The sequence below is a fragment of the Nostoc sp. genome, from assembly GCF_036917615.1.
Taxonomy (GTDB): Bacteria; Cyanobacteriota; Cyanobacteriia; order Cyanobacteriales; family Nostocaceae; genus Nostoc.
The window spans coordinates 173,015-230,685 of the sequence record NZ_JBALCZ010000091.1 but is presented as its reverse complement, the minus strand read 5'-3'; the positions used below and the strand labels follow the sequence as shown (position 1 = coordinate 230,685).

The 57,671-nt window shown below is 41.0% G+C and carries 50 protein-coding genes and 1 pseudogene (1 of these 51 cut by a window edge); 25 read left to right on the top strand and 26 right to left on the bottom strand.

Going from position 1 to position 57,671, the window contains the following annotated elements; translation table 11 throughout:
• The 5 genes from V7K85_RS33890 to rnhC form a co-directional block, all read left to right on the top strand.
• On the top strand, positions 1–1,911 hold the end of the coding sequence (locus V7K85_RS33890) for a translocation/assembly module TamB domain-containing protein (protein WP_334820699.1). Its footprint begins 4,035 nt before the window's first position; the window shows 1,911 of its 5,946 coding nt (coding positions 4,036–5,946); the start codon falls outside the window, past its left edge; its stop codon occupies positions 1,909–1,911.
• A gap of 224 nt (positions 1,912–2,135) precedes the next feature.
• Positions 2,136–2,453: a hypothetical protein gene (locus tag V7K85_RS33885; protein WP_334820698.1), complete on the top strand. Its 318-nt coding sequence runs from the start codon at positions 2,136–2,138 to the stop codon at positions 2,451–2,453.
• Positions 2,454–2,468: 15 nt separating this feature from the next.
• Positions 2,469–3,239, top strand: a complete 771-nt coding sequence (locus tag V7K85_RS33880) for a type II toxin-antitoxin system RnlA family toxin (RefSeq protein WP_334820842.1) — start codon at positions 2,469–2,471, stop codon at positions 3,237–3,239.
• Between the two features lie 18 nt (positions 3,240–3,257).
• Positions 3,258–3,623, top strand: a complete 366-nt coding sequence (locus tag V7K85_RS33875) for a type II toxin-antitoxin system RnlB family antitoxin (RefSeq protein ID WP_334820696.1) — start codon at positions 3,258–3,260, stop codon at positions 3,621–3,623.
• 50 nt (positions 3,624–3,673) lie between these two features.
• Positions 3,674–4,612: a ribonuclease HIII gene (gene rnhC, locus V7K85_RS33870; protein WP_334820694.1), complete on the top strand. Its 939-nt coding sequence runs from the start codon at positions 3,674–3,676 to the stop codon at positions 4,610–4,612.
• A 268-nt stretch (positions 4,613–4,880) separates the two neighbouring features.
• On the opposite strand, the gene V7K85_RS33865 is transcribed toward rnhC, so the two are convergent.
• Positions 4,881–5,810, bottom strand: a complete 930-nt coding sequence (locus V7K85_RS33865; protein ID WP_334820692.1) for a carbohydrate ABC transporter permease — start codon at positions 5,808–5,810, stop codon at positions 4,881–4,883.
• Positions 5,811–5,959: 149 nt separating this feature from the next.
• Between V7K85_RS33865 and V7K85_RS33860 the strand changes: the two genes are divergently transcribed.
• Entirely contained in the window at positions 5,960–6,622 is a 663-nt protein-coding gene (locus V7K85_RS33860) for a GIY-YIG nuclease family protein (protein WP_334820690.1), read from the top strand.
• Between the two features lie 662 nt (positions 6,623–7,284).
• Here V7K85_RS33860 and V7K85_RS33855 read toward each other — a convergent pair.
• Entirely contained in the window at positions 7,285–8,061 is a 777-nt protein-coding gene (locus V7K85_RS33855; protein WP_334820689.1) for an ABC transporter ATP-binding protein, read from the bottom strand.
• A gap of 22 nt (positions 8,062–8,083) precedes the next feature.
• Here V7K85_RS33855 and V7K85_RS33850 point away from each other — a divergent pair, with 22 nt between their 5' ends.
• The gene (locus V7K85_RS33850; RefSeq protein WP_334820688.1) at positions 8,084–8,269 is read left to right on the top strand and encodes a hypothetical protein; all 186 of its coding nucleotides are present in this window, start codon (positions 8,084–8,086) and stop codon (positions 8,267–8,269) included.
• Positions 8,270–8,530: 261 nt separating this feature from the next.
• On the opposite strand, the gene V7K85_RS33845 is transcribed toward V7K85_RS33850, so the two are convergent.
• Entirely contained in the window at positions 8,531–9,373 is an 843-nt protein-coding gene (locus V7K85_RS33845; RefSeq protein ID WP_334820686.1) for a methyltransferase domain-containing protein, read from the bottom strand.
• Positions 9,374–9,519: 146 nt separating this feature from the next.
• The gene (gene queA / locus V7K85_RS33840; RefSeq protein ID WP_442940642.1) at positions 9,520–10,698 is read right to left on the bottom strand and encodes a tRNA preQ1(34) S-adenosylmethionine ribosyltransferase-isomerase QueA; all 1,179 of its coding nucleotides are present in this window, start codon (positions 10,696–10,698) and stop codon (positions 9,520–9,522) included.
• 272 nt (positions 10,699–10,970) lie between these two features.
• Here queA and V7K85_RS33835 point away from each other — a divergent pair, with 272 nt between their 5' ends.
• A complete protein-coding gene (locus V7K85_RS33835; protein ID WP_069068139.1) occupies positions 10,971–11,360 on the top strand; it encodes a hypothetical protein in 390 nt (129 codons plus the stop codon).
• 70 nt (positions 11,361–11,430) lie between these two features.
• On the opposite strand, the gene V7K85_RS33830 is transcribed toward V7K85_RS33835, so the two are convergent.
• Complete coding sequence (locus V7K85_RS33830) at positions 11,431–11,961, bottom strand: YraN family protein (RefSeq protein ID WP_334820684.1); 531 nt, start codon at positions 11,959–11,961, stop codon at positions 11,431–11,433.
• Positions 11,962–11,984: 23 nt separating this feature from the next.
• Between V7K85_RS33830 and V7K85_RS33825 the strand changes: the two genes are divergently transcribed.
• Together V7K85_RS33825 and V7K85_RS33820 are read left to right on the top strand one after the other, a co-directional pair.
• Positions 11,985–12,581 carry a pentapeptide repeat-containing protein gene (locus V7K85_RS33825; RefSeq protein ID WP_334820683.1) on the top strand — a complete coding sequence of 199 codons (597 nt, stop codon included), beginning with the start codon at positions 11,985–11,987 and terminating at the stop codon, positions 12,579–12,581.
• Positions 12,582–12,830: 249 nt separating this feature from the next.
• A pseudogene (locus tag V7K85_RS33820) lies at positions 12,831–12,941 on the top strand (IS1 family transposase); the annotation flags it as partial.
• A 175-nt stretch (positions 12,942–13,116) separates the two neighbouring features.
• Here the strand turns inward: V7K85_RS33820 and V7K85_RS33815 are convergent.
• On the bottom strand, positions 13,117–14,316 hold the full coding sequence (locus V7K85_RS33815; RefSeq protein ID WP_334820681.1) for a DUF1624 domain-containing protein: 1,200 nt from the start codon (positions 14,314–14,316) through the stop codon (positions 13,117–13,119).
• Positions 14,317–14,754: 438 nt separating this feature from the next.
• Positions 14,755–16,530 (bottom strand): N-acetylmuramoyl-L-alanine amidase, encoded by a 1,776-nt coding sequence (locus V7K85_RS33810; RefSeq protein ID WP_334820679.1) that lies wholly within the window; start codon positions 16,528–16,530, stop codon positions 14,755–14,757.
• An 85-nt stretch (positions 16,531–16,615) separates the two neighbouring features.
• Here V7K85_RS33810 and V7K85_RS33805 point away from each other — a divergent pair, with 85 nt between their 5' ends.
• Positions 16,616–18,250 carry a CTP synthase gene (locus V7K85_RS33805; protein ID WP_334820677.1) on the top strand — a complete coding sequence of 545 codons (1,635 nt, stop codon included), beginning with the start codon at positions 16,616–16,618 and terminating at the stop codon, positions 18,248–18,250.
• A gap of 142 nt (positions 18,251–18,392) precedes the next feature.
• Positions 18,393–18,815, top strand: coding sequence for a hypothetical protein (locus V7K85_RS33800; protein WP_334820675.1), 423 nt, complete (start codon positions 18,393–18,395; stop codon positions 18,813–18,815).
• A gap of 2 nt (positions 18,816–18,817) precedes the next feature.
• On the opposite strand, the gene V7K85_RS33795 is transcribed toward V7K85_RS33800, so the two are convergent.
• The 5 genes from V7K85_RS33795 to trxB all read right to left on the bottom strand — a co-directional run bounded on the left by V7K85_RS33795 (position 18,818) and on the right by trxB (position 23,409).
• Positions 18,818–19,453 carry a type I restriction endonuclease gene (locus V7K85_RS33795; RefSeq protein ID WP_334820673.1) on the bottom strand — a complete coding sequence of 212 codons (636 nt, stop codon included), beginning with the start codon at positions 19,451–19,453 and terminating at the stop codon, positions 18,818–18,820.
• A gap of 3 nt (positions 19,454–19,456) precedes the next feature.
• The gene (locus V7K85_RS33790; RefSeq protein ID WP_334820671.1) at positions 19,457–20,353 is read right to left on the bottom strand and encodes an ROK family protein; all 897 of its coding nucleotides are present in this window, start codon (positions 20,351–20,353) and stop codon (positions 19,457–19,459) included.
• Between the two features lie 205 nt (positions 20,354–20,558).
• On the bottom strand, positions 20,559–20,768 hold the full coding sequence (locus tag V7K85_RS33785; protein ID WP_334820669.1) for a hypothetical protein: 210 nt from the start codon (positions 20,766–20,768) through the stop codon (positions 20,559–20,561).
• A gap of 89 nt (positions 20,769–20,857) precedes the next feature.
• Positions 20,858–21,754, bottom strand: a complete 897-nt coding sequence (locus V7K85_RS33780) for an ABC transporter permease (RefSeq protein WP_334820667.1) — start codon at positions 21,752–21,754, stop codon at positions 20,858–20,860.
• A 284-nt stretch (positions 21,755–22,038) separates the two neighbouring features.
• The gene (gene trxB / locus V7K85_RS33775; RefSeq protein WP_334820665.1) at positions 22,039–23,409 is read right to left on the bottom strand and encodes a thioredoxin-disulfide reductase; all 1,371 of its coding nucleotides are present in this window, start codon (positions 23,407–23,409) and stop codon (positions 22,039–22,041) included.
• A 380-nt stretch (positions 23,410–23,789) separates the two neighbouring features.
• Between trxB and V7K85_RS33770 the strand changes: the two genes are divergently transcribed.
• Positions 23,790–24,302, top strand: coding sequence for a type IV pilin-like G/H family protein (locus tag V7K85_RS33770; RefSeq protein WP_334820663.1), 513 nt, complete (start codon positions 23,790–23,792; stop codon positions 24,300–24,302).
• Between the two features lie 195 nt (positions 24,303–24,497).
• On the top strand, positions 24,498–26,696 hold the full coding sequence (locus tag V7K85_RS33765) for an O-linked N-acetylglucosamine transferase, SPINDLY family protein (protein ID WP_334820661.1): 2,199 nt from the start codon (positions 24,498–24,500) through the stop codon (positions 26,694–26,696).
• Between the two features lie 141 nt (positions 26,697–26,837).
• Here V7K85_RS33765 and V7K85_RS33760 read toward each other — a convergent pair whose 3' ends face one another.
• The 3 genes from V7K85_RS33760 to V7K85_RS33745 form a co-directional block, all read right to left on the bottom strand.
• Complete coding sequence (locus V7K85_RS33760) at positions 26,838–28,823, bottom strand: glycosyltransferase family 4 protein (protein ID WP_334820659.1); 1,986 nt, start codon at positions 28,821–28,823, stop codon at positions 26,838–26,840.
• An 18-nt stretch (positions 28,824–28,841) separates the two neighbouring features.
• On the bottom strand, positions 28,842–32,495 hold the full coding sequence (locus V7K85_RS33755) for a TylF/MycF/NovP-related O-methyltransferase (protein WP_334820657.1): 3,654 nt from the start codon (positions 32,493–32,495) through the stop codon (positions 28,842–28,844).
• Between the two features lie 153 nt (positions 32,496–32,648).
• Positions 32,649–33,074: a tetratricopeptide repeat protein gene (locus V7K85_RS33745; RefSeq protein WP_334820655.1), complete on the bottom strand. Its 426-nt coding sequence runs from the start codon at positions 33,072–33,074 to the stop codon at positions 32,649–32,651.
• A gap of 921 nt (positions 33,075–33,995) precedes the next feature.
• Here V7K85_RS33745 and V7K85_RS33740 point away from each other — a divergent pair.
• Entirely contained in the window at positions 33,996–34,214 is a 219-nt protein-coding gene (locus V7K85_RS33740) for a DUF4327 family protein (protein ID WP_012407469.1), read from the top strand.
• Positions 34,215–34,288: 74 nt separating this feature from the next.
• On the opposite strand, the gene V7K85_RS33735 is transcribed toward V7K85_RS33740, so the two are convergent.
• From V7K85_RS33735 to V7K85_RS33715, 5 genes are all read right to left on the bottom strand, one after another.
• Positions 34,289–35,572: a protein kinase domain-containing protein gene (locus tag V7K85_RS33735; protein WP_334820653.1), complete on the bottom strand. Its 1,284-nt coding sequence runs from the start codon at positions 35,570–35,572 to the stop codon at positions 34,289–34,291.
• A 367-nt stretch (positions 35,573–35,939) separates the two neighbouring features.
• Positions 35,940–37,943, bottom strand: coding sequence for a serine/threonine phosphatase (locus V7K85_RS33730; protein ID WP_334820651.1), 2,004 nt, complete (start codon positions 37,941–37,943; stop codon positions 35,940–35,942).
• 259 nt (positions 37,944–38,202) lie between these two features.
• A complete protein-coding gene (locus V7K85_RS33725; protein WP_334820649.1) occupies positions 38,203–39,024 on the bottom strand; it encodes a basic amino acid ABC transporter substrate-binding protein in 822 nt (273 codons plus the stop codon).
• Between the two features lie 18 nt (positions 39,025–39,042).
• On the bottom strand, positions 39,043–39,672 hold the full coding sequence (locus V7K85_RS33720) for a hypothetical protein (RefSeq protein WP_334820647.1): 630 nt from the start codon (positions 39,670–39,672) through the stop codon (positions 39,043–39,045).
• A 190-nt stretch (positions 39,673–39,862) separates the two neighbouring features.
• Positions 39,863–40,324 carry a hypothetical protein gene (locus V7K85_RS33715; RefSeq protein ID WP_334820645.1) on the bottom strand — a complete coding sequence of 154 codons (462 nt, stop codon included), beginning with the start codon at positions 40,322–40,324 and terminating at the stop codon, positions 39,863–39,865.
• A gap of 415 nt (positions 40,325–40,739) precedes the next feature.
• Between V7K85_RS33715 and V7K85_RS33710 the strand changes: the two genes are divergently transcribed.
• Complete coding sequence (locus V7K85_RS33710; protein WP_334820643.1) at positions 40,740–40,982, top strand: hypothetical protein; 243 nt, start codon at positions 40,740–40,742, stop codon at positions 40,980–40,982.
• A 447-nt stretch (positions 40,983–41,429) separates the two neighbouring features.
• Positions 41,430–42,632, top strand: coding sequence for an aminotransferase-like domain-containing protein (locus V7K85_RS33705; RefSeq protein ID WP_334820641.1), 1,203 nt, complete (start codon positions 41,430–41,432; stop codon positions 42,630–42,632).
• Between the two features lie 189 nt (positions 42,633–42,821).
• Here the strand turns inward: V7K85_RS33705 and V7K85_RS33700 are convergent, their stop codons facing one another.
• From V7K85_RS33700 to V7K85_RS33690, 3 genes are all read right to left on the bottom strand, one after another.
• Positions 42,822–43,442: a J domain-containing protein gene (locus tag V7K85_RS33700; protein ID WP_334820639.1), complete on the bottom strand. Its 621-nt coding sequence runs from the start codon at positions 43,440–43,442 to the stop codon at positions 42,822–42,824.
• 198 nt (positions 43,443–43,640) lie between these two features.
• Positions 43,641–44,249, bottom strand: a complete 609-nt coding sequence (locus tag V7K85_RS33695) for an ATP-dependent Clp protease proteolytic subunit (protein ID WP_334820637.1) — start codon at positions 44,247–44,249, stop codon at positions 43,641–43,643.
• 76 nt (positions 44,250–44,325) lie between these two features.
• Entirely contained in the window at positions 44,326–44,988 is a 663-nt protein-coding gene (locus V7K85_RS33690; RefSeq protein ID WP_334820635.1) for an ATP-dependent Clp protease proteolytic subunit, read from the bottom strand.
• A 238-nt stretch (positions 44,989–45,226) separates the two neighbouring features.
• Between V7K85_RS33690 and V7K85_RS33685 the strand changes: the two genes are divergently transcribed.
• From V7K85_RS33685 to V7K85_RS33660, 6 genes are all read left to right on the top strand, one after another.
• On the top strand, positions 45,227–46,483 hold the full coding sequence (locus V7K85_RS33685; protein WP_334820633.1) for a vWA domain-containing protein: 1,257 nt from the start codon (positions 45,227–45,229) through the stop codon (positions 46,481–46,483).
• A 12-nt stretch (positions 46,484–46,495) separates the two neighbouring features.
• Complete coding sequence (locus tag V7K85_RS33680) at positions 46,496–47,776, top strand: vWA domain-containing protein (protein WP_334820631.1); 1,281 nt, start codon at positions 46,496–46,498, stop codon at positions 47,774–47,776.
• Between the two features lie 592 nt (positions 47,777–48,368).
• The gene (locus tag V7K85_RS33675; protein WP_334820629.1) at positions 48,369–49,058 is read left to right on the top strand and encodes a Crp/Fnr family transcriptional regulator; all 690 of its coding nucleotides are present in this window, start codon (positions 48,369–48,371) and stop codon (positions 49,056–49,058) included.
• 585 nt (positions 49,059–49,643) lie between these two features.
• The gene (locus V7K85_RS33670; protein WP_334820627.1) at positions 49,644–49,805 is read left to right on the top strand and encodes a hypothetical protein; all 162 of its coding nucleotides are present in this window, start codon (positions 49,644–49,646) and stop codon (positions 49,803–49,805) included.
• Between the two features lie 384 nt (positions 49,806–50,189).
• Positions 50,190–50,576, top strand: coding sequence for an SMU1112c/YaeR family gloxylase I-like metalloprotein (gene gloA2, locus V7K85_RS33665; RefSeq protein WP_334820625.1), 387 nt, complete (start codon positions 50,190–50,192; stop codon positions 50,574–50,576).
• Between the two features lie 72 nt (positions 50,577–50,648).
• Positions 50,649–51,440: an Rpn family recombination-promoting nuclease/putative transposase gene (locus V7K85_RS33660; protein WP_334820623.1), complete on the top strand. Its 792-nt coding sequence runs from the start codon at positions 50,649–50,651 to the stop codon at positions 51,438–51,440.
• Positions 51,441–51,650: 210 nt separating this feature from the next.
• Here V7K85_RS33660 and V7K85_RS33655 read toward each other — a convergent pair whose 3' ends face one another.
• Positions 51,651–51,962 carry a hypothetical protein gene (locus tag V7K85_RS33655; protein WP_334820621.1) on the bottom strand — a complete coding sequence of 104 codons (312 nt, stop codon included), beginning with the start codon at positions 51,960–51,962 and terminating at the stop codon, positions 51,651–51,653.
• A gap of 368 nt (positions 51,963–52,330) precedes the next feature.
• Positions 52,331–53,407, bottom strand: coding sequence for a PIN/TRAM domain-containing protein (locus tag V7K85_RS33650; protein ID WP_334820619.1), 1,077 nt, complete (start codon positions 53,405–53,407; stop codon positions 52,331–52,333).
• Positions 53,408–53,654: 247 nt separating this feature from the next.
• Here V7K85_RS33650 and hemW point away from each other — a divergent pair, with 247 nt between their 5' ends.
• Positions 53,655–54,836 carry a radical SAM family heme chaperone HemW gene (hemW, locus tag V7K85_RS33645; RefSeq protein ID WP_334820617.1) on the top strand — a complete coding sequence of 394 codons (1,182 nt, stop codon included), beginning with the start codon at positions 53,655–53,657 and terminating at the stop codon, positions 54,834–54,836.
• A gap of 10 nt (positions 54,837–54,846) precedes the next feature.
• Positions 54,847–55,734: a UTP--glucose-1-phosphate uridylyltransferase gene (locus V7K85_RS33640; RefSeq protein ID WP_334820615.1), complete on the top strand. Its 888-nt coding sequence runs from the start codon at positions 54,847–54,849 to the stop codon at positions 55,732–55,734.
• Between the two features lie 333 nt (positions 55,735–56,067).
• Here V7K85_RS33640 and V7K85_RS33635 read toward each other — a convergent pair whose 3' ends face one another.
• Complete coding sequence (locus V7K85_RS33635) at positions 56,068–57,465, bottom strand: hypothetical protein (RefSeq protein ID WP_334820613.1); 1,398 nt, start codon at positions 57,463–57,465, stop codon at positions 56,068–56,070.
• Positions 57,466–57,671: the final 206 nt, after the last annotated feature.

Sequence of the window (57,671 nt, the reverse complement as noted above, 5' to 3'; positions counted from 1 at the left end):
GGTAAAAAGGAAGAACGAAATCGTTTTTATACTGCCGAAAAAGTGATTGCCGAAGGCAACTTTGAAAACGGTGTTTTGAGTTTGCGACCTTTACGGCTTGAATCTCAAAACAGGCTGATAGCCTTTACGGGTAACATTGGCGGTGATGAACAATCTGGTCAGTTGCGGGTGAATAATTTTCCGGTACAATTACTGAATAATGTTGTCAAACTGCCAGTTGGAATCACAGGTAATCTTAACGCTACAGCAGCTTTAGCAGGCACTATTGCTAATCCTCAAACTAGAGGGGAATTGCAAATCACAGAAGGAAAGCTGAATCAGAAAGCAATAGAGTCAGCGATCGCAAGTTTCAGCTATGCCAACGGACGCTTAAACTTTAGTAGTACTGTAGCAGTTGCAGGCCCAAAACCTGTTGATATTACTGGCAGCATTCCTTATAAATTGCCTTTTGCTTCCGTGGCACCAGACAACGAGCAAATCAGTCTTGATTTGAAGTTGGAAAATGAGGGATTGGCACTGTTAAACGCATTGACTAATCAAGCGGTATTTGAGAAAGGTGAAGGAGAAGTAGACCTCAAGGTACGCGGAACACTCCAAAAACCCGAAGTAGATGGAATTGCTACTGTCAATAATGCTACTTTTGCAGCCCAGGCTTTGCCAGATAAGCTCACAGGTGTAACAGGTAGAGTGCTGTTTAATTTTGACAGCATCTTAGTAGAAAATCTTCAGGGTAAATTTAGTAGTGGGAAGGTAGAAGCTGCTGGAGAAATTCCCATTTTCAACAATCAGAACGTGACTATCAACAATCCCCTGACGGTTAGTCTCGATCAGCTAACGTTGACTCTCAAGGGACTTTATCAGGGACGTGCTAGCGGCAATTTGCAGATTACTGGTTCTGCCCTTAACCCACTAATTGGCGGTAAAGTAAATTTATTTGATGGTCAGGTATTGCTGGCAGAATCGACCAACGCCACTTCATCTACAAATAGTGACTTTGGCGTATCACCCCCAAAAGCCAATAAGCAGAGCAAACCTGAAATTGGGAATGGGATGGGAAATGCATTGGGGGCAGCCTTGCCGTTAGGCATCGCCACATTTAATAATCTAGATTTGGAACTAGGCAAAAACGTCCAAATTACCCGTCCCCCTATTCTCAGCTTCCGCGCAACTGGTAATCTCATAGTTAACGGCTCAATCAATCAGCCAATACCCGATGGCACTATCCGGTTAGAACAAGGTGGGGTGAATTTATTTACTACCCAATTTAACCTTGCTCGTGGCTATACACACACCGCAACTTTTAGTCCCTCTCAACCCCGCGATCCTGAGTTAGATATTCGGCTATTTGCCAAGGTACTGGACGTAACTCAAAGTAATGACTTCAGCCGGATAAATACCACAGGTTTATCAGCTTTAGAGAGTGTTCGAGTCGAAGCCACTATCAACGGTCTCGCCAGCAAACTAAATGAAAATATAGAACTAACAAGCAGTCCGTCACGTAGTCAAACCGAAATTGTTGCTCTTTTAGGAGGTGGGTTTGTAGACACCCAAGGACGTGCTGACAGTACTTTGGGTCTGATTAACATCGCAGGTTCAGCTGTGTTCAACAATTTTCAGTCAGCTTTTAACCAGATTGGGAGTACCTTTGGCTTAAGTGAACTGCGGATATTTCCCACCGTTATTTCTGAGAATCCGGAAGCGGGAAGAAGCAATTCAACATTGGAATTAGCAGCCGAGGCTGGGGTTGATATTTCCTCCAAAATATCCGTTTCCAGCATCAAAATTTTGACAACAAATGACCCCTTCCAATGGGGTATTAATTACCGGATAAATAACGAATTTCGTGTGCGTGCTTCCACTAATTTAACCGATGATAGTCGTGCAGTAGTGGAGTATCAAACACGATTTTAAATAAAAAAGAATTGAGGCAAGTCCACTAGAGTTGTGATTTTCGCTATTTAATCAAAGAAAGCTTAAGCTAACAACATCAGAAAATAGTACAATTGAACTATAAGTAGGGTAATTAGCACATAATACTTTCTTACTAATTATGAATTGCTAGACTAGGATATTAGTTTTATCCTGTTAAAGCATATATTCTAGTTTTAAGTGCATCCTTAATTTGGAGGTAGCCTGTGCCATCTGATTTCAAAGAACTCAACTTAGACCAAACTCGTCTTGCGGAGTGTGTAGAGGAATTTTGGAAAATTAATAACTGTCAAGCGTGTACATATTCTAAGGAGACTACCACTCGTCATCGAGTAAAGTATAGTGTGGATGACTGCAACGTTATGGTTGAATTCTTGTTTATTCAGAACGGAACTACAACTATTCATACAAAAATTGGCAAATATGCTGATAAAGGCGAACAGTTAGCGCTTTATATTAAAGATAAATTAGTTGGAGATCCTAGAAAATCAATTGCAGTAAGTATAAAAAATATAAATCAATAAGCATTTGATTTACTTATTGAATTTCTTAAAGAACTTAAAAATGAAGATTCAGATGTAACAGAAATCTTTGTCTCAACAATTTCAGAAGATTTAACCAAGAAAACTATAAAAGCAATTAGTAAATATAATGATTCTCTGACATTAACTTACTATAAAATAACTAATAAATTATTAATTCAAGGTAAACCACTCTATGGTTATTATCAGATAAGTTATTTTCTTGCACAGTTTACTGATCTCAATGGTTTTCTAGAGATTGTTTATAAGGGGGAAGAAGCTCCCAACACTATAAATGTAGATGAAAATTTTATCGAAAAACAACTAAAAACTTTACTACCAAATGCTTACTCTAATTTAGGTGAGGGAATACTTAAAATGCTTCGGACAAGCTACACTCTCAAAGATATTTCAATTCCTTTGCCAGATTATAGTTGCTACGTTTTTCCTGCTTTGCGGGCGCTTGAAGGTACTATGAGAAGATTGCTTTTTAGCGAAGTAGGATATTCTATTGAAGTAGATAATGAAAATTATTTTAGAGGTATATTTTATAGAGATTCTATTGGCAGTTTTGTAGTTACTAATAACTTTAAGCAAGAAATTGGAAATAGTAAAATTTGTGACTCTTTAGAAGTTTGTTACAACTATTTTATACAACAAAGACATACATTGTTTCACGCTAATGATTTTACTGACACCAGTGCATTTATTGAGACAAAAGAAAAAGCTAACCAAATTATTGAAAAAGTAGTTAAAATAATAGACCAAGCGTACAAAATAGCTAACTGATTGGGAAGCTAATTAATTATGAATATTAAGGAGCTATATCACATTGAAAGGATTTCAGAAAATGTTGTCATTATTTTTTGTACAACATACATAAATCCTATTTCTTACTTGCCAATTATTGAGCAGGAATTAAGCAAGATAAATTTTAACGGAAAAATTATCTTCGACTTATTGCTCTCTAATGGATATAGCTCAAATCGATTTGTTAAAGCAGATGTATATGAATTTAAAGTGAACAGGCGCTCAATGAGTGTAGTTGATTCTTCTAGTTTGGATGACTTACTCATTACAAAAATCCATGAATTCTATAAATCTCATCCCTACCTAGTAGAAAGAAATCATATTTTATTTGATGAAGAAAAGTATCATTTGATTCACACTTAAATAAGTGTTTACAAAGTCGATATGAACAAAATAAATTCTTGGAGGTTTTCATGAGTGAGATTAAAAAAGCTATTCAAATTTATGAAGACTTCCGTAAATTAATTTCAATTAATGAATTTAAAGTTTCTGAGTATAAAGAAATAAATTATGGGTTACAATTTTCAATTCAAAAATTAGGTTGGTCTGGGATTGTCAGAGTTTACCAAAATAAGCAAGAAAAGGTAAAAGTTGACTTTTCTCAATTAGATGAAAGTGAATATTCTCGCTTTATAAAAAGTTTATCAGAAGGTAACAGCGATCCTAGTTCTAAAGAGGTAAGCTCGACTATTCCTAATGATTTAACATTACCTATTATTGGAAGTGACGAGTCTGGGAAGGGTGATTATTTCGGGTCTTTAGTTATTGCTTGCATATATATAGACGAAAAAATTTTAAGTCAACTCACACTCCTTAACGTGAGGGATAGTAAGCTTTTAAGTGATACTAAAATTTTGGAGATTGCTAAAGATATCCGAAAAATTTGCCAGGATAAGTTTGTCATTGTAGAAATATCCGCTGAAAGATATAACCAGATATATGCCAAACTCGAAAATGAGAAAAAATCACTTAATGACTTACTTGCTTGGGCACATGCTAAAGCGATAGAAGAACTTTTATCTAAAGTGCAATGCCGAATAGCAATTATTGATCAATTTGCTGATGAAAAACTTTTACTTGAAAAATTACAAGAACAAGGTAAGAAATTGAATATTATTCAAGCTTACCGGGCTGAAAGCCATATTGCTGTTGCAGCAGCTTCAATCTTAGCAAGAGATCGATTTATTAATAAGCTAAACAATTTAGGAAACCAGTACAATACAAAGCTACCAAAAGGTTCTTCTAGCGCAGTAGTTACCGTAGCAAGACAGCTAGTTGAAAAAAATGGTAGAGAAATTTTGGAGAAGGTTGTAAAACTTCATTTCAAGACTACGAAAGAAGTACTAGGTTAGTTCTTTCTTGTTTAATTAATAAAATAGCTATTTCCATGAGTGTTGATTTTAAGCATCTGTAAAGCAAACTGTATTAACATAAATAAAGGTTTGTAGTGTACTCCTTTGGGGAAGCAAGCTACGCGTAGCGTCTCGTAGAGAGGACTTTAGCCCTCAAATGAGGGCTGTTCGCGAAGCGTTCCCATAGGGTAGCCCTTACTACAAACTAATCTCAATATTTTTTACATTACTTAACTTACTTTGATTTATTCTTGCCTAGTTACTAATATCAGATTGTGATATTATCGTCCCCCTGCTGATTAATAACTAATCGCAAAATTGATAACCCCAAAATTATCAAAAATAGCACTAGCCCAATCGTGCAAGCATAGCTAATTTCCAAATTGTTAAAGGCTTGCTCATATAGATAATAAACAATCGTTTTCGAGCTACTAAGTGGCCCCCCTTGGGTCATAATGTATACTTCTTCAAACACTTTGGTGGCAGAAATAGCCGAAATCACCGCCACTAGTGCTAGATACGGCTTCATCAAGGGTATGGTAATATCCCAATGTTTGCTAATACCATCACAGCCATCGATCGCAGCGGCTTCGTACACATCAGCAGGAATCGATTGCAACCCCGCTAAATAAATCACCATGTAGTAGCCTAGTCCCTTCCACACGGTTACAGCCATGACGCTGGCAAGAGAAATTGGTACAATGCCAAAAATTTTGGCTGGGCTAGTTAGCCAAGGAATACCTTCTGGGAAAAGACCCAAAGCTTTCAGGAACTGATTCAGTAATCCGTTTTCTGCATACAGCCATTTCCAAGCTATTCCTGCAACCACCATTGAAATTACCACTGGGGTGTAATATGCAGATCTAAACCAATTCATCCCCCGTAATTTTTGATTTACCAAAATTGCCAGCACTAAGGGAGCAATTACTAAAATTGGTACTACACCTACAAGATATAGAAAAGTGTTTTCCAAGGTTTTCCAAAAAACTGCATCTTTCCAAAGCTTGAGGAAGTTGGCGAAACCTATCCATTGTGGCGGCTGGGCAATATCTTCATAGCTGGTAAAGCTGAGGTAAAACGCTTGCAGTGTAGGCCAAAAGACAGTTAACCCCAAAAGAAATAAGGCGGGTAGTAAAAATAAATAAGGGGTCAGCCGCTGTTTGATGAATATCCAATTTTTAGGCATCAATTGATTCATATAAGGTCTAATAGTTGTTTTCGCTTTGTCAGAACAAGAATTTGGGGATGTGAGTAGATTTAAGCTTCAATATTTTAAGGGCATATATTTGCGTAGCGCTTCGCGCTTGCCGTTGGCATCGCTAATTAATAACTCGGAGATAAACTGCAATGGAAACTCAGCACAACTCGCCAATTGAACATCAAAATGTCCCGATAAACCACCGTGGACTGCATGATTTTTTGTATAGTTCTGACGACGAACACGCCGCCACTGAGGTGAGTATAACTCCTGAACTGGCAAACAATGGTACTGAAATCATTGACCTTGACGCTTGGAGTGCGGCTGCTCAGAACATGAAAATTGCAGGTGTTTACGCAGTATTAGATGCAGAACGCTGCACACAATACATTGGCTATTCTCGGAATGTGTTGCTTTCCCTAAACGGCCATCTTCGCCAAAATGGTGAGCAAAAGTGTGCTTTTGTACGTGTGCAAGCGTTCAAGTTCCCCAAGCGTCAAGAAATGGAAGATTTGCAAGATGCGTGGATAGCAGAACTCGAAAGCATACCACCTGGTAATGCTTCGGAAGGCGAAATGTGGGCTAGCACGATAGGCGAAGCTGTGAAGACGGTAATGTCAGAGGTTGAACGTCAAGCCTACGAGGAGAAAAAGCTAAAACTGCGGAAAGCAATGGCTGACACAACCCTCTCTAAAGAGTCAGAAACAATAGATGCGAGTCAAGCCGAACGTCAGCATCAACTTGAAACTGCTGTGAAAAACGATGACTGGAGTGTAATTATCGATGCACAGACACAGGAAACTAAGTCTTAGGTGTCAATTAAATTAGTTGTATATTTTTAGGACTTACACACAAGGAACGGAAAATCGAACCGTATTGGGACGCTTCTAAGCCAGTGCGTTGCGGGGGTTTCCCACAGCAGTCGCTCATGGGGGGAACCCCCTGTTCCCGCGCTGCCTCAGAGTTGTAGCAACTGGCGCGACACACAAGAGTTGTCGGAGCGGAAAATGTGGTCTTCTCCCAAGGGGAGACGCCAAGGGCGATAGCGCAGCGCTCCTTCTCTACGAGACGCTCCGCGAACGAGTCCGCGAGCGTCTGGGGTCTCCCCAAGAGGAGCAATTTTCCAAGAGAGCGGCGGCTGACGCCGTTAGCGTCACGCTTCCTCGTGTCCGCGTACTCCTGCAAAGAAGCGAGCTACGCGGAGCGTCTCGTAGAGAGCGTCTCTGAACTTCTCCCTACAGCCCTTTGGGCATCCTACGGCAGGCGCTAGCTTAGAGACGAATGGGAGAAGGGAGACGCACTGTTAGGTCGGTGGGAATAACAGTTTGAGAGGTTTTTTGCGTAAGTCCTAGCTTTGAAGCGGCGTTGATCATTGCCAAAATAGGTAAAAAGTAAGAAATGCTTGTGATCTTTGAATGAGCAACAACTTGGGGAAAATAATAAATTATTATGAAAAATGTAGAAGACTATGATTTTAAACAGCAGAAATGGCACAAACTTGTAAACCCACTGGTGTGTGAATAATCACTGATTCTACACAGAAGACTTGGGCGATCGCATTTGGTGTCAGAACTTGTTCAGGTGTACCAACTTCCCAAATCTGACCCTGTTTTAATAATGCAATGCGGGAACTATACCGGGCTGCTAAATTCAGTTCGTGTAAAACTGTGACAATAGTTAATTCCTGCTGCTGATTCAGTTCTTTAAGCAGTTCCAAGAGTTGCAATTGATAGTTGATATCTAAAAAAGTTGTAGGTTCATCTAATAGTAAAACTTTTGGTTCTTGCGCTAATGCTAAAGCTAAAAAAGCCCGTTGCTTTTCACCGCCGGAGAGTTGTTCGACTAAGCGATCACTCAATTTTTCTAGTTGCGTTTTTTTAATTGCAGCTTCCACTTTCACCCAATCTTGGGCGTTTAATTCCCATTGCCACCAAGGTTGATGTGGTGTGCGTCCTAAACTTACTAATTGTCGCACTGTTAAGCCCACGGGAACCGTTTGTTGTTGCGGTAATAATGCCAGTTTCTGTGCAACTACATTTGCGGGTTGAGAGTGAATTGCTTTGCCATCAAGTAGCACTGTTCCCTGCTGTGGGGAGAGAATACGACTCAGCAATTTGAGTAAAGTAGATTTACCTGAGCCATTAGCACCAACTAAACTCAACCATTCTCCTGTTTGCAGAGTGAGGTTAATGTCTTGAACAATTGGTACTAAGGTGTAACCGCCTGTGAGGTTTTGCAGTTCGAGTGGCATTTAAAAAATTCAAAAATTAAAAATGAGAAACTTAATTGTACAGGATTTGAGTGAATTATTTAGCATCCTTATACCCAGTTTAATTTCAATAGACACATTTTCTAAGTCTTCAACGGTTAAGGGAATTAAAATATTAGCGATCGCTACTGCGGAAATTACTCAAATGAGAAATAAAAGTGCCGTTTGCTTGCCCAAAACACTAGAATGAGTGCGTGATCTACCGAAATCAGAAAGCAATCAAGCATTTTGAGTAAGCAATATGCCTTTTTGCTTACTGCAAATATCAAAATGAGAAAGCAATTGGCATTAAACTGCCTCTACAACCTGTGGATGAGAGTAATACTTTAGAACGGTTTCCACTTTGTCCCCAATCCATCGGGCGACTTTATCAGGAGACACCCCTTCACTAATGCCCAGGTAGCAAAGGTTTGACGTGTCGGGTTTAAGGTAGTAGGGCAGCCGTGCGTCCTTACTTATTGCCGCACAATAAGCCAAATCGAATTAACCCACGCTGATAACCGCGACGCATTAATCCCAGTGATAATGCCCCTTGAATGGTAGTCCAACCAGCATTTAGTAAGCCCCAAAGCGCTTGGGGAGTGAATGCAGAATCAATCACCACATTCCAAAAGGGGGCGACGGCGGTTGACCAATCGGCGGTGCGGATATTATGTAATGGTAGTTGATATGCGATCGCTTCGTACTCTGGCAAAGAAATCACATAAGGCAAACAATACACCCGATAAATATCCTGCAAGTGTTTTTGTTCATCTGCCGTTAGTGGTGACTCATCAATTGGTCGATGACACCAAGTCACCATAATTAACTTGCCACCAGGCTTTAATACTCGGTAGCACTCCTGGAGAAACTTCTTCTTATCTGGCATATGTTCACCGCTTTCTAGCGACCAAACCAAGTCAAAAGAATCGTCAGCAAAAGGCATTGTTTGAGCATTTGCGACTTGGAACTGTGTTCTCAGACTCAAATTAGCCTCCAAGGCGCGTTCCGTTGCTCTGGCGGCTTGCACAGGACTCAGTGTAATCCCTGTAGCCTTAGCCTTAAACTTTTGTGCGAGGTATAAAGAACTGCCGCCAATGCCACAACCCACATCTAGGATATTTTCTGCTGCTTGTACCTCTGCCCACTTGAGCAGTTCTTCAATTAAATCAATTTGAGCCTGACGGCGGTCTTTTTTCTGGGTACCGTCCGCACCATAGTAGCCGTGGTGCATGTGTTCGCCCCAAATCTGTTCCCACAGACCAGAGGAAGCATCGTAAAATTGCTGAATTTGCTCGTAAAGTGTTGCACTCATGAAAAAAGCAGTGTTAAGACAAAGCCGAATTTAAAAAAAACATACAGATAGGCTAGCATGTGTGTTTTTAATTAAAATAGGGTCTTTTGGTTCGCAGCAGGAGATCGGAGATAGGAGCGGAGCCGGAGACGCTCCGCTCTTAACTCCTAACTTTTAACTCCCACAGCTGACGGCAAAATTAGCATTGCATCGCCGAATGAATAAAAGCGATATCCAAAAGCGATCGCTTCGTTGTATATATTTAATAACCGTTGTCTGCCAATTAGCGCACTTACCAACATCAGCAAACTGGAACGCGGTAGGTGAAAATTGGTAATTAAACCATCAACCACCCGCCATTGGTAGCCGGGATAAATAAACAAGTCTGTTTTACCGCAAAATGGTTGTAAATTCCCAGATTGAGCCGCCCCTTCTAAAGCCCGTACTGCCGTTGTTCCCACAGCAATAATCCGACCGCCAGCTGCTTTAGTGGCGCGGATTTGCTCTACTGTGGCGGCGGGAACTTCAATCCATTCTTCATGCATGTGATGGGTAGTTACGTCCTCTACTTCCACAGGGCGAAATGTGCCTACACCAACGTGCAGCGTTACAAAAGCTTGATTGATTTTGCGATCGCGCAACTTTTGTAAAAGTTCTGGAGTAAAATGCAGTCCGGCTGTCGGAGCTGCGATCGCTCCTGGCTGTTGGGCATAAACTGTCTGATACTGATCATCAGCAGCTTCTGAGGCAGTGATGTAAGGTGGTAGCGGTACTTCACCAAATACCTCTAACAGTTGCACCAAAGACTTTCCGTCTGGCAGATCAAATTGCAACAAACGCCCCCCAGTTGCTGCGTCTGTTTCTAAAACCGTAGCTGTGAGTTGGGGACTCTTTACTGTATAGGAATTTTCCCAATCCCCAATCCCTAATCGCTGATCTTTAATCCCCAATTGCCTGACATCAAAAATAATCTTCGCTCCCTGTTTGAAGCTTTTTCCTGGCTTAACTAAAGCTAACCAACAGTTATATTGCCGTTCTTCCAACAGCAACACCTGGATTTTAGCACCAGTGAATTTATGACCATAAAGCCGTGCTGGAATAACTTTTGTATTGTTCATAACCAATAAATCACCAGAGCCAAGCAGTGCAGGCAAATCATGGAAAATGTGGTGCAGGGGTGCTGTTTGGGTGCCAGTAGTAGGAGAATTAACCACCAGTAACCGCGAACTATCTCTAGGAACTACTGGGTTTTGGGCAATGAGTTCTGGAGGTAGTTTGTAGTCATAGCTAGCAACCGAGCAATCTAATTCAAAATCTTTTTCTTGTGGGCTAGAGGTGTCTTTCAAATTGGCTTGTACTAGTTTTTGGTTTATTTAGTATTTATACTCACTTAAAAAAGCTGGTTTGAGCTTTTCCTTATAAAGGAACTTTAAGGCATCTTCGCTCAATTTCTTCGCTAGGCTATAACATTGATACTATTAAGTAACACGGAAAAATTAACATAAAATTTGGGTAAACCTCCCCATCTAAAAACGGGGGCTTTTACCCTACCGGGAACAGGCACTGATTGACGAAGATAGATATGTAGGATTGGCTTTGATCCCAAGCACCAACAAACATGGAATATTTATACTATCTGGCAAATGCCAGTCTAACCCTGAGGGTCGTTCAACACCTCCACGCTAGACCCCAGACACCAGTTTCGTTCGTCACCGTAATTCATCAAATTGATGGCTGGGTGGTTAGGATCAAACTCAGAGGTCAAGTCTCGCCCCAAGAAGATGGCGACTTTCGGGCTTTTTTAAATGAATTAGGAATTAGCTACGAACCGCCAATGAGGGTGCAAATGGCACTTTGGAGTTTGGAAGCGGGACAGTGCCCTGTGGACGTTATGCGTCGCTATCAGGTAGCGATCGTCTCTCATGGTAGCCCAGAGAGAGATGAAATCGAAGCGTTCCGGCAACAGTTTGTCCGGGGCTTAGGCTATTGTCCAGAAACTTTGGCGTGACACTATTTGGTTATAACGCCACTACAAAATGATTGGTCATTGATAATCAAGATATTTTATCCATTACCAATTAACCATTATCAATTGAAGAATCGAAAGCTGCTAGAATGTATTCTTGCAGATTAAACTTGTATCCGGCTGCTGATGAAGTAGCTAGAGCTGACTGGGTTGCTGTAATCGCAGTCAGATTTTTTGATATCCTTTGACAGTAGACAATAGCAACATCAAATCGGCAAGAATAATCTGCTTTCTCAGGATACTGAGCTAAGAATATTCCAGCTGTCCGCCAGATTTTTGCTTGCTTTTGTAAGGTGATTGCACTTCTTCCCCCTGCATCCCAACTACCTGAACTGCGAGTTTTGACTTCAACAAATGCCAATATTGAGTGCTGAGTTTTGAGTTCTCCTACTGCTTTTCTGCTATCCTGCTCCCCTGCTTCCCCTGCACTTCCATCATATTGGGCGATGATATCGATTTCTCCCCAGCGGCTAGAAAAGCGGCGATGGAGAATTATCCAACCTGTAGATTGCAACCATTGGGCTACTAGGTCTTCTCCTAAATGACCAATATCTGGATAATGAGATGGAGGAAGGTTAGCCATTGACTAAAAATATCATGAATTCTATGAATTCTAGGTTAAGCGATGCCTGCGGCGGGCTGCGCCTACGCACAGCGGGTTCTACACTCGACTCATCCCGAACAAAACTGGGGTTGAAGCATAAAACAGACCATCACATTTGGGCAATCATACTCAGCTTATTCCTGTGGGGAATAGTTGGCATCACCGCAACCGTAGGTTTTGCTCCAACAGCTTTGGCACTCGAATATAATAAAGAAATTTTGGTCGATACTGATTTCTCAGGACGTGATTTAACAGATTCCAGCTTTACCAAAGCTAATCTCCGCCAGAGCAACTTCAGCCACGCTAATTTGCGCGGTGTCAGTTTCTTTGCAGCAAATTTGGAGTCTGCGAATCTAGAGGGATCTGATTTGAGAAATGCCACTTTAGACTCGGCTCGTTTAGTCAGAGCAAATTTGACAAATGCACTGTTAGAGGGTGCGTTTGCTGCTAACGCCAGATTTGATGGTGCAATCATTGACGGGGCAGATTTTACCGATACACTGCTGCGTTCCGATGAGCAAAACAAATTGTGCAAACTTGCCAAAGGAACTAATCCGATTACAGGACGAGATACACGTGACACATTGTTTTGTCCTTAGTAAGTAGAAGGCAGGAGGCAGGGAAGTCGCCCACGAGGAGCGGGGTTTCAACCTTCCCTGATGAAAATTTACTGTAAAGGACTTCCAAAGAATAAATTACTCAAAAAAAATTAATAACCCAAACCTAAACAGTAATGATAGTCCGGATTTCTCACAATTGAGAAATCCGGACTATCATTAATACTTTTTTGACTTGAGATAATTATCAATATCTTTAATCAATAAAGTAACCCAAATCACGATGAAGCCTGGTCATTTGTAGGTAGTAAAAGTAATAAGCAGTGGATTTGGTTAGCTTTAGATAAAAGAACAAAAGAAATAGTTGAAGCTTACATTGGCGATGCCTACGGTGGTCACTGAGCCTGTCGTACCACTTCGTGGAAGCAAGCTACGCGCAGCGTCTCGTAGAGAAGTACGGCAAGCTACGCAGTGAAGAAGGTGCTTTGTAATTGGGTGAAAACGAGAATAAGAGGCTAAGTATGTAGTATCTCAAACCCTTATCGGCTATAAAAAATTGCTTTTGGCTGACGAATACTTACAAGTATTTTAACCACTTGTTAGGATACTTTGTCTTGTAATTCCTAAACCAACTACAGAGGGGATAAAGCAGAATTATCATAATTATCCAAATATTGTAAATTATTGGTAAATCATATCCATAATCGGCTGGCATTAGACGGGAGACTATAAAGGGCATAATAATTGCTTTTAACCCATATTTAGGTAAAGCCAGCAAGATAGCAGTTAAATGGATGAGCCAAAGGTGAATTATATAAAAAAATAAAGGAACCTGACCGAATACCACTAGAGGTTTAAAAATCCTCCATTTCTGCTTTTCAAACAGGTAAAGCAAGAGCATTGCCAGACCTAGTGTAATTAACAAATAAAGTAATGAAGGTGGATATTTATTACAGTTAATAAACGATAGTATGGTACGGATAAAATTGGTTTGCACTGCCCAAGGATACGGGTCGCCATATATGTTCAAAGCGCGGAGAACTACGAAGCCAGCAATTAAACCCAGCCCCAACCGTCGTAACAATTGCAGCCGAGAAGCTTTTTCCAGTTTAAATACAGTTCCAAACGCATAACCTGTTGCCATTACCCCAATCCAAGGAATCAGGGGATAGCTAATAAAAAAAATTTTATGAGGAAAAGGTGTGAACATTTTTGGCTCATGAAGTACTGCCCACAACCAACCCCATCTTCCTAGTTGTTCAACATGGATATTATCAAATAGATTGTGTCCACCTATGAGCAAAATTCCTAGTGCAGCTATTAGAGGAATTGGCATTCTAATTAATGCTGCTAAAACGACCATTGACCAACCAAGTGCCCATAATACTCCCGCTGCCAAAAAAGAGTAGGTTGGGTCAAATAGCCAGCCAAAATGTACCACTGTTAACTCTATAAATACCAACCAAAACCCACGAATTATCAGATAGCGCGAGAGTTCATGCTTACTTTGTGGTCGTCTCCCAAAGTAAAGATAGACTGCAACCCCAGCCAGAAATATAAATGTGGGGGCGCACAAATGAGTTACCCAACGAGTGAGAAACAGAGGTACGTTTGTCTGGGTCAAGTCTGTAGGGCGGAAGCGAACATTAGTTAAAAAATCTCGCAGATGATCTAGCGCCATTAACACCATCACCAATCCACGCAACATATCTATTGATATGATTCGCTTAGTTCGTAACTGTTTAGTACTAGGAGTTTCATTACTTGAAAAACTCATATTTTATCTAGATTTCAAGTATTTGTTTTCATTTGACTCATTTTTGCACTTTAATACCCCATCTTTCTCACTACCTGTGACTATGTGTCTTTCGAGAACCGACCGCGAACTTTTAGCTGGCGGCGTGGGGAAGGCGGACGCAATACATCAGTCGCGAAGTTTGCTCGGAACCTTATCGGCACAGCCCTACAATTACAAAATCTGGGAATCCAGCACAGCGGTAGCCCCAGGCAATTATTTGAAACTTACGGCGATCGATCAAAACTATTGCGAAAAATATGCTCTGACTCCTGCTGTATAGAACCCATTTAGGATCTATACACTTAAAAGCCAACGATAGTAAGAAAGCTGATTATTCTACTATCAATTTTTAGGGGGTTAGCGTGATAGCAGGTGAGACGAATTTTGCAAGAATGTCTCAAATGGCAGTAGTTGAATCTACCGAACACTCATAAACCATTCTGTAATCCCTTGAGCGATCGCATTTGCTATCTTTTTCTGTTCCTCTGGGTTCACCACCTGCTCAAATTCATCAGGATTGCTCATAAAACCCAATTCCAGCAACACTGATGGCGCAGCCGTTGGACGTGTCAGCGCCAAATTATCCCAAAACACACCATAGTCAGGTCTGCCGAGTTTTTTGATCACATAGTTGTGTAAAAACATTGCGAGGTTGTGGGCTTGGGGTTGATACCAAAAAGCGGCGAATCCCTTGGTTTTTTCGGCATCGCCATCATCGGGTAGTGAATTGTGATGTATAGAAAGAGCAATGCATGGTTCTTCTTGACTGATAATTGCCTGACGTTCTGCTAGGGAAACCTCTTTATCATCCTCCCGCGTCATCACCACCGTTGCTCCTTCCTTCACCAACTCGTCGCGCAGCAACTTGGATACCACCAAATTCACATCTTTTTCTAAATATCCAGTTGGGCCACTGGCACCAGATTCTTTACCGCCATGCCCCGGATCTAGTACAATCTTGAGATTAGCTAAAGGCTTTCGTCTTGTGTTCCCAATTTTAGGCGGATGACGCAAAGCCAAAACCAGGGTTGTACCGTCGTATCTCAGCTTATATCCCCACTGTTGAGCTTTTTTGAGGTTAAAGGTGTATTCTACTTGTTCTGGAGCCTTCTGTTGCCAATCTAAGCGAGAAATTATGGGGTCATCATCCAGGCGAATAATGTCCGTTTGGGCAGTAGTATTGTAGAGAGTGAGAGTGAGAGCCTGCTCAGTTTGTTGCACGCTCACAGGTACGGGAACTTGTAAGGGGAAAACTATCTCTGTCGCACCAGGGAGTTGACGGTATCCGACACTGCGAATTATTGTCTGTGGCGGAATTGCACCAGGTAGAATGCGGGTTTCCTGACTATTAATCCAAGCGCCATAGTCTAGGCGCAACCATTCACCTTCCCTACCTGTAACTGTTGCGTGTGTGCCTTTGGGCAGTGGTGTGAGTCGAGAATAATCGGTGTTCGGGCCAGTGCGAGCAACGCCTGCGTCTGCTGTTACCTCAGCAACTGGCAACTCTGCTCTTGAGAGGATTTGAATCTTACCAGATCCTGGTTGAGTTATCGTCTTGCCATTGAGTGTTAGTTGAAACTGAGGTTGTCCCAGATCGGCGGCTGTTGCCACTGTGGTGCAACCTTTATAATTACCTACGCTAGACTGGGCATAAGGCTGATTTTGTCCTGTCAGAATTGCCAAATTACTTGGTAGTTGTGCCTGTTGAGGTTGAGGTGAAAGGGCAATAGTTTGATTAGCCAACTTGACAGAGACATTGGCGTTAGGGGGTGCGACCCCTTGAGGAAGTTTCGCTAACGCGCTAAAACAAATTAGTTCTCCTGGTAGTCTGGCAATGTCAGCCGCGGGAGTCAGGGAATCTTTAGCAAAGCCTAAACCTTGTGGTAGTTCAGCGCCAGTGGTAAGCCTTGTCACTTTAATCTGGAGTTCTTGATTGTCGTGACGCACAGTAAAAAGATTCTCTCCCAACTGCAAGGGGAAACTAGGGGAAAAATGACCAGCTTTGCTGCGGGTAATTGGCTTACTATTGATCAAAACCTGACCATCTGGTGGTGCAGTGCCCAGAAAGAAGATTTTTTGGGCAGTTGTCTGGTAGTTTGTCTGGGGAAAAATGACTATAAGAGATGGCTCTGCCAATGCTACGGAGGATGTAAGAATACAGCCTAATATTACTAATCCTAAGAGGTTTTTCACGACAAAATCACAGAAAATTACACCACAACAACTGTGGCACAATGACGGGATGTATTTTTAGAAGTTGTTAGAAATTCAAACTACTATGACTAAGTTTATCTTTGTAACTGGAGGCGTAGTTTCCAGTATTGGTAAAGGCATTGTAGCAGCAAGTCTAGGACGTTTGCTCAAGTCGCGCGAATATTCCGTGTCGATTCTCAAACTCGACCCTTATATCAATATCGATCCTGGTACGATGAGTCCCTTTCAGCATGGGGAAGTATTCGTTACCCAGGATGGTGCGGAGACAGATTTAGACTTGGGGCATTACGAACGCTTTACCGATACCTCAATGTCGCGATTGAACTGCGTTACTACTGGCTCGATTTACCAGGCAGTAATCAATAAAGAGCGGCGTGGAGACTACAATGGCGGCACAGTACAGGTAATTCCTCATATCACTAATGAAATAAAAGAGCGGATTCTACGAGTTGCTAAAAGTACAAACCCCTCTGTTGTGATTACAGAAATCGGCGGTACGGTGGGAGATATTGAATCACTGCCGTTTTTGGAAGCAATTCGCCAGTTCCGCAAAGAGGCGGGACGGCAAAATGTGCTGTACATGCACGTAACGTTGGTGCCGTGGATTGCCTCTGCGGGTGAGATGAAAACTAAACCAACACAGCATTCAGTTAAGGAACTGAGATCCATTGGCATTCAACCAGATATTTTAGTTTGTCGGAGCGATCGCCCCTTACCCAAGGGATTAAAGCAGAAATTGTCTGGATCTTGCGATGTGCCCGAAGAATGCGTCATCACTTCCCAAGATGCCAAAAGTATCTATGAAGTTCCGCTGAATCTAGAATGGGAAGGAATGGCAGAACAAGTGCTGAACTTGCTGCAAATGGAACAACGTCAACCAGATTTGACGCAGTGGCAAACCTTGGTAAAACGCTTACATAGTCCCAAGCACGAGCTAGAAATTGCTATTGTCGGTAAATATGTGCAGTTAAGTGATGCCTACCTATCTGTAGTGGAAGCACTAAACCATGCTGCAATCTCCACTTATGGCAAACTGCGCCTGCGTTGGGTGAACTCAGAAGATTTGGAAACTGAACCAGCCGAAACTCATCTTGAGGGTGTCGATGGCGTAGTTGTGCCAGGAGGTTTCGGTATTCGGGGAGTGGATGGCAAAATTGCCGCCATTAAATACGCGCGCGATCGCCAAATTCCCTTTTTGGGTTTATGCCTGGGAATGCAATGTTCTGTGATTGAATGGGCCCGGCACGTAGGGGGATTAACAGATGCTAATAGTGCTGAATTTGACGCTTATACAACTGATCCGGTAATTAATTTATTGCCAGGACAGCAGGAAGTAGTCGATTTAGGGGGTACAATGCGCTTGGGACTATATCCTTGTCGTGTTCTTCCTGATACTCTGGCTTTCAAGCTCTATCAAGAAGATGTAGTTTATGAACGACATCGACATCGATATGAGTTCAACAATGCTTACCGCGATCTGTTATTAAAGTCTGGGTATGTGATCAGTGGTACTTCTCCCGATGGACTCTTAGTTGAAATTGTGGAATTACCCAAGCACCCATTCTTTCTTGCTTGCCAATTTCATCCAGAATTTCAATCACGCCCCAGTACCCCTCATCCCTTATTTAAAGGGTTCATTCAAGCAGCGATCGCTCTTTCTCTTTCGACATCTGGCACACCAACGCCATTGGAGGTGTGATAACAATTCAAAATTCAAAATTCAAAATTCAAAATTCCTTTTTTAGATTTTGAATAGGCGCACAGCAACATTAACTTAAAGCTTCAGTAGAATTGGACATACAGGGTGCATCATTCGTAAATTTCGGACTTGAGGAGATGTTGTGGCGTACTGGGTGAAAATCCTTTACGAGAGGAGAGAATATGTAGTTAATTTTGAACGTGTCCATGCTTTTTGTTATGAGCTGAATGGCAGGGTTACTTTTTGGTTACCCGATAGTGCCATTCCGATAGTGATTAACCCGCAAACTAACTTGGAAGATTATCAAAAAATTCTCGATTATTTAGAATGTGTGACGGGATTGGAATTAGATCATGCTCACTGGGTGAAAATTCTTTACGAAAAAAACGAATATGTAATTAATCTCAACTGCATCAGTTACTTTTGTCATGAACCGAACGGCAGGATAACTTTTTGGTTGCCAGATGGCACTATGCCCATCATCATCAACCCTGTGAGTAATCCCGAATCCTATGAAAAAGTCGTGCAATACGTTAAGAAAGCAACAGGATATTTTTTGTCTTAGTATTAACTAATTATTTTGAGAATTAATTCTCCAAGGCGCTTCAATATACTGAGTACTTGGTGTAGTTCCGAATCACGTTCAATTGAGAGCGCATAAGATCGTGCATACCAAAGATGTTCTTGTTGAATCAATTTGACAAAAACAAATTCCCTACCGTTGATTAGTAAACCAAAAGTCGGTTGTGCAGGATTTGGACAATCAAGCATATAAGCAAGTGCTTGAGGTAGGGCTGTCATCACATCAAATTTACTGCTTTTAGATTCGATCACAAGTACCCAAAAACGTTTTTGGATGACAAGAACATCAATGTTTCCTTTAACGATAATGCTTTCGTCTTCAGCAGAAATCTCAACAGAAGTCTCGGTTTCAATCTCAAAAGGAAGTTGATAAAACCCAGCTAAATCGAGTAAAGGAGACAGCACTACCATCTTTACCGCCTCTTCTGATATCAGACGGTGCTTATTCAAGTTTAAATAGTTGCTTTGCACTCGCGCGATCGCTTGCTTTTCATTATCAGTCAGAGTTGGTAGATTTTCTGTCCATTCTGTAAAAAAGTTGGTGTCTGTGGCAAGCTGCAAACCAAATTTTTCTTCTAATTCGTAAAGACTAATGTCTCTAGCTGGGATTGTTTGAACCATAATCTAAAATCCTGAATAGTGTTGCCATGCCAACTTTGCTGCACCTACTATCCCTGCAAAATTGCCTAACTCCGCTGGCAATATTTGTAACCCCACGCGTGATAAAGGCTGAACTCGCTTTTCAATTTCTGCCTTCACTGCTGGTAAGAAAAACTCAAAGCTGCCACTTATACCGCCACCAATGACGATCGCTTGCGGTGTGAGTACATAAATCAAACTCGTCAAACCAATTCCCAAATTGGTACCATATTCTTGCCAAAAAGTCAATGCTGCGGCATCTCCTTGTTGGGCAAGAACACCCAATTCAATAGGTTCCTTGAGAGTGCGGCGACGAATTGCACTAGCACAGGCATATTGTTCCAAAGAGCCTTGATTGCCGCTATTACAAATTGGCCCATCAGGATTTAATGAAATTAAACCCAATTCCCCAGCGGCTCCTTGATGTCCAACAAATAGTTTGCCATCGAGGATAATTGCGCCACCAACCCCAGTTCCTAAAGTTAGCAGAATCAGATTTTGAAAGTGGCGACCGGCTCCCAACCAAGCTTCTCCCAAAAGAGCGCAATTAGCATCGTTAGCGATCGCAGTAGGTTTGCCAGTTTTGATTTCTAGCCAGTCTGCTAAAGGCACATCGCGCCATTCAGGCAAGTTAATGGCGATTTTGGCAATGCGTCCGGCCGCATCGGATGGGCCAGGAGTACCAACACCAATAGCAACAGTTTGATTATCTGGATCAATTTGGGCGATCGCATCTACGATCATTGCCAGTACAGCCTCTGGTGTTGTCGGTTGGGGAGCCGCCACAGTCAAGGATTGCAGACAAGTACCATCAGCTGCAAAACGCCCCAGCTTAATTGCTGTTCCCCCCACATCAATGCCAATTACTTGAGAACTCACCACTTTAAAATCCTCACACCAAGCAGCAAATTTTCGGCTTAAAAAGCATCGTAGTACAGCTTTGCACAACTTTGTAGCCAATAAAATGGCCATGTAGTGAACTTCTGTGTTCTAGAGCGTTTTAATTTTAAAGCTCAATTCGTCAGAGTTTTAGCATTTTGTCTTGAAAAAATGCTAAATTTTCTGTTTTATTGGGTGCGAGTCGTTTTCATCCTCGATCTGTTCGCGCAGCGTCTCCCTTTGGCAGAAGACGCGCAGCTTTCAACTCCGAACTCTGTAAATTAGCAAAAGTCGTAGTGCGGAAACTCGATTGCTCCTGCCAAGCTGTAACTGGCGCACCTCTTAAGATGCCAGCAAGAGCAACAGAAAGGATAAACCCGCCAGTAGCGGCGGCAATTAACGTTAGGTTATCTTTCATACAAATTTCTCCAGTTCTCAATTATCAGTTATCAGTTACTAGTTATCAATGATCAGCCCGTTGACTGATAACTGTCCACTGTTGAGTGACTATTTCCGGATTCTATTTTCTCTCCGTAAACGGGGATTGACAAATTCGTTTAATCCTTCACCCAGTAGTGATAACCCTACCACCATGCATGTCATCGTTAAACCAGGGAAAAGTGTAGTCCACCAAATGCCAGTAGGTAGAGCTTCTAGGGCTTGTTTTAAATCATGTCCCCATTCTGGCACTTCTTCGGGAAGTCCTAGCCCCAAAAAGCCCAAACCGCCCAACACCAAAATAGCATCAGCGGCGTTGAGTGTGAAAAGGACGGGTACGCTTTGAATGACATTGAAAAACAGATAACGAGAAAGCACAACCCAAGTGGAAGCGCCCATTGCTTGAGCAGCTTCGATGAACACTTCAGTTTTCACGCTAACGGTGTGGTTGCGAACAACGCGGTAATATTGGGGGATGTAAGCAATGCTAATAGCGATCGCTGCATTTAATATCCCCCGCCCCACCACAAACGCCAGCGTCACAGACAGCAGTAGCCCCGGTAGAGTGTAGATGCTATCCATAATAAACAGCAACACTTTATCCAATTTACCGCCGAGATAACCACTCAACATCCCTAAAGGCACACCGATAATCATACTCAACGCTGTTGCCAAAATCACCACCTGCAAAGCAGCTTGAGCACCGAACAATGTCCGGGAGAACACATCATAACCCAGGCGACTAGTACCAAACCAATATTTAGCTGAGGGTGGCTCGTGAATTGGGTTAGAGAGAAAATCTTTAGGGTTTTGTAGCCATCCCCAAGCCTGGAATACGGGAGCGAAGAATGCTAAGAAGATGAAAAATAGGGTAATGGCTAACCCGATGAGCATGAGTTTTTGGGAAAGATTCGGACTTTTGGCAAACTGTAAAAATGTCGGTAGCTGCCGTTTTGTAATGGCCATAAAGTAAGTTAAGAGTTATGAGTTATAAGTTATGAGTTATAAGAGTAATTTTGTCAACTCTAAACTCAACACTCAACCCTACCTTACAGATTAAATTATTTCCAGCCAAGATCCGACGAGAGAAATTAGGGTGGGCAATATTGCTAGGTGGAGGAGATAGGGAGAGCAATAACTCCTAACTCTGTCAATTTTAGATTTTGAATTTTGGATTTTGGATTGAAGAAAAAATCTAAAATCTAAAATCTAAAATCCAAAATTGAATGACTCCTAACTCCTAACTCTAATTACAGATTGCTTTCAATTAACTGGCGGTACTCGCTCTTTTGCTTCACACCTTTGACTTCCTTCACCAGTTCCTTATTTTTGAACAATTGAACCGTTGGCGTTCCTGTCACACTAGCATTTTCAGCAATATCTCGGTCTTTGTCGATGTCAATTTCTATAAAGTGAATTTTGCTGTCAAATTCATCCACCACTTTATTTAAAATTGGCTTCAGAGTATGGCAAGGGCCGCAGCCAGGAGAGACGTATTTAACAAGGAGTAAGCGATCGCTTTCATGGAACAATTTCCGTAAAGCGTAACCTCCTTGATGGCGCGTCGCATTCAAATTAAATCCAGCTTCTTCCTCGGCTTCAGTCTTTTTGGCTGGCTGATGTTCTAATTCATTGTCTGCTGTTTCTGCCTGTTGATGAAATTCTTGAATCAAGCCAGTGGATGATAACCAGCGTTCTGCCAACATCGCCGCCATACAGCCAGTACCCGCAGCCGTAATTGCTTGCCGAAACTCATGATCTTGCACGTCACCAGCAGCAAAAACGCCCTCTAGACTGGTTTCCACAGTACCGTGCTTGGTGACAACGTAACCGATTTCATCCAGTTCTAATTGACCTTTAAATAGAGAGGTATTGGGACTGTGGCCAACGGCGTAAAATAAACCTTTAGCGTGCAGTTTGCTCTCTTCACCAGTTTTGGTATTGCGGACTTTCACTCCTTCCATGTGACCGTTACCGAAGATATTCACAGCTTCTGTGTTCCAATGCACTTGGATTTTCGGGTTGCTCAAAACGCGGTCTTGCATGGCTTTAGAAGCCCGCATTTTATCAGTGCGTACTAACATATTCACCTTAGAGCCGTACTTGGTGAGGTAAATTGACTCTTCCGCCGCCGAGTCGCCAGCACCAATCACAGCCAATTCTGCACCGTGGAAAATTGGTGTCGCACCATCGCAAATTGCACAAGCGGAGATACCCCGACTCCAAAATTCATGTTCGTTGGGTAAACCCAAACGCTTTGCTGTTGCACCAGTAGCAATGACGATGCTATTGGTTTTTATTTCCCTTTCTTGCGATCGCACTGTAAAGGGACGCTGATTCAAGTCAACTGAGATAACATCTTCAGTATATAGTTCAGCCCCCCAGCGCTCCGCCTGAGCTTTCATCTGATCCATCAGTTCCGGCCCGGTAATCCCTTGGGGAAACCCAGGAAAGTTTTCGACTTCCGTCGTTGTCATTAGTTGCCCACCAGGTAAACCCCCGGCTTGGAAACCTTCAAATACAACAGGTTTCAGGTTAGCACGTCCGGCATAAATGGCGGCTGTGTAACCTGCTGGGCCAGAACCGATAATTACCAAGTTTTCTACTGTAGGGTTAGTCATGACCATATATAAACTCATAACGACTACGTTTAATATAACATAACAAACTGTGATTGGCTACGCCAGATGGTAAGCGATTAGAAAATGCCTACGGCACTATGCGCTCAACACTTGTCAAATATCTTCAGTTGGGAACTGACAATATGAGAGTTGTGGCCACCTGAGTTTGAATAAGGCACTTCCACAATCGAAGTTGAGAATCTAGCCCTTGGGTCTACACCAGGGACTTAGTTATGTTTGTGCCATTTAGGATGCAAGGATTGTGGATTGCGTAACCGCATCTCGCTAAACTTTTTTTCTCAAGGTGATAGGAAAGCGATCGCAGGTGGGTAAGTTACATCTAGAACACCGAATCACTTCCTGCCCCCTGGAAAACACGTATGAAAAGCGAACTAAAAGCCAAGTTTCTCCAACACATCCTCGCCAAGAAGAAGGGAGATGAGGGTTTTACACTCATTGAACTACTAGTAGTAATTATTATCATCGGTATTTTGTCTGCGATCGCTCTACCTTCTTTCCTCAACCAAGCAGCAAAAGCTAAACAATCTGAAGCGAAAACATACGTTGGTTCAGTTAACAGAGCGCAACAGTCTTACCGGATCGAAAACCCATCCTTTGCTGGCACTGTTGACGCATTGCAAATTGGTATTCCTACCACAACTACTAATTATGTTTATGCACTCACCGCAGCAGATCAGACCAGTACCTCGATTACAGCAACAGCTCAAGATCCTAAGTCTCTCAAAAGCTTTGCTGGTGGTGTCGTTATTCTCGCAAGTGGACAAACGTCTGCGGCTGCTTGTCAAACAACTGGAGTTTCTTCTACTCCTCCTACACTTGCACTGGCAGCTACAGCTGTTGCGTCCTGCACGAGTGGGGAACCTATGAAATAAGATTTTATCCTTTGTGTTTAAAAATGCTAGATGCACTTCAATTCATCTAGCATTTTTTTTTGATATAATTTCTTCACATAATTTAAGTGTTAACAGGTGTTAATCCCTAAGTTAATTTCGATTGTGAAGCTTATTTCAAATCAGGTTTAATCTCACTTAGCAATAAATTTCCAAACAAGTTCAAGGTTTTCAATCATGACCACCCAGTTAGATAATCAAATTTCTTCAATCCCAACTTGGTTAACTATTCAGCAATATGAACAAAATATTACTGAAAATACCAGGGAAGTTTATAATTATTGGTATTTAGGATTAGCCTTATTATTAGAGGGAAGAGAGGAAGAAGCGCAGATTACTTGGATGACTCCATTTCTCGAATTTGGAGAAGAAGAGTCAGAACAATCACTGCAACAATTAACGGAAATTTTATTAAATGCTGCTCAACAACAAGAAGCCAATTCTAACTATCAAATAGCTTGGGTAGTTCGTCAACACATTAGAGAATTTGTTCCTGATGATATTAATAATCTTTTAAAAATAACTGAACTAAACATTGACTTAAAGATTCATGATCAGGAAACGAATATTAATCAATTAATTAAAACTATATCTCAACTAACAGAAACCCCTGTTTTTGATGAAAATTTATTAGTTAAAGTGATTGAAAAGTTAGTTCATCCTGATCCGGTTAGTCCTCCTCCCTTTATAGATAAATTGGTGGAAGCATTTATACCTTATTTATTAACTTCTGAAACTATTATTAAATTATTGACAGAGAAATCTGATGCCTATCATTATTTTTTTTACCAGCATATGGCAATTTGTTTTGCAAAAATTGCGCTTCGGCTAGAACCTAATAATCTAGAATGTATTAGAAAAATTATTTCTCCCCTGCAAAGACTAGGACTAAATTATACTAAAGAGTCTATTTCTTGGGCAAATAAATATTTAGAAATTTCTCAAGAACCCATTGATCAAATAGTCGGCACTCAATTTTTACTGGAAGCATTATTAACTTCTTGCGATAGTTGGGAAAAAACAGTTCAAGCTTACCAAAAATATAAACTGTTCTTATCTAATCTTGTCATCACTCGAATAGAAAGCGAAAGTTTAGTGCAAATTTTAGCCATTGGGGCTTTTTTACTATATATGGAAGATAATCCCCAGGAAAATAGGTTAATTCGCAATAAAATAGCTGCTTTATGTCAAGAACTGATATCGAAAAAGTTTCCTGAATATATCAGCACTTATCAACAACGTTTTCACTCACCTCGTCCTTCTTTGAGTGAACGTCCCTTAAGAATAGGCTATTTATCGGGATGTTTTCGTACTCATTCTGTCGGTTTTTTAGCTTGGTGGTTATTAAAATATCATAACCGTCAACAATTTGATATTCATTTATATTCTTTAAGCGAGGTTTCTGAAGATCCACAACAACAAGCTTATAAAAACGAATTTGGTGATCATTTTTATCAAGGATATCTTCCGATAGTGACAATTGCAGATCAAATTAACCAAGATGAAATAGATATTTTAGTTGATTTAGATAGTTTAACTTCCTATGGAAATTGCGCTATTGTCGCCCTGAAACCGGCACCGATTCAAGTTACTTGGTTAGGGTATGATGCGACTGGTTTTCCAAACGTTGATTATTTTATTGCTGATAACTACGTATTACCAGAATCAGCACAAGATTATTATACTGAAAAGATTTGGCGACTTCCTCAAAACTATATTGGTATTGATGGCTTTACTGTAGGAACACCAACTATCAGCAGAGAATCTTTAAATATTCCTGATGATGGGATTATTTATTTTAGTTCCCAAACCGGAGTGAAACGTAATCTCCATAATATCCGGTTACAAATGCAGATTATAAAACAAGTTCCTAATAGTTATTTTTTACTCAAAAGTCATCGCAGTAATCATCAAGATTTACAAGATTTTATTAGTCCAATTGCTGAAGCTGAAGGGGTTGATTTAAATTGCTTAAGGTTTCTACCTTCTGCCCCTTTAGACACAGAACATCGTGCTAATTTAGCAATTGCTGATATTGTCTTAGATACTTATCCCTACAACGGTGCAACCACAACCCTAGAAACACTATGGATGGGAATACCATTAGTAACCAGAGTAGGAGAACAATTTGCAGCCCGTAATAGCTACACAATGATGATGAATGTAGGAGTTACAGAAGGTTTAGCTTGGAGTGATGAAGAGTATGTAGAGTGGGGTGTGACGTTGGGGAAAGATGAAAAATTAAGACAACAAATTGCATGGAAACTGCGACTGTCAAGACAAACATCACCCCTGTGGAATGCTAAAAAATTTGCCCGTGAAATGGAAAAAGCTTATCAGCAAATGTGGCAAAGGTATATTGATAATCAAGGTTAGTTACTACTAGTAGGTTGGGTTTATTTGCGTGAACCTAACCTTAATTTTATGGCATTTATCATCTATTTATTTACAGAAAAATTCAGGAGTAATCTATTATATTGCCGATTTGTTAGATAAGTAGAGAATATTTGACTACAGTTACTTTATCAAACTATCTAGTTGATAAGTTTTTAGCTTGCTAACTGATGCTTGTGCTAAAGTTAACTTATCTTCATTACTCAAAATAACTCTGCCATAAATGCGAGGTAATAAAGATTGCCATTGCATACTTCCTAACGTATCTACCAGAGAAAAATTTATAGTATCGGTAATATCTAAATCTTCCATCAACAGATTCATCGCTACACTAGATAAAAAGATTTCTGCATCTTCAACAGCCATATTACCCGTGTGGATAATCAGAGTAATTTTTTTGTTGTCAGGATGAGTTGCTAATGATTGAATCACCTGTTGTAACTCTAAACCTAGTTCATCTTCTGGTTGCGTCCAATCAGGGAAAATAATATAGTTAATTTCTTTCAGATTTAAGTTAGATAAATCAAATTCGGAATTTAATAGTGTTTGTAATCTTTCTCTCATCTCTTGAGCCGGAGTAAAGTTAGGCACAAAATAACTTAGCTTATCTAACGCTTGTTGCAGTATAGAAGTTTCCTGTAGATGCTCTGCTGCTTGGGCTAAATACCAAAATACACGCCAATGATTACAACCAAATTGAATGGAATTGATAAACTGTCCCATTGCTTCTGAAGTTTTTCCCTGACGTTCCAAGATAAACCCTACCCATAACCTTAAATAACCATCTTGGGGGTAGTAATTAACATATTGAACTACTCCACCCTCTCCTAATCCTAAAAGAGTAGAAGAATGCGCTATTTTTTCGTCAGCAGCAAATAATTGATCAATATCTTCAGAAGTTAAACTTGTAATAAATTGGGGTGCTATATCTCCTATAGACTCAATAAATGTTTTTGCACCTTCAAATTGTGCAGGGATGTCAACTATATCAAGAAGAGATATAGGTTCATCTAACAAACTACCATCAACAGGAATACTCCATTGTCTCGTTCTCTTGGGTGTTTCCATCAAGCGGTGATAGATGGGATTTAGCTGTTTAGCAGCATTTTCTGCGCCAAAGATTTGCTCGGCGTATTGCTTGGCATTTTTACCTAGTCTTAATCTTTCTTGGGGATTGTGATAAAGGTACTCTAAGGCTTGACTATATTCTAATTCACTATTGACAACTAAACCTGTGTAGTTATCAATAACTAATTTTTTAATGCCACCGTGGGGAAAAACTATCGGAGGTATTCCGGCATACATTACTTCTTGTAAATTTAATTCAGCCGCAGCATAAGTATCTTCACATAAGGGATAACCATAAACATCAAATTCAGAAATTACTGAGCTAATATCTTCGACAAAACCACGAAAATCAAATTTAACTAATGAGTTTAGTTCTGAGGCTTGTTCCTGTAATAAATTAATATTTCCACCACCACAGAGAATAAATTTAACATCGGGGATATTAGCTCTAGCACTCATAGAGATATATTCAGAGTGCATTTTGCTAAAAGCTAAAGCTCCCATATAGCCGACATTAAAAGTATTATGAGGTTTGGGTTGAATATTTTGAACTCTTTCAAAATCAGCCGCATCGTAAACCATGCCAACTTTTTTTTGTCTTATTTCTGGTGCTAATTGTCGGACGATAGGTAAGTCATAAGAATGGGGATTACAAGGAATAGCAAAGTCAGCATAATTAATTAAATCACGAGTAATCACCTGTGGGGCGCTATCTCCTGAAACATGAAACCAGATGATTAACCTTGTGGGCGGTAATTCTGAATGCAGAAAGGAGAACATCTGGGGATTATTCCAGTAGTGAACATGCACTAAATCAGCTTCAGCAATTAATTGATTGCGAGCAATTATATCAACTGGCTCAAAAAATTTTATTCCTCCTAATTCTGCTAATTTAACTGCACTAGATTCAGCTTCTTTCAGTGAGATAACTTGATGTTGTAACTGCTCAGATAAACGGGATGAATATTTAGAAATGGCAATCATGGAGCGAGCAGCACCACCAAGACAAAGAAAATCAATAATATGTAAAACTTTAATCATTGAATTTGAATTTGTAATTTAATTACTAGGTTTCCGATAGATTTTCAGAGAAGAGAATACTCCCCGAATAATCGGTAAATAGGCTTGAGTTTGAGTTGGATCATTAGGATACAACAAAGGTATTTCGATAATTTCGCAATGATAAGTATTTTCCATTAATTCTTGGCAGGCCTGTCTGATTCCAGGTTCATTTCCTCCATGATGAAAAAGGATTGAGGAACTATTTTGATCATCCAGAGGAGGTAAATAATCATGGAAAATCATTAAGCCACCAGGAGCAAGTAAGGGATAATAGTTGATAATATCTCGTTTTACACCTTCATAAGAATGATCGCCATCGACAAAAATGTAAGGTGGATAGTTATCGGCTCTCTCAAAAATCTGTTGTAATTGAGCTAAAGCATCATGGGAAAACATTCTCAGATGAGTAATTTCTGAGGGTAAGTTATCCAATACTAATTTTAATTGGGGGTGTAATCCTGGATCAATCGCCCATCCTTCTAAGTCATTATGCTCTCTGACTAAGGCTTTTTGATTCAAAAATAATGAACTTCCGGCAAAAGAGCCTATCTCCACAAAACGGCAAGGAGAGGAATTAGTTGGTAAAAGTTTACGCAGAGCATAATATAGCTGAAAACGCTCATTCTTCGACATTTGACTTTGAATACCGTACTTCACAGGATCATCTTGGTCAAATTCTTCAATGAATGAGTTTTCAAACAGTGGATTAATGGCAAATTTGTGAGGGCAATTAAACCAAACTCCTGTACTGTCTATTTGATGAAGCTCAAATTTGAGTTGACGCTCGGCTTCAAATTCATGTATGGCTTGACGACATCCTTCCCAGAAACCATAGTCATCTACTTGCACAAATCCATCATTAGAAATGCGATCATAGAAATTATTAATAATGGTTTTGGTGGATTCGTACCAATCACCATCCATGTGTAGAAGAGCAATCATCCCTACTTGATCTCTCATTTTCAGTAAGGTGTCTTCAAAATAACCTTTAACTATCTGGACAATATTACCAACGCCCAGTTTATTGCAGACTTCTTTCACACTAGCTTCTGGTGCGGCACAAGTACCTGTACCCCATCCCGTTACCTCAGCAAGAATACCATTAGACTTATCTTTTTCTGTCGGTGCTGGCATTCCATCAAAAGAGTCAAAGGCATAAACCCAACGGGGTTGTCTGGTATGGCGTTTAATCACTGCGGCTACAAGGGCTGTTGAACCTCCGGCTGCAACTCCACACTCGACAAAGTTACCGGGAATATTTTCTACACAAATCCTTTTGATAAGCGTAAATAGTGAATATAGTCTCGCCTCACTTAGCATTGTATAAGGTTGAATTAACCCATATAATTCTTGAAACTCAGAGTCTTGAATATTACTAGATACAAATTGAGAATATTGATTTAATAATTGCTTGAGAAAATTATTAGCTTGATTATTTTCGGGGAAATAGCGTAACTCTTCATACAACGCTTGAATAGAAGCGGAAGGTTGTCTCATTTCCAGGAAACATTTTGCCCTTAAATAATCTAAACCCATAATTGGCTGTTTTAAAGCTTTAGCATTATTTAGGATTTCAAAACATCCCGCAATGTGATTTTCTTCTAACAGATTGTTTGCTTTTTCAATGATGGGATTAACTGCTATTGTATCTGAGTCCAGATTTTTTCTTAATTCTTTTCTTAGTGTTATTCCCTTCGTGTGATCTGGAGTATGATTAAGTAATGCTTCCAACGTTGCCAAAGCTTCGGTTATTTTTCCTTGTCTAGCTAATGCAACTGTCTTAACATAATTTATAGCATTATATTCTTGTTGTGATGAGTATATTAAATCTAAAACAACTTCATTTTGATTGTTATTTATCTTTGTAATAATTTCTTCTAGAGAAATATAAGATTCTGGCTTGAATTTAATTTTATTAGCAGTACCACTAAATATAGTTTCCTCAGTAAAATTATCTGCCTGAGTATTTCTAATCACAAAAGGAGGATGTTTAAGGGGAAATTTCACAGCTTCTACTGTCATATTAGCTAGCTTATTATTATCTTTAGTTGTGTGAGTACCTGAGCCAAAACCAATATTAGAAACAAGATTGATATTAGGTAATACGGTCAATCCGTTATTAATCCAGAGGGTATATTGCCAAATATAATCCCAAGTATTAAAGCCATTATTAACTGCTTGAAATATTCTTGACCAGTAAGCAACTACCTGATCATTTTGCAAAATATTATTAAGCCAACCATTATCTCTTAGTTCTTGCCATAGTTGCATGGAATCATCATATTTTGTCCACGCACGTCTCCAACTAGCCCAACCCCAACAATGGCCGTAACGAGAAAAATAATAACTATATTCAGTTCTATTGCTTCCAAATTGGAAGTTATCACCTGAAATCATCATAATCCGTTCATCATCACGATATTTATGTAATAATTCCTGACAATAACGGAAAAAATTCGGATGAGGTAGACAATCATCTTCTAAAATAATTGCTTCTTCTACCTGCTCAAATACCCAATTTAAACCACTACTAACCCGTTTTCGACAACCTAAATTAACATCAGAATAATTAGTTAATACCTCACATTCCCAGTCAACTTGATTAATAATCGCTCTGGTAGCAGCACATTTTTCTGCTTCTCCGCTTTTATCTAATCTTGCACCATCTGCTACAACTAATAATTTCGGCGGTTTAGCTTCGCGGATGGCTTCAAATACTCTATAAGTATTATCAAGACGATTAAATATTAGAAAAGCAACTGGTATTGTTAACTGCCAATTATCTCCATATTCATAATTGCTCATTTCTGTAGCTTTGGGGCTAGTAATTTGCATACAAGATTTACCTAAAACAGATTTGTTATCGCTAGGTAATGAATTAGTTTCTAGAATTTCCGTTGATTTGAAAAACAGAGAAGTACAGTTTTTATAAACATAGCCCGGAATTAATCCCCAAAAATCAATTTTTTTATACTTTAGTGATGAGAGTAATCGTAGCGATGAATCATAGCGGTGATCGTCTGTATTCTCGAAAATTAGTAACCCATTCTCTTTGAGCTTATCTAAACTATTTTCTAAACAACCATTACGGTTAATACCATCAACTATAATGACATCAAAATATTTATCTGGATATTGCAGAATAAAATCAGCATATTTTTTTTCATCTGATTCTAAGTTTAACTGTACATTCAGGGGCATTTGCTGATGAATTTGATTAAACCAACCCTCATTACTTTCAATAGATATTACTTGTTTAACTTTCTCTGCCCACCATAAAGTTGATTGCCCTCCTCCAAATTCAAATACTGAAAAATCTCTTTTAACCTTATCTTCTAAAAATTCAATTGCTGGATAAGTGTACCAAGGAATAGGTAGATTTTGTGCATTAACTGGTTTTCCTTTGAAGAGAGAATTTAACCAGCCAGAAATCTCTAGATAATTAGTACCTGGAATTAAATTGGCTGATATTTCTTGCCAATTTACTGATAAGAGCAGACAGTGTGCCAAACTAATAGACAATCCTTGTTTTGCTAATTGAGGATTATCCCTACATATTGCTTTATATAATTTAACAGCTTCGGAAAATTGCTGGTTGTTCAAATATTGATTTGCTTGATTTAATTGATTTTCTATAGAGGCATTATTCATATAAACCTTAGTTACTTTTAACTGCCTATTGCTATGTTTCTCATTTTTCGCTCTCCCCCTCTCTCTTCTTCACATCCGCCAACACAGTCTGATAATCCTGCCTATCTGGATGCTGTTTCACCAACTTCTCTATCAAAGCGATCGCACCATTTATTAATTAGACTTCGGCTGGTTATTTGTCTGGGAATTGTTCTTTCCTTCTTGTTTCTTAATCTGCTCTAAAACAACTTTGTAATCTTGCCGTTCAGGGTGCAACTTCACCAGCTTTTCTAAAGGTTGCATTGCACCTTTAGCATCCTTCAATTGCAACCGCAGCACAGATAGTTTCTCTAAAGCAAGTTGGTTTTCTGGTTCCCGTTGTAAAACTATCTCGTAACCCCGCGCCTGTTGCTGTAATTCTGACTCAGGAGAAGTAGACGCAGTTGCTGGCTTAGATTGACTAGCCTGTTGGATTGCCGGAATGACTGCAAACACCGTAGAACCAAAAAACGAAAGTATCGACACTATCGTTACAATCTTTTGTCGCCGCTCAATCTGCTTTTTGCGGGTGACTAGGTATTCTTCCGATGAGCCAGGCATGTATCAATTATTGCTGCTGTAAATAATTATGTATCAGCAACCCTCCAGTTATGAGGTTACCCATCTGCCCAACAGAAACTAACATTTTGACTGGAAATTTTTTACACAAACTTTAAAAGCTGACTCTGAAGACCAGGGAACTTTATGGTAAGCCCATGCCGTACCGACAATTTTGCTATGCGATCGCCCCTATGCTTCAAAGCAAAACCCTCTGCTGCGCCTAAACAGAGCCAACCCTCCAGGTCTTATTCTCTAGGCAAAACATTAAAGTTATATAAAGATTTGCAATTAATTTGCCTAATCCCAGATGTTTGCGATATTCTAAATAACGTTTAAATAAACAGAAACAGTAGATATTTCTACTCAATTGCAAATTTATCTGTCAGTCAAAAACTTTCAAAATAGCCCGTGTCCTATGGGTTCTTCAACAACCACACATATTTTTCGTGATTCAAACAAATAGAATTTTCCAAGTCGTCCTCAGTCACACACAAGAGTGCAACTTTCCAAAGGACTAATTATTCCGCTCGACGCCCACAATAGATATCTAACAAAAGGTAGTGTTGCACTCTTATGTAGAAAGGGTAAAGGTTAAGAGGAAAAAGAAGACGGGGAAAGGTTAAAGGGAAAAGGGGAAACATAAGCATCCCTTACCCCTTCATCCATTAACCCTTCTTTGTGAAGTTTTGCTTGGTTTCTGCAAAAAGTTTAAGGGCTACTTGGTGGAATTGGAGTTTTGTGGTGGTAATTACCGTACAAAAGCGAATTTGCCAGTAACTTAGTAGAGTTTGTTATGGTATACTTAAAAAGTTAAGACTAGCTTTACCAAAATTACACCACTCTACGACCCGGCAACAATTGCAGAATGGAAAGCAGTTTTAATTAAGCATTTACCAACAAAATCTGAATTCAATCGAGGTTATGACTCAGCAAGTGATTCACCCAATGGTGAAATTGCAGCGCAACGTGCAATCACTCATAGAATCGAATATTATCAAGCCAAGCGATAGCATCTGGAAAATCGCTTTGCTCTACGGCAATGAATGGCAGCACTGGAAACAGGAACTGCTTGACTTTGGTTTTAGTATGCAAGACCCAGTTAGTGAATTGCTAGCTGTAGAAACTTGGGATGAGGAGTAGGGAATAGGGAATAGGGAATAGGGCTATAGGGAATAGGGTTTTTTAATATTCACTACTCCCCCAATCACTACTCCCTAAACTTTGCAAGCAGCTAAAGCCGCAGCTAACTCCTTTGCAGTTTGATAGCGATCGCGTGGCAATGGTTCTGTAACGCGATCAATCACACCTCTTAATTGGGAACTAATAGTGGGAACCTTTGCCACATCAAACCTGAAGTTTCGCCCCCTTTGGTGATAATACTTGAACGGGTTTTCGCCTGTGAGCAGAAAAATCAGCGTTGGCCCAATTGCATACAAATCAGATTGAGTCAAAGGTTGTCCTCGTTCTTGTTCAGGAGCGCAGTAACCTTCTGCACCAATGCGAGTACCGGGTGCTGTGCCAATTTCCTTAACTGCGCCAAAATCTAGCACCACTATGCGATTTACTGAACTTCGCACCATTAAGTTGGCGGGTTTAATGTCGCGGTGAATTAGGGGAGGCTCTTGGCTATGAAGATAGTCTAAGATATCGCAGGTTTGGATCATCCAAGCGATCGCTTGACTTGGTGTGACTGGCCCAGTGGTATAGACACGTTTCTCTAAATCTTGTCCGTGGATTAATTCCATTGCCAAGTATTTTTTTCCATCTTCTACAAAAAAATCGTAATACTTGGGAATTCCAGGATGGTTAAGGGATTTGAGAGTGTACGCCTCCCGCTCAAATAATTCTTGAGCTTTGGCAATTTTCGCCATATCAGCATTCATTTGCTTCAACACCAGCAGTTGTGGGATACCCGGAATCTGACCAGTCGTATCCCTAGCGAGATAAGTAGTACCCATACCTCCTTGTCCGAGAGTTCGCAACACCTGATAATGGCGAATCCTCTGTTGTACTGAGAGAGGTTGACCACAGTGGATGCAAAACAGATTGTTCGGAGAGTTGCCTTCGTGCGTGCAAGTGGAGGATGAATTTGCTCCACCTTGGGCTGAGTAGATTGTTGCAGCGGCGTTTTCTTCTGTGCCTTGCATATCTGGCGATCGCAAACCAGTTTTTAGTGCTGTTACCTCCTGAATTTGGAATTGCAGTATTGGGCCTCCCTGTGCCAGTTGCAAAAGGGAATTATCTGGTAATGGACTCTGAATCACAAGGACACCGTTGAGGAAAGTCCCATTTGTACCCTGACTTATCAGCTGCCAAGCATCGCCATTGCTAGCGGAACCAACTTGTCTGAGTTCTAGATGATGTCGGGAAACCAAACTATCAGTTAAAACAACGTGATTATCTGCGGCTCGACCAATCCGAATTATGGGCGAGTTCTCAAAGCACCACTGCTGGAGGGGCGTTTTTTGTTGCGGTTCTAACAGAGTCAGACTAACCACAATACAACCTACAAGGTAAATGGATCAGGGATTGGGCATTGGGGAGCCAGCGCCGTGGGCGGGTTTCCCGACTTGAGGCGACTGGTGTTATTGGGAATTGGGCATTGGGCATTAAACTTATCAGTAAATTAGGTTTTAACCCTTGATTAATAAGGCTTTGAGGTTAATTCGCGGATATGTATATTGGGAATTAGTGATTGTTCTTTCTTCCTATTAGGGAACTCCAAAAATTAAATTACTCAATTCCTCCATCCAAGACGACTATTCACATATCTGCTTCCCCTGCTATCCTCAGCTATTGATTATTTTTTTATTTGGAAGTCCTTTACCCATGTTCCATGCCCCATGCCCCAGTCCCAATTTATGATTAACTTTCCAGATTTGGGCGTACTTTTGCCCGAATAAGTATACCAGTAATGTTGTCGTGACCATTATGTTGGTTCGCCAAATCAATTAAGTCTGTAACGCCCCGTTCTAAGTTAACCCCAGAACTAAGTAAGGGTTCTAAGTGAGTCTGCCAATAGGTTTCTAGTAAATCATTATCTGATAGACCATCCGATGCCAACAGCAGAAGAGTATCTTCATTGATCTCGAAAAAGCCTACATCGGGATTAATCGAGTTTTCGTCACGAGGCCCCAAGGCTTGGGTGAGTTGGTAGGCATCCGGACGGGCGTAAGCTATGCTTGCTTCCACTCCTCGGCTAATTTCCCGTTGCCCAACTTCATGATCTACTGTGACTTGTTCTAGTCCCCGCTTGCGCGTTAAGCGATAGACACGGCTATCTCCCACATGAGCAACTGCTGCTTGAGTATCTTGAATTAACAGCATTACTAAAGTTGTACCCATGCGCCCAACTCCAGAACGAGCATCTTGTTGATTGAGCTTGTAAATCGCCTCATTAGCTAAATACACTGCCTCACGAATGCTATCTTCTGTTGGCAGTTGGTTGGTAATCCAGTGTTCTTGAAAGTATTGCCGTAGGGTGTTGACTGCTAACTTACTGGCTATCTCGCCGCCAGCGTGTCCACCCATACCATCACAGAGAATATACAAACCATGCCCTTGCAGGACTCGACTTTTGGGCAACTCCAGCTTGTGAATTTTGGTTTCAATGCCAAAGTAGTCTTCGTTATGATGACGTTGATGCCCCACATCTGTGCATCCTGCATCTTCCAAGCTACTTAACTGCATCGGCAGCACAACAGTTGGCATATCATCAGTTTTGCTAATGATATCTTCTGGCTCATCTGATTGCGTGATAGTGGGCACAGCAGTATTTTTATCCTTTATTGAGGGCAAAGTTGCGGTTCCTAGTGTTTCCAGTTCAACAGAGATTTCCTCTAAACGCGATCGCAATTGTGCGATCGTCTGAATTTTACCTACATCTAAATCCCCCAACATCTGGACTACAGAGCCAAATTGAGTGCGTTGAGACTGCCTAAATAGCGCTTGCCAAGCCCGCCCCAAAGCTTGGATAGTTAATGGCTCCTCTGGAATAGCAGATGTTTGGGCTTGGGCATCTTCTGGGGACTCGGTAGCAGGCTGAGAACTTGATGATTCCACATATAACCTTTGTAGCGCCAGCGTTTGGTCTTCATCCAACCGCAAATTCGACAAATCTAAAAGGCTTTGACGACAATTTACTGGTTCCAATAATGCCCAAAGTTGGGTCATTTGATAACACCAGTGTAAAATTTTTAACGAACTCGTTGTTTCTTCTTGCCACAGGTCGAGTAAATGCTGCCAATCCGAACGGTCTTCGATTATTGCTATCTGCATATCCCCCTGCTGCCATGCATCGTGAATCGGCGGTATATCCCGTTGACCTTGGGATTGTAAGGCAATATAAAGTTTAGCAAGGTGAGGAATTCCACTTGCTTCTACTGATGGCGTTACTAAATCTGATTGCTGACTTGCTAGTATTGCCTGAATTGGTGATATTTGATACGGCTGGCAGTCTATAACTCTCACACCTACATCAGTAATGGTGGCAGTTTCAGTTTGGGCAGGTAGCGGATCTAACAATTGATAGCGCTCTTGGGAGTCTAAATAGGAGCCTAATGTAATCTGAGAACTAGAGGATACAGGAGATGAGGAAGATATTGCTCCCTGATCTACCTCTACTCCCACATCTCCCTGATCTATCTCATCTTTCTCTACTCCCAAAGCTTCCCCAGTCGTTTCTTTAGCAATAATTGCCCAAAACACTGTTCCACATTCCGTGCCACAGTTATGACAACGTAGCGCATTCACGGGTACATCATCGGTACTGCATTCAGGACAGACCTTGTGGATCAGGGACATGCCACAGTTTTGACAGAATTTGTTGCTATTGGGGTTTTCAAATTTACACTGAGGGCAAATCAGCATAGTGGAAGTTCCTTAATTCCCGTTCCAAGGTGCTTCTAGCCACTAATATCCAAGGTGCCACAATTGGCTGTCCCTGACTACAGTAGACCTACAAGAGATTGTAGTTTATCAATGAATTTTGGTGGCAGTATTAATTGTGACGCATATTAGATAAATATTTAATATATTGGCAGCCAATTCCTAATAAATGGGGGAGTGGGAAATAAGAGAGCAAGGGAAGCAGGGCGAGCAGGGGAAGCAGGGCAAGAAGAACTATTGATTATTGACCAATACCCAATGCCCAAAAGTCTGGCAATTGCGGAGGTTCAGCGTTAAACCATTTTTGATAAATTTGCTTGTAAGTGCCATTGGATAACAAAGTCGCTATACCTTTGTTAATTGCATCTAGATGGAGGGAGTCTTTAGGTGTAGCAATCCCGTAGTATTCTTGAGTGAGCAGATCGGCAACAACCCTGATGCCTTTGAGTTTGCCATTTTTAATCGCATATAAAGTAGCGAAAGCATCGCTAACCACAGCATCAACATTGCCATTGAGCAAATCTTGAAAAAATTCTGGCCCAGAATTAAAAGTACTAATTTTGGCATTGGGGATGGTTTTGGCAAAATCCGCTCCAGTGGAACCAATTTGTACAGCAATTTTTTTACCTTTGAGACTATTGAAGTCTTTAATATTTTGGTTGTCTTCGCGGACAGCGACCGCTAGTCCGGCTTTAAAATAAGGTCGTGAAAAAGCAATGGTTTTCAGGCGTTCAGCGGTAATCGTGATTCCACTAATTGCTGCATCGACTCTTTTAGCTTGCAAAGTTGAGATCATGCCATCAAAGGGCAGACTTTCAAACTGGATTGCAAAACCTGCTACTTTAGCGATCGCATTCATCAAATCAATATCAAAACCTTCCAAGTGACTGCTAGCCGTTTGGATTTCAAAGGGGATAAAAGTGGGGTCTGTCGCCACCTTGAGAGGTTGAGCACCTGGATTTTTAGTCGGATAAGAATTGTTACAGGCAATGAGCAGTAGCAAACAGCCTAAGCTCAGAATTAGTTGCCGCCACTTAAAGTTAATCAAATTCCCTCTAGTCATTAGTCATTAATCAAATACCTAATTTCTCGTTTCGTGTAATGCTTGAGTCCGAGCAAAGCGACGCTCGGCAGGGCGTGCGAGTCCAAGATAAGCGGCAAAGGAGGCGATCGCAAACACTGCCATTAAACTAGACATGGCGATCGCTGTGCGCCCATCATAGAAGAAAGCAACTAGCCCACTCGCCAACGCGCCAGATGACATTTGCAGAAATCCCACCGTGGCGGCTGCAACTCCAGCTATCTCTGGCAAAGGCTGAATGGCACCCTGGATTGCATTGGGGGAGATTATCCCCAGGCAGAAGGTGTTAAGTACTAGAAGAGGCATTAGCGTAGTAACTTGTGCAGCACCACTCACTGACAACATTGCAAGGGCAACAGATGAGCCAACGGCACTCATTAGCCCAAAGGTGAGCAACCTTGACGGAGATACGCCACGCATACTCAGATGCCCATTCAGAAATGAGCCTACCATGATGCCAAAAGCGGTGGATGCAAAAAGCCAGCCGTAGATTGTAGTCGGGACTTTAAATACATTAAGCAGCACCAGTGGCGATCCCGCAACATAGGTAAACATGCACCCAAAGCTTAGTGCATTGACGAGGGCGTAGCCAAGACAAATCCGATTGCTGGGTATGACGGCATCTGACATCAATGCTACTTGTCCACACTGCGGAAGTTCAAAGCTTACTTTACAGAGTGATAGAAGATACTACTGTCTAGACTGTAAAAAACGTATGGCATCTAGCAAAGTAGTCTATAAATAATAGTTAGTTATTGGGATTAACTATAAGTTTTAAATAAATTACAAGTAATCCCAATAGTTATTGACAGGAGATATATTATCGACAGCAGTTAAAATAAACAGTTACACTATCTCCACTTATAACATTAAGCTCGTCAAAAGTTTCGTTTAATAAGTCTTTAAATCTAATAGGATTATCTTGATTAGTTCTACCAGCTATATTAACTATCGCTGTATTTTGTCCTGCTAATAAAGTACCAGAGACATATCTTGAATCATTGAGATCCCAAATATTGTAGTTAAGTATAGATTTAAGAGCATCAGGATGATTAGGATCATCTGTAATTATTATCATTTCTTTGACTAGTGTATTAACTTGTATTAAAGATTGATTAGTGTTTATATATAAAAGCCTATAGATATCTTCAGATGTTTGATAATCTAAAACCTCTCCTTCTTTAACGAAATATCTCACTGTAAACCCCTTACCAAAGATTTTAAATCTATTGCCATAATCTGGAGAAGCATGACCAGAAACTTGAATTGGATATACAGTCATATTTGTTTGCTCTAAAAAATAGTATTATACACTTATGAATAAACACTCTGTAAACCTTTTACAAAAGTAATTTTTGCACTCTTGCGGGTAAAGGGGAAAGGGAAAAGGGACTCATGTTTTTTTTATTCTTTTCCCCCTTCCTTCCAGGGCGGCCGCATCATGTCAATAAGGCTAGAATATTCTCAATAGACTCTAAATTTATCTCATTAATCCCTTCTTATTGACAAAGATTTTAGCGATCGCACCGAGTCTGGGAAAGTTAATCAAACGAAAAATCCTGATTTTTTCGTTGGTTCTTAATCTTGGTTGCGATCAAGAGTAATTTAGATGCGTTTGCCCTGGTCATCTGGCGAATTATTGAATAACCCGCATCGTGACGCTTATTTGGGTGGTGAGACGGTTTCGCAAATATGATATGGTTGAACTTTTCCTAAAAGCGATGTCTGTCTTGAAAAGTAACGCTCCTGCGGACGCTCGTTCCTCTCTACGAGACGCTCGCGGACTCGCTTTGCGTGACGCTAACGGCGTCAGTCGCCGCAAGAAACGCCAGTTGCTAAAGAGCGGGAACGCTAAGAGCAAACAAGTCGGGAAACCGCAAGGGCGCACTGGCTCGACTTTTTGCTCCGACGGGCTATACCTACCCACCAATTCAACTTAGAGTGATTTTCAGATGAATGGATTTGTTATATAAATATTTTTTATCGAAGCGCCTGTAGCTTGAGGCGCAGAGCGAAAGTCCATCTGAATAGCTGGACTTATTTTAGATAGTTGGGTTGAGCAAATTTTTTTAAATATTAATATTTTAATCATTATTAAATATGGTTTTTATCTGAACCATTTTCAAAAAATACTGATGGTTTAAGCTAAATAGGTGTAAAAAATTTTACTTTTGAATAACTCAAAATTTTGAAAATATTAGATAGTTATAAATGCTCAATTACAAAATGGTTTGGAATTTTTAATCCTGAAAGTATGGATAAGAAATTAATCAAGCTTTACTTATAAAATCACGATAGCATTGTTCAGATTTAGAATAAAGCTGACTATCAGTATTCTTCTCTAAAATGCTGATATACTCATAAACTTACAAGACAACTCGCCCTTTATGGCTCCAACCACTTCTGCTTACCAAATTGCTGATTTGTTCGCCGAAAGAGCTAGAAACCTCGCACCACCAACTTACGGCACTGAGTTAACCAAAATTCTTACTGTTAGCTTTGCCTACGGTTTAGCTGACCCAATTCTCTTTCCCCACGCGGACTTGGCTGCTGCAAGTGCGGCTGTGCTGGCAGAAGAGGCTCCGATCGCCCTCAATTACGGGCCACCTTCAGCTCAACTATATGAGCAAATTATCCTCCGCTTGCAGGCTAAAGGAATCGCTGCTGATCGCGATCACCTGGTCATTGGTTACGGTTCTGGTCAGATTCTCGGTTTGCTACCAGATGTGTTTGTCGAACCTGGTGATGTGGTAATTGTGGAAGGGCCAACCTTCCTGGGAGTGGTTAGCAGATTTGTCCACGCTGGCGCACGCCTGATTACTATTCCTGTGGATGAGTTGGGGATGGATGTAGATGCGTTAGAAGTAACATTGAGTGAGTTGAAGAAACAGGGCATCCGACCCCGGTTTATTTACACCATTCCGACCTTTCACAATCCCACAGGCGCTACTATGCCGTTATTTCGCCGCCAAAAACTGGTAGCGTTAGCGGCTGAGTATGGCGTCCTAGTGGTGGAAGACGATGCTTACAGCGATTTGCGCTTCCAAGGAGAAACTGTGCCCTCCCTGGCAACCCTCGACCAAGAGGGGTGGGTATTGTATGTCAGTACCTTCTCTAAAATTATTGCCCCTGGTATCCGCCTGGGCTGGGCTTGTGGCGATCCAGCGATTATTCAGCGGTTGGCAATGTTTAAAAGTGAGGGGCCTGTGGGGCCATTTGTCAGCCATGTAGTCGCTGGCTACTGTGCCACAGGCAAACTAGATAATCACATTCAGCAGCTAATCGCCTGCTACAAACATAAGTGTAATTTATTGTTAGAGGCGATCGCTCAAGAGTTTCCCAGTGATATAGTTACTTTGCGACCAGATGGCGGCTTTTTCGTTTGGTGTAAATTGCCGCCAGACATCAGCGCCAAAGCACTCCTAACCGCTGCCAGTGAACACGGCGTCAGTTTTCTACCAGGGACTCGCTGCTATGCCAATGGACAGGGGGATGATGCTATCAGGTTAGCTTTTAGCTTTCAGCCAACACAGAAGATTGTCGAGGGAATTGCTACCTTGGGAGCAGTGTTGCGCGGATGGCGGCAATGACCGTGCCAATTTTAGATTTTGGATTTTGGATTTTGAATTGAAGATAATTTACCTTGTTTCCAGTCTCAGACTGGGAATGCTCTTTGGGAGGCTCCCGCCTCCCGTCTTTGAAACAGCAGCCCAATGAAGACCATTTCTTTGTTAGAACCTGGAAACGAGATTTTGATTTTCAATAAATTTTGTAAATCTTTAAAAAATTTGTTCCAAGCGTTGGAAATCGCGCTGCACTTCAGACCAGAGAGTTTTATTATGAGGGTCTGTCTTCAGAGCTTTTTTGAGATAAATTCTGGCTTTGAGCAGCTGGTTTTCGGAAATTAGCGCCCGTCCCCAAGTTTGATAGACGATCGCTAGCCATTGACGGACTTCTGCATCTGTTGACAAACGAACTGCTAAAGCTTCCGCCAGAGCGATCGCTTGAGGAAATCGTCTTTCTTGCAAAAATCGCTGCAATTGCTCATAAGTCTTCCACTTCAGCCGCTCTTCTATTTCCAACAGATTAGGCGGCTTTGGTTTCGGTGGTTGTTGGGTTGTCACCGTTGTTACTGGCGTTTTCTGCCAATGCATTGCCTTAGTGTCATCATCTTCAGTTGACACCTGAGTTGAATGTACGGCTGTTTCCTCAGGCAGTACTACCGTCAGCAAAAGTTTGTAAGCCTCTGTCAAGGCTATAAACTTATCTTTGGCTTTGTTGTCATCTGGGTTGGTATCAGGATGATATTGCTGCGCCAGTCGTCGATAAGACGTTTTGATGTCAGCAAAAGAGGCTCCCGACCTTAAACCCAATAAACGGTAGCAATCTCCAAGATCCATCCTGAGCTATGAGCTATCGAATATCCAGCTTAGGGCTATCAGCTATTTGCTTCAAGCCTGACTATTAATAATAAGGGCTAATTTGTTATTTTAAAGTTCAATGTTGACAGTTTCTTTAGGGAAGGGAGTGGGGAGTGAGGAGTGGGGAGTTAGGAGTTATTTCTCCCTCATCTCCCTCATCTCCCTATTCCCTACTCCCTATTCCCCTACTACTAAGGTTCGTTCTTCAATTACACGGTCAATTAAACCGTATTCTTTTGCTTCTTCGGCAGACATGAAAAAGTCACGATCCATATCTTTTTCAATCTTTTCTATGGTCTGACCTGTTTTATCGGCATAAATCCCATTGAGCTGGTGACGAATCCGCAGAATCTCTCTAGCTTCAATTTCGATATCGGTTGCTTGTCCACGGGTGCCACCTGAAGGCTGGTGAATCATAATCCGTGAGTGAGGCAATGCTATGCGTTTCCCTTTGGTGCCAGCTGCCAGCAGGAAAGACCCCATTGAAGCAGCTAAACCTACACAAATAGTCACCACATCTGATTTAATATGTTGCATGGTGTCAAAAATAGCCATGCCAGAGGTGACCATCCCACCAGGGGAATTGATGTATAAATAAATATCTTTACCTGGATCATCTGAATCCAGATACAGCATTACAGCGATAATTTGATTGGCAATTTCATCATCAATATCTCGCCCCAAGAATATAATCCGTTCCCGGTAAAGGCGATCGTAGATGCTAATCCAATCTGTATATTGTCCTCCGGGCATCCGGTAAGGAACTTTAGGAACGCCTATAGGCATAACTTACTCCGTTTGTTAATTAGTCATTAGTCATTAGTCATTAGTCATTAGTCAAAAACAAAGGACAAATGACAAATTAAAGGACACTCGCAGGGAGTGGGGGATTTGCGAGTTCTTCTTTCTCAAAAACTCGGTCAATTAGGCCGTATTCCTTCGCTTCGTAGGGTGTCAGATATAACAGCCGATCCATATCTTTAATAATTTTTTCTGGAGGCTGTTCAGTAGTGCGATGCAAGATATCAACTAACGCCCCTTTATTTACCAAAACTTCCCTGGCGCGAATTTGAATATCCGTTGCTTGACCTTGGGCGTAGCTCTTGGGCTGATGCAGGATAATCGAGGAGTGAGGCAAACTAGCGCGGCAACCTTTTGTACCAGCACTGAGGAGCATCGCTGCCATACCCATCGCGGAACCGACGCAGATGGTGTGGATAGGAGGTTTGATATATTTCATGGTGTCATAGATGGCGAAGGCTTCGGTTTCAAAGCCAATGGGTTCGCCACTGTAACCGGAAGTGCCGGTGGAATTGATATAAATTTTAATCGGCTTTTCGGGGTCGTCGGACTGCAAAAACAGCAACTCGGCCACGATCAATTCCGTGACAGCAGGCACCAGTGGCATCCCAAGATAGACAATTCGCTCCTTCAATAAGAGGGAAGGTAAATCTGGCGGCGGTGTCCGGTAGAAGTTATCGCCGTAATATGGGGCTTGAACAGCCTTGATTGAGGAAATGTCCATAGCAACTGATCGCCTGAAACTATGCCGTTAACTGTAATACATCCTAGCGCGATGCCAGCCTGACTCAAGGTGCGGATTTCTCCCTAATGCTTAAGGCGGCTTCGCATCTGCCAATGCTTCGCTTCTAAGATATTCTGATTATATTAATGTATTTATGTTGGATAGGTTTTCCGTAAAGCTAAAGTAGTGCTTTGAAGTTATTTATTAATATGTATATCCGGAATAGGGACTTTGAGTTATGAAGGTTAGTTTGCAGCCTGCCTTGAATGATGGTAATTTGGACGCGAATCAACTGAATAGTCAACGTCAGTTGGGAATTTCGATTTCGGCGATCGCAGAGACTCAAGACCGCAATGTGCCACTGAATTTATGCTTGATTCTCGATCATAGTGGTTCCATGAATGGGCGATCGCTAGAAACTGTCAAAAAAGCAGCGATTCGTTTGGTAGATAGACTTAATCCTGGCGATCGCCTCAGTGTGGTAGTTTTCGATCACCGTGCCAAAGTCTTAGTACCCAGTCAAAGTGTCGAAAATCCAGAGAAAATCAAACAGCAAATTAACCGCTTATCTGCCGATGGTGGGACTGCGATTGATGAAGGATTACGCTTGGGGATTGAGGAGTTGGCAAAGGGCAAAAAAGATACTGTTTCTCAAGCCTTTCTATTAACCGATGGGGAAAATGAACACGGTGATAACAATCGCTGTTTTAAATTCGCCCAATTGGCTGCTAGTTATAATTTGACTTTGAACACCTTGGGATTTGGTGACAACTGGAACCAAGATGTTTTAGAAAAAATTGCCGATGCTGGCTTAGGTACTTTATCTTATATTCAAAAGCCTGAACAGGCAGTGGATGAGTTTAATCGCCTGTTCAGCCGCATTCAAACAGTGGGATTAACTAATGCTTATCTGCTATTCTCCCTGATGCCCAATGTCCGGCTAGCGGAACTCAAACCTGTTGCCCAAGTTTCCCCAGATACAATTGAGTTACCACTGCAACAAGAAGCTGATGGACGTTTCGCTGTGCGGTTGGGAGATTTAATGAAAGATGCGGAACGGGTGATTTTAGCTAATATTTATTTGGGACAATTGCCAACAGGTGAACAAGCGATCGCTAATGTCCAAGTCCGCTATGATGACCCAGCCGCCAACCAAGTAGGTTTATTTACACCAAATCTCCCAGTTCATGCCCATGTAGTGAAAAATTACCAAGCAGACCCGAATCCCCAGGTGCAACACTCTATTTTAGCATTAGCTAAGTATCGCCAAACCCAGCTAGCCGAGACTAAATTGCAACAGGGCGATCGCACTGGTGCAGCAACAATGCTACAAACGGCTGCTAAAACTGCGCTGCAAATGGGAGATACTGGGGCAGCGACGGTGTTACAAACTTCTGCCACCCAGCTACAAGCGGGAGAAGATTTATCCCAAAGCGATCGCAAGAAAACCAGGATGGTCTCGAAAACAGTTTTGCAAGATACCCCTCCCCAGTAAACTCAGGTTTAGATGAAAGTTAAATTGCTATCGGCGTTAAATGACAATAATGTTGATGTGGCTCAAACAAGTAGCCAACGTCAACTGGCAATGACGATTTTTGCGCTCGCTGGTGAGTTTGACCAAAATCTGCCGCTTAACCTCTGCTTGATTTTGGATAGAAGTGGTTCCATGCATGGACAACCAATTAAAACGGTGATCCAGGCGGTGGAAAGATTAATAGATCGGTTGAAAGTAGGCGATCACATCTCAGTTGTGGCTTTTTCGGGTTCTGCGGAAGTCATTATCCCCAACCAAGTGATCCAAGACCCCGAAAGCATCAAATCTCAAATAAAAAGCAAACTCAGTGCTAGCGGCGGTACAGTCATCGCTGAGGGTTTGGAACTGGGAATTACAGAACTGATGAAGGGCACAAGAGGCGCTGTTTCCCAGGCGTTTCTGCTGACGGATGGGCATGGTGAAAGCGGTTTGCGGATTTGGAAATGGGATATTGGGCGAGATGATAACAAGCGCTGTCTTCAACTCGCGCAAAAGGCTGCAAAGTTGAACCTAACTATCAACACTTTCGGATTTGGCAATAGCTGGAATCAGGATTTGCTGGAAAAAATTGCTGATGTCGGTGGTGGGACTCTAGCCCATATTGAACGTCCTGAACAAGCTGTGGATCAATTTAGCCGACTGTTTGGGCGCATTCAGTCGATTGGGCTAACTAATGCCTACTTGCTGTTATCTCTAGTGCCCAATGTCCGACTAGCAGAACTTAAACCGATTGCCCAAGTTGCCCCAGACACAATCGAGTTACCAGTGGAACCAGAAGCTGATGGTAGCTTTGCTGTACGTTTGGGAGATTTGATGCAGGATGTAGAACGGGTAGTTTTGGCTAACATTTATTTGGGACAGTCACCAGAAGGTAAACAAGCGATCGCGCATCTGCAAATCCGTTACGATGATCCGTTGGTTAACGAACAAGGCTTACTTTCGCCCCTCGTGCCAGTGTATGCAAATGTAGTACGAGCGTATAAACCGGCATCCAATCCCCAGGTACAACAGTCTATTTTAGCATTAGCGAAGTATCGCCAAACCCAGTTAGCTGAGGCGAAATTGCAACAAGGCGATCGCACTGGTGCAGCCACAATGCTGCAAACGGCTGCTAAAACCGCTTTACAAATAGGAGATAAAGGGGCGGCGACAGTGTTGCAAACCTCAGCCACCCGCTTGCAAGCTGGGGAACAACTTTCGGAAGCAGACCTCAAGAAAACTAGAATTGTGTCAAAGACCGTTTTACAGGAATAGTAAAAATTCAGCTTTGCTGATTAACGGGATGAAAGTTTCACGCCAAAGCGCAAAGCAAGAAAAAATATTTTATTCCTCAATTGAGCAACAAAGTAGTTGCATATTTCTAACTTATTGATTAACAACTACTGAAGAGTTTGACTTAAATTATTCCATCAACTGGAACTCTCCGCGTGCCGAACGATAACTGACTAGATTGTTCTCAATACTGCGTAGGTTTTGCAAATTCGTGAATCGAAAACCCTTGTGAAGACGTTATAAGCTAAACCACATCTAGTTTGCATACCTAATTGTAAGCAATATTAGGGAAGTGGGACATAATTTGATGTGATTTTAATAACACTATTTTTCTTCACAAATGTTTAGCGCTTAGTAGCGATCATCTAATTACTGTTAAAGTAGCTTCACAAGCCAGATTGCTATGTTAGCCTACTCACATATAATTATTATATATATATGTGACTTAGCTAACATAAAGGATTTACAAAAGATAAATCCTTTGTCAGAGGTTCTTGATTGCTATCGTTTATTTAATAGAGATAAGACTGGCTTAAACAGCGTTTGCTATCTGTATTTCAAACATTCTGCACTTGTGAAAAACCAACTTTTAGCTGCCCTATCCTCTGAGGAATACTCTCGTCTTGCTCCTTATATGGAGGTTGTCTCTCTAAAGTTCAAGCAAGAACTTTATTCACCTAACCAACCAATTGAGCACGTCTATTTTCCCAACTATGGCGTAGCCTCTTTGCTCACAGTAATGACGGACGGTTCGGCAATCGAAGTGGCTACGGTGGGCAATGAAGGAATGGTGGGTCTTCCAGTATTCCTGGGAGCCGATAGGGTTCCAGCGGAGTGTTTTATGCAAGTTGCTGGCTCTGGCTTAAGGATGAGAGTAGATGCATTTAAAACTCATGTCACCCCAGATAGTCAGTTGTACAATATACTACGACGATACACGCAAGCGCTGTTTAATCAAATTGCCCAATCAGCTGCGTGTAACCGCCTGCACTCAATAGAACAGCGAATGTGCCGTTGGCTGCTGATGACTGCCGATAGAGTAGAGACAGACACTTTTGCACTGACTCAAGAATTTCTCAGCATAATGCTAGGTGTGAATCGCTCCACTGTTAGCCTCAATGCCTCTATTCTTCAGAAGGCGGGGCTAATTAACTATAGTCGCGGGCAAATAACTATCCTTGACCGCTCAGGTCTAGAAAATATCACTTGCGAATGTTACCAAGTCGTCAATGCGGAGTTTAGGCGTTTGCTTAACGGTAAGTAGGTTGGCGTAAATATTTATCGTTGGATGAGGCGGGAGGTAAGCGGGTTTGAGTCTATTTAATTTTTCTTAACTAACGCTATGTGCGACTTTCTCTCAAACCTAACCCCCAAACTCAACCCTTGTAGCGTTGGGGAGCAAAAATCAAAGCCTCTCTCCTTTTAGGAGAAAGGTTTGGAGAGAGGTCAGAATATTAAGTCGCACATCGCGTTAACTATAGTTTTGTTTTTCCACACCGTTTTACTTAATTAAGATTATTGGCTCCATCTTTGGGATTTCCAACAAATAAATTATCTAATTTTGTGGGGTGCGCCGGACAGCCCGCCTTTAGCTACGGGTTTGAGCAAGCAGTATCTCTTTTTGCTTGCTAAATCTACCGAAATGAAAAAGCAAACTGGGGTTTGAGAAAGCAATATCTCTTTTTGCTTGCTAAATCTACCGAAATGAAAAAGCAATATCTCTTTTTACTTGCTAAATCTACCGAAATGAGAAAGCAAACTGGGGTTTGAGAAAGCAATATCTCTTTTTGCTTGCTAAATCTACTGAAATGAGAAAGCAAACTGGGGTTTGAGAAAGCAATCAAGCATTTTGAGTAAGCAATATGCCTTTTTGCTGATTGAATATGAAGTTTTGAAAAAGCAATATGCCTTTTTGCTGATTGAATATAAATTTAAGTTAAATATGCAAAAGATTAAACATCAGGCAACAACGCTAAAGGATGGATACAAATACGGCTTGGCTCAACCGTAACGGCTGCTCCTTGCTGTTGCGGAGAGTGCTAATCCCTGACGGGGCAACAGTTTCATAGCGGTTAGGTAGTTCAATGATGCGATCGTCCTACTTGGACGATGCAAAAATTAAGGCTTGCTGAATATTTTCATCTTCTAATTCTGGAAAATCCTAGCGCAGTTCTTACCAATTAGGGTCATTTCTATCCGTCAGGCTGCAACACAGGTGCTTGATGAACTCAGAGTAATAAAAAGGTTAAAGCTTAACCTTAGCTTTAGCTTTCAATGCTGGTAAATGTGGTATTGCTAAAATCTAGATTCCCTATCTAAAGCCCTTGTCTTGCAAAAACTAGCAAAACTCTGCTAAAACTGCTGAAGTAAATGATTGGTAGCTTGAGAAGTACACATGAAAACTACTGGCATTCATCATGTAGCCATTATTTGTTCTGACTACGATCGCTCCAAAAAATTTTATGTAGAAGTTTTAGGCTTTTCGATTATTCAAGAGACTTTTCGTGCCGAGAGAAATTCTTATAAATTAGATTTACGAGTTGGAGAAAATGCTCAAGTTGAGTTATTTTCTTTCCAAAATCCTCCGCAACGATTTAGTAGTCCAGAAGCTTGTGGTTTAAGACATCTTGCTTTTAAAGTTGATGATATAGAGGAAACTATTTTTTACTTAAATTCACAAGGTGTCGAAACAGAAAATATCAGAATTGACGAAATTACAGGTAAGAAATTTACTTTTTTTAAAGATCCAGACAATTTGCCGTTAGAGATTTATGAAAATTAGAATATATAAATGTTTGGAGCAAATAATTGCAGATAAATAGCAAATTAGCGAGCTATTTGGTAAAATTCTCAAATGTTTGACAATATCTGCAAATTTTTAGCTGAAAATTTCTCCAGCGACTTCGCCACTTGGTTATTAGGCGAACCCATTACTTTCACAGAACTAAGTCCAAAAGAATCATCTCTCGAACCCATTCGCGCTGATGCCCTAATTCTCCTACAGTCGGAGCAAAGCATATTACATTTGGAATTTCAAACCCAAGTGGATGCGGAAATTCCTTTTCGGATGATTGACTATCGGTTGCGAGTATATCGCCGTTTTCCAGACAAAGCAATGCATCAAGTTGTAATTTACCTCAAGCAGACAAATTCAAATTTGGTGCAGCAAAATACATTTACAATTTCTAGAACACGCCATGAATTTGCTGTTATCAGACTTTGGGAACAACCAACCGAATTATTTCTGAGAACGTCTGGACTGTTACCCTTTGCGGTTTTGAGTAGTACAATTGATCCAGAAGCCGTGCTTAACCAAGTTGCACGGGAAATTAATAGTATGACAGAATCAAGAAATCAAAGTAATATTGCTGCTTCCACGGCGATTTTAGCTGGTTTAGTATTAGACAAAGAGGTTAGCAGACGAGTTTTGAGGTCAGATATTATGCGCGAGTCAGTGATTTATCAAGATATTTTAGAAGAAGGCAAAGCTGAAGGCAAAGCTGAAGGCAAAGCTGAAGCTTTACTTGAAGTGGCAATAAATCTAGTTAATACTGGTATGCCATTAGAGCAGGTAGCAAGAGTTACAGGGTTATCAATTGAGCAGTTACAGTATTTACAGGTAACTGAGTCTGGTGATTCCCAATAAATAATCGGTGCAGTCAACCTGCACCGATTGCACAATTTATATTTAATTGCACCGGACATTTCCGAAGTCCACTCAAGTGGACTAAAACCCTTATTCAGTCTTCTAAAGAACACCTTAGCTATTAGCCTCAGAATGAATTCTGAGGTGGTTGTTGGGATTGGTGCAATATTTCAGTCTCAATATACTTCAGGCATTAGCCTTTTAGGTTAATTATAGATTTGCTATCGGCAAATAACTTAAAGCTTCTGGTGTAACGTATCGACCTTTCGCTTCTTTCAGCAAAGCTTGAATTTTAAGTAGTTGAGTTTCTATCACTTCAATTACAATTATATGTTCATTTTCATAAATATCAAATACAAACATTTTATTTTTTAATGCCAATAATAAATCTTGATTTGCTGTGAACATATAAGCAGCATAAAATTCACCAGGTAAGCTTTGTAAAAATTTTTTAGTTTGTTCTTTTGTTTGAAAAATTCCAGCAATTTTCATAAAAGTCATATTTACCTCTACTTGAGACAATATTTTTATAATTATTACACTTTAAAATTTAGATGGTTGCTCGGCTAGCAAGTATTATTTACATTTCTTAATTTCACGTGAGTCTGACTGGTGGATAAAGGTACAAAAAAGGCTGAAACTGAAATAAGAATATAAAACAAGTTTGAATTATACGTAAATGCGATATAAATTGAGTACTTATCGCTTTTTCTGAGCTTTACACGTCCCACAGTCAACATAAAATGGGTTGTTTTCACTGACATAAGTTCAACATTCAGAACAAACAAAAATCCACTTTTTACCCTCTTCATATTTCACCCTATACAAAATCGGTGCAGTTAACCTGCACCGTTCGCACAATTTATATTTAATTGCACCGGATATTTCCCTCACGCCAATGCGGAAGCTTGAGGTTTGGCAAAAATCATTCTTCCTGCTGTAGTTTGTAAAGCACTGGTGACTACTACTCGCAGTTCACCACCCACATAACTGCTACCTTCTTCAACAACAACCATTGTACCGTCATCTAGGTAGCCAATACCTTGACTTGGTTCTTTGCCTTCCTTGAGAATTTTCAAATCTAGGTTGTCACCAGGTAAATAACTGGGACGGACGGCATTGACTAAATCATTCACATTCAAAACAGGTACTTTCTGAACACTAGCGACTTTAGACAAGTTGTAGTCGTTGGTTAGCAATGTACCGCTGATTTCTTGGGCGAAGCGCACTAACTTCGCATCCACTGTGGGAATATCTTCATAGTCAACTGCATTAATCACGATGCGATCAGGGTAATCTTCCTTAATGCGGTTGAGAATTTCTAGTCCTCGCCTTCCCCGCACCCGTTTTTGGTCTTTGCTAGCATCCGCTACTTGTTGGAGTTCTTGCAAGACAAACTGCGGCACGAGAATTTGCCCTTCTAAAAACCCTGTTTCTAGTAAGGCTTCAATGCGACCATCGATAATGCAACTGGTGTCTAAAACTTTGGTATTGGCTGGTTTTAGCGTTCCTTCCACAACCATCGATTCGACAGTGTTGGGATTAATAAACCGCAATAAACCTCGCCCGTGGGTGTCTGCCAAATTCATACCAGTGACAGAGAGGATAATACTACCGACAACTGCCACTAGTGGCTTAATAAATCCAAAATCTGCCGGTATAGGTAGCAAAAATAGTGGGGCTAGCATCAGGTTAGCTAGTAATAGCCCAATCACTAAGCCAATGGCACGAGTTAAGATCACTTCGAGTGGCATTTCTTTGACTTGTGATTCTAGGCGACGATATGTCGTCTGGAAACTCAGCCCGATCGCACCACCAATAATAGCGGCAAACACGGCAACAACTAAGCGTAAAGCTTCAACATTTGTTACCTGATCTAGCGTGCCATTGGGTAGTAGTTCAATGCTGTAGAACCCTATTCCCGACGCTGCTAGGATAAATGAGAAAACGATAATGGCGTCAAGCATGGTTGTCTTGTTTCCTGCAACTGTGGTAACCGATATTAAGTATTTTTTATTTCATCGGTAAGATAAACTAATCAATATTGACTTACACTAAAGGTTTAGTAGGACAATATCTGCAATTATTATAACGAAAGGCTTTTATCTTAATATTTTTCATTGTTTCGTTGTAAAACGACAAAAACTTGTAAATAAACAACTCATTTTCATTGTCTCTAATTCGCAGTTGGATTAACTTAAAACTTTTCTCAAAATGAGTCAAAAATTTAATATTTCTGGAATCGCGAGTTCTGCTTATGTGCATATTCCCTTTTGCAGACGGCGGTGTTTTTATTGTGATTTCCCAGTGTCTGTTGTGGGCGATCGCTTGCGGGGCGAAACATCTGGTACTATCTCCCAATATGTTGAGGTGCTATGTCAAGAAATTGCCATTACACCAGCATTTGGTCAACCCCTGAAGACAATTTTCTTCGGTGGTGGTACTCCTTCGTTGCTATCAATAGAGCAGCTACAACGTATACTCACAGAACTAGAGAAGCGTTTTGGTATTGCGCCTGGGGCAGAAATTTCTATGGAAATAGACCCAGCCACCTTTGATTTAGCACATATAGCAGGCTATCGCAATGCAGGCGTGAACAGGGTAAGTTTGGGTGTACAAGCCTTTCAAGAAGAATTATTGCAAACGGCGGGGCGATCGCATTCAGTTGAAGATATTTTTGCCGCTGTGGAACTAATCCACCAAGTTGAGATTCCAGAATTTAGCTTAGACTTAATTTCCGGGTTGCCGCATCAGTCTTTGGATCAATGGCAGGATTCTCTAACAAAAGCGATCGGGCTTGTACCTACTCACATTTCCATCTATGATCTTACCATCGAACCAGGTACAGCCTTTGGTCGTTACTACAAACCTGGTGATACTCCTTTGCCCACGGATGAAGCCACAGTCAAAATGTACCAGATGGGGCAGCAAGTTTTGACTGATGCAGGTTATGAGCATTATGAAATTTCCAATTATGCCCAACCGGGTCATCAGTGTCGGCATAATCGGGTTTATTGGGAAAACCGCCCTTACTATGGCTTTGGCATGGGTGCGGCGAGTTATGTTGAGGGAAAACGCTTCACTCGTCCGCGTAAAACTAGAGAGTATTACAAGTGGGTGCAAGCTGGTGGTGTGATTGATTGTAATCTGACTCCCCCAGAAGAAGTATTGTTAGAAACGTTAATGTTAGGGTTGCGTTTGGCAGAGGGTGTAAGTTTGGTGGCGTTGGCGGAAGTATTTGGGGAAGAGAAGGTAGAGGAAATTTGTAGGTGTTTGCGATCCTATTTTGAGAAAAGTTGGGTAGAAGTTGGAGAGGGAAGGTTGCGTTTGAGTGATCCTCAAGGGTTTTTGTTTTCTAATGTGGTGTTGGCAAAGTTGTTTGAGAAGTTAGGGTGATCAACTGGTTATGCTAAAAAATCAGGTTAGAAAAGCTGTGATTCCAGTAGCTGGTTTCGGTACTCGTTTGTTTCCAGCTACTAAAGTTGTGAAAAAAGAACTTTTCCCGATTATTGATCAAGATGGTAGGGCCAAACCTGTCATTCTCGCAATTATTGAAGAGGCAATTAGTGCTGGAATTACAGAAGTAGCGATCATAGTGCAGCCGGACGATAAAGAAATATTTGAAAATTTATTGAAAAATCCACCCAAAAAAGAACTTTTAGAGAAACTTTCACCGCAAAATCAAGAATATAGCCGATATCTTGAAGAATTAGGTAGCAAAATTACCATCTTATTGCAAGAGGAGCAATTAGGCTACGGTCATGCAGTATTTTGTGCCAAAGATTGGGTACAAAATGAGCCATTTTTGCTCATGTTGGGCGACCACATTTACGCATCTGACACCGACAAATCTTGTGCTAGTCAAATTTTAGATGTTGACAAACAAGTTAATCAAAGCGTTGTGGGTTTAACTACAATCCCAGCAGAGATTATTCATAAAGCTGGGTGTGTAACAGGAGTTTGGCAAGATTTAAACTCGATTCTGGAAGTTACACAACTCTATGAAAAGCCTACTATTGATTATGCACAACAGCATTTGCGTGTAGAGGGAATGTCAGAAAATGAGTTTTTAGGTATATTTGGCTTATATTTACTAACGCCGAAAATTTTTGACTTTCTAGCAGAATACATCAACCAAAATTTCCGGGAACAAGGTGAATTTCAGTTAACATCTTGTCTGGAAAGATTGCGTCAGGAAGAGGGAATGACAGGATATGTTGTTAAAGGCAAGTGTTTTGATACAGGATTACCAGATGCTTATCGTCAGACAATAATTGATTTTAGAAAATTATAGATTAATCTCAGTTCAATTCGTTTGTCTGGGAGGATCTCACTTTTCAGGTGGCTCAAGCAGACAGTAAGCCATTGAGGTAAGTAGAGCGATGAGCAAGGACTTGAGCCACATTGAAACTATACCGTTTAGTTTGCCCCTGGTGACAGCCTCCTGTTTTCTTTGTTATTAGCTACTCCATAGCCTTAACCGAAGCGTATTGGCTATAGCAGGGGTGTGTGGGGCCTGTGGTGCAACACTGACTCACCACACTCTCCAATGATTATCATTACCAAGCACTGACTACTTTATTCCTTGGAAGTCTCTTGTGTGAAGTTGAAAATTAAACTAAATCAATCATAAAACTACCTCAAAACTAGCAGTAGTTAGAGCCGGAAAAGAGGTAGCACCCAATTGTGCAAATTTACCCCCCGAATTAATATCAGCAAAACTATCCGCTGAACCATTGGGGTTATAAAAAAGACTACCATTAACGCTATTGTAAACAATTTTCGCACTACTAACTGCTGCTAAACTATCGGTCGTCACTGTGGCAAAGTCTGCGGAATTTAATGCAGTTGGGAAGACTGAGTTCTTGAGAGCGGTAAAGGTATTTTTCGATAGTTGGATCTTGTCTTGATCAGGAGTGAAGTCATTAATAGTATCAACTCCGAGTTCCCTAATATCAAACTTTGATCCTGTTGCAAATGCAAACTTATCTGAACCTGTGCCTCCTATTAAGATGTCGTCCCCACTATCTCCCTGTAGGTAATCGTTGCCGTTGTCACCGATCAGAATATCGTTTCCATTACTGCCAAAGAGAATATCATCACCGTTGCCCCCCAGGAGGTTGTCGTCATCACTACCCCCATCTATTTTGTCCGCACCAGATCCACCAAAAAGGATGTCAGAACCAGCCCCCCCATCAATGTAATGGTTGCCAGCAACACCAGAAAGTGAAATATTGTCATCACCGCCCCCAGCAAAAATAACCTGATCGCCAGGCGAAAAATCCCCCTTATTAAAGTTATCGTCTCCATTTGTGGTAGCAACATCAGTACTTATCACATTTCTGGATCGAGCAATTGCCTCTTTTATGGTATCAGCAATATTCTCACTATTAGAACCAAGAGTCAGTACACCACCTCGACCAAGCTTGCTAACTAGTCCCTGGTAATCGGCTACAACATCACTCGTAACTAGAAAAATTGGAATAATGTTATTTGCTTCTAGCGCAGTTTTTACTTGTCCAATCTTTGGATAATCTTCATAAGGATCAATTACACCATCTCCATTATTGGCAATAGTATCACTTGGACTAACTGCTGCACGATCGCCGGCAACGTGATAATTACTATCAGTGGCTATAAAAACAACACGAAATGAACCGACTCTGTAACCGAGGCTGCCACCGCTATCTAAAGCTGTGTACAAAAGTGCGTCTAATTGTGATTCACGCCGATCATTGCCACCAAAAGCTTCAAAGCCAAAGATTTTGTCTTTAACTGTTGTTACATTATTTGTCAAAGGGACTTCTGCTTGATATACATAGTCAGCGTAACCCCCAAAAGGCGGAATTGGCTTATCTTTGAAAGAGGCAATACCAAATTTCAGGTCATTACCAAAGATACCTCCTAAAATGGGGTTGGTTAAACGATTTACTGTCGCCGGAAGTACGGCTTTTAGCTCGACCAATTGGTCATAAGTTGACGCTGTTAAGTCTTGTAGCAGAACAATATCAGATACTAGAGTCATAGTTTATTCCTCTGACTATTTTAATTAATGGGTTGTATTGCAAAGTGCATGAATACTATTTCAGCTTGATACTAGCAGGATTAATTGATTTAAGATAGTACTTAAATTGAAAAAATATAATCTATTTCAACAAATATTTGCAGTGTCCTTACTCAGCCCTGATTTTGTTTGTCTAGAGCTTGTTATCCTGAGTTACTTAATTCGTT

Excerpts from the sequence above, each read along its gene's own strand:
- V7K85_RS33640 (WP_334820615.1), top strand. The coding sequence starts at position 54,847 with ATGCTAAAAAATCAGGTTAGAAAAGCTGTGATTCCAGTAGCTGGTTTC.
- V7K85_RS33715 (WP_334820645.1), bottom strand. The coding sequence starts at position 40,324 with ATGACTGTATATCCAATTCAAGTTTCTGGTCATGCTTCTCCAGATTAT.
- V7K85_RS33835 (WP_069068139.1), top strand. The coding sequence starts at position 10,971 with ATGGAATATTTATACTATCTGGCAAATGCCAGTCTAACCCTGAGGGTC.
- V7K85_RS33815 (WP_334820681.1), bottom strand. The coding sequence starts at position 14,316 with ATGAGTTTTTCAAGTAATGAAACTCCTAGTACTAAACAGTTACGAACT.
- V7K85_RS33855 (WP_334820689.1), bottom strand. The coding sequence starts at position 8,061 with ATGCCACTCGAACTGCAAAACCTCACAGGCGGTTACACCTTAGTACCA.
- V7K85_RS33690 (WP_334820635.1), bottom strand. The coding sequence starts at position 44,988 with ATGGACATTTCCTCAATCAAGGCTGTTCAAGCCCCATATTACGGCGAT.
- V7K85_RS33660 (WP_334820623.1), top strand. The coding sequence starts at position 50,649 with ATGTTTGACAATATCTGCAAATTTTTAGCTGAAAATTTCTCCAGCGAC.
- V7K85_RS33825 (WP_334820683.1), top strand. The coding sequence starts at position 11,985 with ATGAATTCTAGGTTAAGCGATGCCTGCGGCGGGCTGCGCCTACGCACA.
- V7K85_RS33805 (WP_334820677.1), top strand. The coding sequence starts at position 16,616 with ATGACTAAGTTTATCTTTGTAACTGGAGGCGTAGTTTCCAGTATTGGT.
- V7K85_RS33710 (WP_334820643.1), top strand. The coding sequence starts at position 40,740 with ATGGTTGAACTTTTCCTAAAAGCGATGTCTGTCTTGAAAAGTAACGCT.
- V7K85_RS33765 (WP_334820661.1), top strand. The coding sequence starts at position 24,498 with ATGACCACCCAGTTAGATAATCAAATTTCTTCAATCCCAACTTGGTTA.
- V7K85_RS33760 (WP_334820659.1), bottom strand. The coding sequence starts at position 28,823 with ATGATTAAAGTTTTACATATTATTGATTTTCTTTGTCTTGGTGGTGCT.
- V7K85_RS33850 (WP_334820688.1), top strand. The coding sequence starts at position 8,084 with ATGAGAAACTTAATTGTACAGGATTTGAGTGAATTATTTAGCATCCTT.
- V7K85_RS33860 (WP_334820690.1), top strand. The coding sequence starts at position 5,960 with ATGGAAACTCAGCACAACTCGCCAATTGAACATCAAAATGTCCCGATA.
- V7K85_RS33780 (WP_334820667.1), bottom strand. The coding sequence starts at position 21,754 with ATGGCCATTACAAAACGGCAGCTACCGACATTTTTACAGTTTGCCAAA.
- V7K85_RS33680 (WP_334820631.1), top strand. The coding sequence starts at position 46,496 with ATGAAAGTTAAATTGCTATCGGCGTTAAATGACAATAATGTTGATGTG.
- V7K85_RS33865 (WP_334820692.1), bottom strand. The coding sequence starts at position 5,810 with ATGAATCAATTGATGCCTAAAAATTGGATATTCATCAAACAGCGGCTG.
- V7K85_RS33705 (WP_334820641.1), top strand. The coding sequence starts at position 41,430 with ATGGCTCCAACCACTTCTGCTTACCAAATTGCTGATTTGTTCGCCGAA.
- V7K85_RS33795 (WP_334820673.1), bottom strand. The coding sequence starts at position 19,453 with ATGGTTCAAACAATCCCAGCTAGAGACATTAGTCTTTACGAATTAGAA.
- V7K85_RS33770 (WP_334820663.1), top strand. The coding sequence starts at position 23,790 with ATGAAAAGCGAACTAAAAGCCAAGTTTCTCCAACACATCCTCGCCAAG.
- V7K85_RS33650 (WP_334820619.1), bottom strand. The coding sequence starts at position 53,407 with ATGCTTGACGCCATTATCGTTTTCTCATTTATCCTAGCAGCGTCGGGA.
- V7K85_RS33695 (WP_334820637.1), bottom strand. The coding sequence starts at position 44,249 with ATGCCTATAGGCGTTCCTAAAGTTCCTTACCGGATGCCCGGAGGACAA.
- V7K85_RS33725 (WP_334820649.1), bottom strand. The coding sequence starts at position 39,024 with ATGACTAGAGGGAATTTGATTAACTTTAAGTGGCGGCAACTAATTCTG.
- V7K85_RS33700 (WP_334820639.1), bottom strand. The coding sequence starts at position 43,442 with ATGGATCTTGGAGATTGCTACCGTTTATTGGGTTTAAGGTCGGGAGCC.
- V7K85_RS33845 (WP_334820686.1), bottom strand. The coding sequence starts at position 9,373 with ATGAGTGCAACACTTTACGAGCAAATTCAGCAATTTTACGATGCTTCC.
- V7K85_RS33785 (WP_334820669.1), bottom strand. The coding sequence starts at position 20,768 with ATGAAAGATAACCTAACGTTAATTGCCGCCGCTACTGGCGGGTTTATC.
- V7K85_RS33685 (WP_334820633.1), top strand. The coding sequence starts at position 45,227 with ATGAAGGTTAGTTTGCAGCCTGCCTTGAATGATGGTAATTTGGACGCG.
- V7K85_RS33740 (WP_012407469.1), top strand. The coding sequence starts at position 33,996 with ATGACTCAGCAAGTGATTCACCCAATGGTGAAATTGCAGCGCAACGTG.
- V7K85_RS33720 (WP_334820647.1), bottom strand. The coding sequence starts at position 39,672 with ATGTCAGATGCCGTCATACCCAGCAATCGGATTTGTCTTGGCTACGCC.
- V7K85_RS33635 (WP_334820613.1), bottom strand. The coding sequence starts at position 57,465 with ATGACTCTAGTATCTGATATTGTTCTGCTACAAGACTTAACAGCGTCA.
- V7K85_RS33730 (WP_334820651.1), bottom strand. The coding sequence starts at position 37,943 with ATGCTGATTTGCCCTCAGTGTAAATTTGAAAACCCCAATAGCAACAAA.
- V7K85_RS33875 (WP_334820696.1), top strand. The coding sequence starts at position 3,258 with ATGAATATTAAGGAGCTATATCACATTGAAAGGATTTCAGAAAATGTT.
- hemW (WP_334820617.1), top strand. The coding sequence starts at position 53,655 with ATGAGTCAAAAATTTAATATTTCTGGAATCGCGAGTTCTGCTTATGTG.
- trxB (WP_334820665.1), bottom strand. The coding sequence starts at position 23,409 with ATGACTAACCCTACAGTAGAAAACTTGGTAATTATCGGTTCTGGCCCA.
- V7K85_RS33755 (WP_334820657.1), bottom strand. The coding sequence starts at position 32,495 with ATGAATAATGCCTCTATAGAAAATCAATTAAATCAAGCAAATCAATAT.
- V7K85_RS33745 (WP_334820655.1), bottom strand. The coding sequence starts at position 33,074 with ATGCCTGGCTCATCGGAAGAATACCTAGTCACCCGCAAAAAGCAGATT.
- V7K85_RS33830 (WP_334820684.1), bottom strand. The coding sequence starts at position 11,961 with ATGGCTAACCTTCCTCCATCTCATTATCCAGATATTGGTCATTTAGGA.
- gloA2 (WP_334820625.1), top strand. The coding sequence starts at position 50,190 with ATGAAAACTACTGGCATTCATCATGTAGCCATTATTTGTTCTGACTAC.
- rnhC (WP_334820694.1), top strand. The coding sequence starts at position 3,674 with ATGAGTGAGATTAAAAAAGCTATTCAAATTTATGAAGACTTCCGTAAA.